The sequence below is a fragment of the Citrobacter amalonaticus genome (assembly GCF_002918555.1).
GTDB lineage: Bacteria > Pseudomonadota > Gammaproteobacteria > Enterobacterales > Enterobacteriaceae > Citrobacter_C > Citrobacter_C amalonaticus_A.
Genome location: NZ_PQMB01000006.1, coordinates 1 through 56131, shown reverse-complemented (window position 1 = coordinate 56131; position 56131 = coordinate 1). Strand labels below are relative to the sequence as shown.

General features: G+C 51.0%; 67 protein-coding genes and 6 pseudogenes (1 of these 73 cut by a window edge). 22 read left to right on the top strand and 51 right to left on the bottom strand.

Features of this window, described 5'->3' with window-relative positions; genetic code table 11:
* From C3432_RS22935 to C3432_RS27755, 26 genes and pseudogenes are all read right to left on the bottom strand, one after another.
* On the bottom strand, positions 1-955 hold the 5' end (the start) of the coding sequence (locus tag C3432_RS22935; protein WP_103779233.1) for a host specificity factor TipJ family phage tail protein. It extends 1763 nt beyond the left edge of the window; 955 of the gene's 2718 nt are visible here — the first part of the coding sequence; it begins with the start codon at positions 953-955; its stop codon lies off the left edge, out of view.
* The gene (locus tag C3432_RS22930; protein ID WP_103779231.1) at positions 952-1332 is read right to left on the bottom strand and encodes a nitrite transporter; all 381 of its coding nucleotides are present in this window, start codon (positions 1330-1332) and stop codon (positions 952-954) included. The genes C3432_RS22935 and C3432_RS22930 overlap by 4 nt, the downstream gene beginning before the upstream one ends.
* Before the next feature lie 69 nt (positions 1333-1401).
* Positions 1402-1914 carry a DUF4823 domain-containing protein gene (locus C3432_RS22925; RefSeq protein ID WP_103779229.1) on the bottom strand — a complete coding sequence of 171 codons (513 nt, stop codon included), beginning with the start codon at positions 1912-1914 and terminating at the stop codon, positions 1402-1404.
* 59 nt (positions 1915-1973) lie between these two features.
* Positions 1974-2456 (bottom strand): DUF1833 family protein, encoded by a 483-nt coding sequence (locus tag C3432_RS22920; protein WP_103779227.1) that lies wholly within the window; start codon positions 2454-2456, stop codon positions 1974-1976.
* Positions 2453-2917, bottom strand: coding sequence for a hypothetical protein (locus tag C3432_RS22915; RefSeq protein ID WP_103779225.1), 465 nt, complete (start codon positions 2915-2917; stop codon positions 2453-2455). Before C3432_RS22915 ends, C3432_RS22920 begins: the two co-directional genes overlap by 4 nt.
* On the bottom strand, positions 2917-6252 hold the full coding sequence (locus C3432_RS22910; protein ID WP_103779223.1) for a phage tail length tape measure family protein: 3336 nt from the start codon (positions 6250-6252) through the stop codon (positions 2917-2919). Before C3432_RS22910 ends, C3432_RS22915 begins: the two co-directional genes overlap by 1 nt.
* Positions 6253-6911: 659 nt before the next feature.
* Entirely contained in the window at positions 6912-7277 is a 366-nt protein-coding gene (locus C3432_RS22905) for a DUF2545 family protein (RefSeq protein WP_146050884.1), read from the bottom strand.
* An 87-nt stretch (positions 7278-7364) separates the two neighbouring features.
* A complete protein-coding gene (locus C3432_RS22900) occupies positions 7365-7874 on the bottom strand; it encodes a KilA-N domain-containing protein (protein ID WP_103779219.1) in 510 nt (169 codons plus the stop codon).
* A 161-nt stretch (positions 7875-8035) separates the two neighbouring features.
* Positions 8036-8257 (bottom strand): hypothetical protein, encoded by a 222-nt coding sequence (locus C3432_RS22895; RefSeq protein WP_103779217.1) that lies wholly within the window; start codon positions 8255-8257, stop codon positions 8036-8038.
* A gap of 113 nt (positions 8258-8370) precedes the next feature.
* Positions 8371-8820, bottom strand: coding sequence for a hypothetical protein (locus C3432_RS22890; protein WP_103779215.1), 450 nt, complete (start codon positions 8818-8820; stop codon positions 8371-8373).
* A gap of 62 nt (positions 8821-8882) precedes the next feature.
* Entirely contained in the window at positions 8883-9077 is a 195-nt protein-coding gene (locus tag C3432_RS28460; protein ID WP_374755486.1) for an Ig-like domain-containing protein, read from the bottom strand.
* Positions 9078-9110: 33 nt separating this feature from the next.
* Positions 9111-10058: pseudogene (locus C3432_RS22885) on the bottom strand (phage tail tube protein); the annotation flags it as partial.
* Positions 10059-10082: 24 nt separating this feature from the next.
* Positions 10083-10475, bottom strand: coding sequence for a phage tail terminator-like protein (locus C3432_RS22880; RefSeq protein ID WP_103779211.1), 393 nt, complete (start codon positions 10473-10475; stop codon positions 10083-10085).
* Positions 10472-11023: a hypothetical protein gene (locus C3432_RS22875; RefSeq protein WP_103779209.1), complete on the bottom strand. Its 552-nt coding sequence runs from the start codon at positions 11021-11023 to the stop codon at positions 10472-10474. The genes C3432_RS22880 and C3432_RS22875 overlap by 4 nt, the downstream gene beginning before the upstream one ends.
* 1 nt (position 11024) lies before the next feature.
* Positions 11025-11408, bottom strand: a complete 384-nt coding sequence (locus C3432_RS22870; RefSeq protein WP_103779207.1) for a glutamate 5-kinase — start codon at positions 11406-11408, stop codon at positions 11025-11027.
* Position 11409: 1 nt separating this feature from the next.
* On the bottom strand, positions 11410-11805 hold the full coding sequence (locus C3432_RS22865; RefSeq protein ID WP_103779205.1) for a protein singed: 396 nt from the start codon (positions 11803-11805) through the stop codon (positions 11410-11412).
* Positions 11806-11845: 40 nt separating this feature from the next.
* Positions 11846-12079: an Ig-like domain-containing protein gene (locus C3432_RS27550; protein WP_146050885.1), complete on the bottom strand. Its 234-nt coding sequence runs from the start codon at positions 12077-12079 to the stop codon at positions 11846-11848.
* A gap of 47 nt (positions 12080-12126) precedes the next feature.
* On the bottom strand, positions 12127-13080 hold the full coding sequence (locus C3432_RS22860; RefSeq protein WP_103779203.1) for a major capsid protein: 954 nt from the start codon (positions 13078-13080) through the stop codon (positions 12127-12129).
* Positions 13081-13090: 10 nt separating this feature from the next.
* Complete coding sequence (locus C3432_RS22855) at positions 13091-13858, bottom strand: hypothetical protein (RefSeq protein WP_047500739.1); 768 nt, start codon at positions 13856-13858, stop codon at positions 13091-13093.
* An 81-nt stretch (positions 13859-13939) separates the two neighbouring features.
* Positions 13940-14125: a hypothetical protein gene (locus tag C3432_RS27545; RefSeq protein ID WP_131346016.1), complete on the bottom strand. Its 186-nt coding sequence runs from the start codon at positions 14123-14125 to the stop codon at positions 13940-13942.
* Between the two features lie 617 nt (positions 14126-14742).
* Positions 14743-15822 (bottom strand): annotated as a pseudogene (locus tag C3432_RS22850) (phage minor head protein); the annotation flags it as partial.
* Complete coding sequence (locus C3432_RS22845; protein WP_103779201.1) at positions 15806-17206, bottom strand: DUF4055 domain-containing protein; 1401 nt, start codon at positions 17204-17206, stop codon at positions 15806-15808. The pseudogene C3432_RS22850 and the gene C3432_RS22845, both read right to left, overlap by 17 nt.
* A complete protein-coding gene (locus C3432_RS22840) occupies positions 17206-18513 on the bottom strand; it encodes a terminase large subunit domain-containing protein (protein ID WP_103779199.1) in 1308 nt (435 codons plus the stop codon). Before C3432_RS22840 ends, C3432_RS22845 begins: the two co-directional genes overlap by 1 nt.
* Positions 18491-19477, bottom strand: coding sequence for a terminase small subunit (locus tag C3432_RS22835; protein ID WP_103779197.1), 987 nt, complete (start codon positions 19475-19477; stop codon positions 18491-18493). Before C3432_RS22835 ends, C3432_RS22840 begins: the two co-directional genes overlap by 23 nt.
* Before the next feature lie 83 nt (positions 19478-19560).
* A complete protein-coding gene (locus C3432_RS27855) occupies positions 19561-19728 on the bottom strand; it encodes a YnfU family zinc-binding protein (RefSeq protein WP_219816768.1) in 168 nt (55 codons plus the stop codon).
* A gap of 200 nt (positions 19729-19928) precedes the next feature.
* A complete protein-coding gene (locus C3432_RS27755; RefSeq protein WP_181012970.1) occupies positions 19929-20075 on the bottom strand; it encodes a hypothetical protein in 147 nt (48 codons plus the stop codon).
* Positions 20076-20319: 244 nt separating this feature from the next.
* On the opposite strand from C3432_RS27755, the gene C3432_RS22830 reads away from it, so the two are divergent.
* On the top strand, positions 20320-20568 hold the full coding sequence (locus tag C3432_RS22830; RefSeq protein WP_047499049.1) for a hypothetical protein: 249 nt from the start codon (positions 20320-20322) through the stop codon (positions 20566-20568).
* Between the two features lie 161 nt (positions 20569-20729).
* Here C3432_RS22830 and C3432_RS27750 read toward each other — a convergent pair whose 3' ends face one another.
* The 24 genes and pseudogenes from C3432_RS27750 to C3432_RS22720 all read right to left on the bottom strand — a co-directional run bounded on the left by C3432_RS27750 (position 20730) and on the right by C3432_RS22720 (position 33784).
* The gene (locus C3432_RS27750) at positions 20730-20867 is read right to left on the bottom strand and encodes a hypothetical protein (RefSeq protein WP_162835191.1); all 138 of its coding nucleotides are present in this window, start codon (positions 20865-20867) and stop codon (positions 20730-20732) included.
* Positions 20868-21199: 332 nt separating this feature from the next.
* Complete coding sequence (locus C3432_RS22825; protein WP_103779569.1) at positions 21200-21727, bottom strand: hypothetical protein; 528 nt, start codon at positions 21725-21727, stop codon at positions 21200-21202.
* A gap of 23 nt (positions 21728-21750) precedes the next feature.
* The gene (locus tag C3432_RS22820) at positions 21751-22299 is read right to left on the bottom strand and encodes a lysozyme (protein ID WP_103779195.1); all 549 of its coding nucleotides are present in this window, start codon (positions 22297-22299) and stop codon (positions 21751-21753) included.
* Positions 22271-22549, bottom strand: coding sequence for a phage holin (locus C3432_RS22815; RefSeq protein ID WP_103779193.1), 279 nt, complete (start codon positions 22547-22549; stop codon positions 22271-22273). The genes C3432_RS22820 and C3432_RS22815 overlap by 29 nt, the downstream gene beginning before the upstream one ends.
* A gap of 536 nt (positions 22550-23085) precedes the next feature.
* Positions 23086-23481, bottom strand: a pseudogene (locus C3432_RS28135) (type II toxin-antitoxin system HicB family antitoxin); the annotation flags it as partial.
* Between the two features lie 49 nt (positions 23482-23530).
* Positions 23531-23707 carry a type II toxin-antitoxin system HicA family toxin gene (locus C3432_RS22805; RefSeq protein ID WP_103779567.1) on the bottom strand — a complete coding sequence of 59 codons (177 nt, stop codon included), beginning with the start codon at positions 23705-23707 and terminating at the stop codon, positions 23531-23533.
* Positions 23708-23941: 234 nt separating this feature from the next.
* Positions 23942-24751, bottom strand: a complete 810-nt coding sequence (locus C3432_RS22800) for an antitermination protein Q (RefSeq protein WP_103779189.1) — start codon at positions 24749-24751, stop codon at positions 23942-23944.
* A gap of 5 nt (positions 24752-24756) precedes the next feature.
* Positions 24757-24888, bottom strand: coding sequence for a YlcG family protein (locus C3432_RS22795; RefSeq protein WP_103779188.1), 132 nt, complete (start codon positions 24886-24888; stop codon positions 24757-24759).
* A complete protein-coding gene (gene rusA / locus C3432_RS22790; RefSeq protein WP_103779186.1) occupies positions 24885-25247 on the bottom strand; it encodes a crossover junction endodeoxyribonuclease RusA in 363 nt (120 codons plus the stop codon). The genes C3432_RS22795 and rusA overlap by 4 nt, the downstream gene beginning before the upstream one ends.
* Positions 25244-25534: a DUF1364 domain-containing protein gene (locus C3432_RS22785; RefSeq protein ID WP_103779184.1), complete on the bottom strand. Its 291-nt coding sequence runs from the start codon at positions 25532-25534 to the stop codon at positions 25244-25246. Before C3432_RS22785 ends, rusA begins: the two co-directional genes overlap by 4 nt.
* A gap of 2 nt (positions 25535-25536) precedes the next feature.
* Positions 25537-25743 carry a hypothetical protein gene (locus C3432_RS28130; RefSeq protein ID WP_103779182.1) on the bottom strand — a complete coding sequence of 69 codons (207 nt, stop codon included), beginning with the start codon at positions 25741-25743 and terminating at the stop codon, positions 25537-25539.
* Positions 25743-26345 carry a DUF1367 family protein gene (locus C3432_RS22775; protein WP_103779180.1) on the bottom strand — a complete coding sequence of 201 codons (603 nt, stop codon included), beginning with the start codon at positions 26343-26345 and terminating at the stop codon, positions 25743-25745. The genes C3432_RS28130 and C3432_RS22775 overlap by 1 nt, the downstream gene beginning before the upstream one ends.
* A gap of 34 nt (positions 26346-26379) precedes the next feature.
* On the bottom strand, positions 26380-26628 hold the full coding sequence (locus tag C3432_RS22770) for a hypothetical protein (RefSeq protein ID WP_016066207.1): 249 nt from the start codon (positions 26626-26628) through the stop codon (positions 26380-26382).
* A gap of 116 nt (positions 26629-26744) precedes the next feature.
* On the bottom strand, positions 26745-26978 hold the full coding sequence (locus C3432_RS22765) for a DinI family protein (protein WP_103779178.1): 234 nt from the start codon (positions 26976-26978) through the stop codon (positions 26745-26747).
* A gap of 144 nt (positions 26979-27122) precedes the next feature.
* Positions 27123-29102 (bottom strand): DNA cytosine methyltransferase, encoded by a 1980-nt coding sequence (locus C3432_RS22760; protein WP_103779176.1) that lies wholly within the window; start codon positions 29100-29102, stop codon positions 27123-27125.
* On the bottom strand, positions 29099-29356 hold the full coding sequence (locus C3432_RS22755) for a hypothetical protein (protein ID WP_103779174.1): 258 nt from the start codon (positions 29354-29356) through the stop codon (positions 29099-29101). The genes C3432_RS22760 and C3432_RS22755 overlap by 4 nt, the downstream gene beginning before the upstream one ends.
* Positions 29357-29382: 26 nt before the next feature.
* Positions 29383-29667: pseudogene (locus C3432_RS28250) on the bottom strand (DUF550 domain-containing protein); the annotation flags it as partial.
* A gap of 446 nt (positions 29668-30113) precedes the next feature.
* Positions 30114-30422, bottom strand: coding sequence for a DNA-binding protein (locus tag C3432_RS22745; protein ID WP_258041649.1), 309 nt, complete (start codon positions 30420-30422; stop codon positions 30114-30116).
* A gap of 12 nt (positions 30423-30434) precedes the next feature.
* Complete coding sequence (locus tag C3432_RS22740; RefSeq protein WP_103779563.1) at positions 30435-31130, bottom strand: replication protein P; 696 nt, start codon at positions 31128-31130, stop codon at positions 30435-30437.
* Entirely contained in the window at positions 31127-32128 is a 1002-nt protein-coding gene (locus tag C3432_RS22735) for a replication protein (protein WP_103779172.1), read from the bottom strand. The genes C3432_RS22740 and C3432_RS22735 overlap by 4 nt, the downstream gene beginning before the upstream one ends.
* 226 nt (positions 32129-32354) lie before the next feature.
* The gene (locus C3432_RS27745; RefSeq protein ID WP_181012969.1) at positions 32355-32504 is read right to left on the bottom strand and encodes a hypothetical protein; all 150 of its coding nucleotides are present in this window, start codon (positions 32502-32504) and stop codon (positions 32355-32357) included.
* Positions 32501-33004 carry an HNH endonuclease signature motif containing protein gene (locus C3432_RS22730; protein WP_103779170.1) on the bottom strand — a complete coding sequence of 168 codons (504 nt, stop codon included), beginning with the start codon at positions 33002-33004 and terminating at the stop codon, positions 32501-32503. The genes C3432_RS27745 and C3432_RS22730 overlap by 4 nt, the downstream gene beginning before the upstream one ends.
* A gap of 12 nt (positions 33005-33016) precedes the next feature.
* The gene (locus tag C3432_RS22725; RefSeq protein ID WP_103779168.1) at positions 33017-33556 is read right to left on the bottom strand and encodes a toxin YdaT domain-containing protein; all 540 of its coding nucleotides are present in this window, start codon (positions 33554-33556) and stop codon (positions 33017-33019) included.
* A gap of 9 nt (positions 33557-33565) precedes the next feature.
* Entirely contained in the window at positions 33566-33784 is a 219-nt protein-coding gene (locus C3432_RS22720; protein ID WP_103779166.1) for a transcriptional regulator, read from the bottom strand.
* Between the two features lie 99 nt (positions 33785-33883).
* Between C3432_RS22720 and C3432_RS22715 the strand changes: the two genes are divergently transcribed.
* The 17 genes and pseudogenes from C3432_RS22715 (at position 33884) to sapF (ending at position 48892) form a co-directional block, all read left to right on the top strand.
* A complete protein-coding gene (locus tag C3432_RS22715; RefSeq protein WP_103779164.1) occupies positions 33884-34276 on the top strand; it encodes a helix-turn-helix domain-containing protein in 393 nt (130 codons plus the stop codon).
* A 67-nt stretch (positions 34277-34343) separates the two neighbouring features.
* A complete protein-coding gene (locus tag C3432_RS22710; RefSeq protein ID WP_219816767.1) occupies positions 34344-34928 on the top strand; it encodes a DUF6932 family protein in 585 nt (194 codons plus the stop codon).
* Complete coding sequence (locus C3432_RS22705; RefSeq protein WP_103779160.1) at positions 34918-35847, top strand: hypothetical protein; 930 nt, start codon at positions 34918-34920, stop codon at positions 35845-35847. Before C3432_RS22710 ends, C3432_RS22705 begins: the two co-directional genes overlap by 11 nt.
* Positions 35848-36273: 426 nt before the next feature.
* Entirely contained in the window at positions 36274-36540 is a 267-nt protein-coding gene (locus C3432_RS22695) for a hypothetical protein (RefSeq protein ID WP_103779158.1), read from the top strand.
* Positions 36530-36649 (top strand): annotated as a pseudogene (locus C3432_RS28120) (hypothetical protein); the annotation flags it as partial. The gene C3432_RS22695 and the pseudogene C3432_RS28120, both read left to right, overlap by 11 nt.
* Positions 36642-36803 (top strand): YdaE family protein, encoded by a 162-nt coding sequence (locus C3432_RS27740; protein WP_181012968.1) that lies wholly within the window; start codon positions 36642-36644, stop codon positions 36801-36803. The pseudogene C3432_RS28120 and the gene C3432_RS27740, both read left to right, overlap by 8 nt.
* A gap of 141 nt (positions 36804-36944) precedes the next feature.
* A complete protein-coding gene (locus C3432_RS22690) occupies positions 36945-39842 on the top strand; it encodes a RecE family exodeoxyribonuclease (RefSeq protein WP_103779156.1) in 2898 nt (965 codons plus the stop codon).
* A gap of 14 nt (positions 39843-39856) precedes the next feature.
* Positions 39857-40897 carry a RecT family recombinase gene (locus C3432_RS22685; protein WP_103779154.1) on the top strand — a complete coding sequence of 347 codons (1041 nt, stop codon included), beginning with the start codon at positions 39857-39859 and terminating at the stop codon, positions 40895-40897.
* 34 nt (positions 40898-40931) lie between these two features.
* On the top strand, positions 40932-41765 hold the full coding sequence (locus tag C3432_RS22680) for a DNA adenine methylase (protein ID WP_103779152.1): 834 nt from the start codon (positions 40932-40934) through the stop codon (positions 41763-41765).
* Positions 41762-42001: a DUF4060 family protein gene (locus tag C3432_RS22675; protein ID WP_103779150.1), complete on the top strand. Its 240-nt coding sequence runs from the start codon at positions 41762-41764 to the stop codon at positions 41999-42001. The genes C3432_RS22680 and C3432_RS22675 overlap by 4 nt, the downstream gene beginning before the upstream one ends.
* Before the next feature lie 64 nt (positions 42002-42065).
* Positions 42066-42281, top strand: a complete 216-nt coding sequence (gene xisR, locus C3432_RS22670) for an excisionase family protein (protein WP_103779148.1) — start codon at positions 42066-42068, stop codon at positions 42279-42281.
* A complete protein-coding gene (locus C3432_RS22665) occupies positions 42281-43543 on the top strand; it encodes a tyrosine-type recombinase/integrase (protein ID WP_103779146.1) in 1263 nt (420 codons plus the stop codon). The genes xisR and C3432_RS22665 overlap by 1 nt, the downstream gene beginning before the upstream one ends.
* Positions 43544-43609: 66 nt before the next feature.
* Complete coding sequence (gene sapA / locus C3432_RS22660; RefSeq protein ID WP_103779144.1) at positions 43610-45253, top strand: ABC transporter substrate-binding protein SapA; 1644 nt, start codon at positions 43610-43612, stop codon at positions 45251-45253.
* A complete protein-coding gene (gene sapB / locus C3432_RS22655) occupies positions 45250-46215 on the top strand; it encodes a peptide ABC transporter permease SapB (protein WP_103779142.1) in 966 nt (321 codons plus the stop codon). Before sapA ends, sapB begins: the two co-directional genes overlap by 4 nt.
* The gene (sapC, locus tag C3432_RS22650; RefSeq protein WP_103779140.1) at positions 46202-47092 is read left to right on the top strand and encodes a putrescine export ABC transporter permease SapC; all 891 of its coding nucleotides are present in this window, start codon (positions 46202-46204) and stop codon (positions 47090-47092) included. Before sapB ends, sapC begins: the two co-directional genes overlap by 14 nt.
* Complete coding sequence (gene sapD, locus C3432_RS22645) at positions 47092-48084, top strand: peptide ABC transporter ATP-binding protein SapD (RefSeq protein WP_103779138.1); 993 nt, start codon at positions 47092-47094, stop codon at positions 48082-48084. Before sapC ends, sapD begins: the two co-directional genes overlap by 1 nt.
* Before the next feature lies 1 nt (position 48085).
* Entirely contained in the window at positions 48086-48892 is an 807-nt protein-coding gene (gene sapF, locus C3432_RS22640; RefSeq protein WP_103779136.1) for a peptide ABC transporter ATP-binding protein SapF, read from the top strand.
* Between the two features lie 42 nt (positions 48893-48934).
* Here sapF and C3432_RS22635 read toward each other — a convergent pair whose 3' ends face one another.
* Entirely contained in the window at positions 48935-49615 is a 681-nt protein-coding gene (locus C3432_RS22635; protein WP_103779134.1) for an EAL domain-containing protein, read from the bottom strand.
* A gap of 380 nt (positions 49616-49995) precedes the next feature.
* Here C3432_RS22635 and fabI point away from each other — a divergent pair, with 380 nt between their 5' ends.
* From fabI to pdeR, 4 genes and pseudogenes are all read left to right on the top strand, one after another.
* Positions 49996-50784 (top strand): enoyl-ACP reductase FabI, encoded by a 789-nt coding sequence (gene fabI, locus C3432_RS22630; protein ID WP_103779132.1) that lies wholly within the window; start codon positions 49996-49998, stop codon positions 50782-50784.
* A gap of 351 nt (positions 50785-51135) precedes the next feature.
* Positions 51136-52290, top strand: coding sequence for a carboxymuconolactone decarboxylase family protein (locus tag C3432_RS22625; RefSeq protein ID WP_103779130.1), 1155 nt, complete (start codon positions 51136-51138; stop codon positions 52288-52290).
* Positions 52291-52379: 89 nt separating this feature from the next.
* Entirely contained in the window at positions 52380-54314 is a 1935-nt protein-coding gene (locus C3432_RS22620; protein ID WP_103779128.1) for an exoribonuclease II, read from the top strand.
* A 231-nt stretch (positions 54315-54545) separates the two neighbouring features.
* Positions 54546-56131, top strand: a pseudogene (gene pdeR, locus C3432_RS22615) (cyclic di-GMP phosphodiesterase); the annotation flags it as partial.

Below are 56131 nucleotides of genomic sequence, written 5' to 3'. Positions count from 1 at the left end.
TCGTGACTGGCATTCCGACATATGGGGCTATTTCAGCCAGATTATCACTGGTGATTCTGCTGTATGCGCCATCATTGGTGACAACAAATGAATCAGGAACGATAAGTTCAACCACTGCACCTGCAACCCACGATTCCGGTAATTCATTGGTCACCGGATCGTCATCATCAGTACTTAACCCGTTAAATGTGATCGTACTCCCTGATACTGTCAAAGACTGCGCAACAACGTCTTCCGTATCAGGCGCGGTCTGAGCCATATCCAGACCGGCACCTGAAGATGTTCCTCCCACTTCTGTAGAGTTGAACCAGTTCTCACTACGGCGATCACCCGCGACATTCTGACCGGGTAGATACAAAGTATGAGCGAATCCATCCCCTAACGATGAAACTGGTGTGGCGCCGACGCGTATATCTCCATTACCGAATGAGAACAACCCAAACCCTAAAGCGACAAACATTTCAACGGTCATCACTGTCGGGTCGTCCGGGCTGAACCGGGTTACCGGCTGCACCACGTAATCGGGGTAAATTCGACGACGTCCGAACAACTCACGAATCGGATCGCCTAGTTTTGCCCTGTTCGCTTTCGCGGGGTTAACGTCCAGTGAATCGCCTGTCGAGGACGAAAAACCTCCCGGGTCAGCTGCACCTGGCGCAAAGAACAACGCATAAGCAACAGATGCGACCGAAACAGCAACAGCAACCCATGCTAGCGCAACAGCCGTATAAGGGATCGGGAAAATTTTCACATCACTGTCTGGTTTAATTGCAAAATCAAACCATGCTGACGGCGGGATATTCTCTCCATCAACTTCAATAGCAACCGGATGCTTCATATCAGCACGATAATTTTCAACGTTTCGCTTCATCCATTGATGAATCGTCATCGCACCATGTTGATGTGTTTCCAGCGGTTCCCCTGGCAATCTGGAGGGGTAAAGTCTTATTGTCACACCCAGAACTCCACTTTGACGAAGCGACGCATGAAACGCGCCAATGGCAGAAATGTAACGTTCGTTTTATGGTTACACTCTGCAACGTAAAGCTGGCCATTGATATCCACTACCACGGCGACGTGTGCCACTGTTGAACCGGAATAGCATGCAACACCTGCTCCCTCGCACGGTTCACATCGACGAAGAGAACGCATAAGCTTTCGTGCTTCCCGGTCAAGTCCGCCGTTATCCTTGGTTACCCCGGCAAAATCTGGCCATTCAGGAAGGCCGATATCACGGCGTACTTCATTCAGCACCCCAAAGCAGTCAAGTTCCGGGTAAACGCGCCCACCTTTCAGCCATTTCACCGAAAGGTATTTATCAGGATTAAACATATGGCCTCCGGAATTAAGGCAATAAAAAACCCCGTATGAACGGGGTCTGGAATGTGTTTTACAGATTGTTCAATAAAGACTGGATATGTAAGAGTTGACTGGATCCGGTAGCAAGTCTTGCGGATGGTCACCACCAAACGTAGCCCACTTGCTTTTACCACTAATAATCGTTGAGGCAATCCGATCGTTGGACTCTGCGTTATAAATTGTGATTTTAACTTCAATTTTATCCGGAATTCCTGACCACTCGGTTGCCCTGTCCTCCCAGTGAAGTATTTGCGGAATAACATAGTATCCATGACTGATAGCATGTTTGTTTTTCAGGCAGGTAATGTCTTCGCAATCAGCATAAATTGTTACGCTATCAGAGTGGCGCAAAAACGCAGATTTTAATGCAGTAGCTGTTGAATTCCCGGAACCCGCATATGTACGGGTTTCATACACGCCATCAACTGGCATGGAAATAGCAACTGGAGCATCTTTGATCAACTGATCGGTATTGTTCTGAATATTGCTCGTGTTGTATTTAGCTGAACACCCAGCCAGTAAAATCATGGCAGAAACCAGCAAAAATCGTTTCACTTTTCTATCCCTGTCAATTTAAAGATTCCTATATTATTAAGGATTTTTTCGACTGAACATCAACTCATATAACGAAGGCCAGGATAGAACGGGAGCGTGTAGCGATAGCGGGGCCAGGCGGTATCAAGGACGTTCATATACCCCGCGATAATTTGCGCCTGAGTCGCTTTCCAGTACCCACTTTTCACCTTAAGAGTGAACGGGCGTTCTGCTGGGGCTGCTAAATCGTTGGAGGTGTATTTGCGGTAAGTCATCGTTGCACCGCGAAGATTATCCAGCGCACTGCGAATTGCCGTTGATGCCTCACCATCGATATTACTTACTGCAAACTGTAGATCCTGAGTTCCGTCACTGTTACGAGCCGGAAGCGCAACGGCGATGGCACTGGCAATAAATGTCACTTCCTCACCAGACTCCGTCACCGCCGTTACATCGTCGTAACCATCACAGAGATAAAGAACGTCATCACCGATAGTGATCTGCAGAGTTTCAATAATTACCTCTTCTCCGGAAGAAGCGTAGAGCCGATTCAGTATGGTCATGCTTCAGGCCACTCTCTGTTAAGCGCAATATCAATGATGCTGCTGTTGATGATGTAGTCCGGGAACTCGGCCCAGCCATCACCAAGGACCGGACGATTCCATAGCTCCAGCGTCGCGGAGAACTGCCAGTAAATCGGGGCGACCAGCATCGGCCCCTGATAGATATCGGTGAACCGGCATTTATAGAACTCAACGCCCAGCGGGGTCTGTAGCCGCATAAAAAACCAGTCAGCACCATCAGTGATAGTTTCGCGGTACCAGGCCTCAAATAGTTGGGCCTGAACATCCGTTTCGAAAAACCACTGCACATTTGCCTGTGTCGGCGTGGAAATGAATGCCCGGCGCTGGCGGGCGCGGCCGGTTGTCATTTCGGTACGCTTTAACGGGCTGACTGGCTGAAATGCATAGCCATCCTGAAGCGGCATAGGGAGATAATCGTGCGGGTAGTATTTTTCAGCCATCAGGTGGTTCTCCTTCCGGTGTACATTCCTCGCATCGCATTACCCACCTTCCCGTTGCCTTTCACGATCTGATTGGCGACCTGATCCAAAGCATCACTGGTAGCCTGTTTCTGAGTCTGTGCCAGCGACAGATTCATCTGGTCAGGGCTTACTCCCTGCTGAATATAGAAGTTCTGGCTTATGGGAGCGTTCAGGGTCGTAGCATTGCTGTTGTTATTGACGTTCTGCGCCCCCGTACCGAAACCGGGCTTGCTCAGCGTTGCATCCAGAGAACCACCATTGCGCAGCGCCTCAAGGTTCGAAACGCCGATCCGGTTGGTTGCCGCCTGGTCAAAAACATACTCGCCTTTATGCACTACCCCGGCAGGCTGGTACTTCCCGCCCTGCCCGGTAAAACCACCAGAAGCGAATCCTGTCCCGGCGATAGCTGACAGATTTGAAACGATGCTGGCAGTAGCGGCTGCAACGGATGCCATCGCGGCAATGTTGTACGGGAACGGGTTAGCAGCAGCCATTGCTATCCCCTGTTGAATGGAAACCAGAGACTGCGCAATCGCGAATGCCTTGCTGGCAGCGAAAGCTGCTTTATAAATCCCGGACTGTTCACCGAAGCCAGTCGCCAGAATCTGCAAACCACTGTCGATCATGGTCTGCGTCGCACTGGTGATGATTTCGTTTTTCTGGGATTCGATTACCTGGTTGGCCTGCGCTGCCTGCTGGCGGATTGCCGTCATGCGCGCTTCGCCTTCCGTGGTAATTTGCGCCGCCTGGGCATATGCGGCTTCTTGCGCCTGCAACCACGTTTGTAGTTGCTGTTGCGCCTGATCGAGTTGCATGTACTGCTGTTGCATGCCGCCGAACGTGCCGGATAACTGGCCGCCAGTTGGCGACATGTTTCCAACAACACTCTTCACTGAGGAAGGCAGTTCTGCAGGTGTATTTTTGTAGATGTTGGCGCGGGTTTGCTCGTATTCCCCCGGAGCCAGCTTGCCTGTGGCTTTTGCTTTTTCAAGTAACGCCAGGCGCTCACGCAACAAATCATTCTGCTGCTCATCCTTCGCTTTGACCTGATCCTGCATTTTCCGGTAATCGTCGAGCGTTTTGACGGAGTTTTGCAGTGCTTCCTGCTGTTTGTAAGCCTGTATTATTTCATCAGAACGGGACAAAAGAGACTTCTGATCAGCGGTAAGCTGGGATTTCGATTTCAGATCAGCGATCTGCTGCTCAAATTTAACTCGTGCCTGTGTCGCACTGGTTAGTTTGTCACTGGCGTCAAGCTGGGACTGCATAGCGGATGTCTGCTGGTTAATCTGGTCAAGTAACCGCGTTGCAGAATCTTCGCTGTATGCTTTTCCCTTCGGCGTTTTCGGCGCTTTAGGGTCTTTGTACATTTCATTGATGCGCGCGATATTTTTCGCGTATTGATCCGCACTGATCGCCCCGGCATCCAGAAATTTCTTCTGTTGCTGAATCTCCTTGTTTCTCTTATCAGCATTCGACAAGAACTGCTGGTTGACGCGATCCGCTTCCTGCTGGGTTTTAATGCGCTGCTGCTCAGCCTTATTTGCTTCAGACACAGCACCATTGACATCAGCTTGAGCTGTCATCGTGAGTTGCAGGATGTTTAACTCCTGCTCAAGCTCCTTACGTCGAGCACCAAAAACGGCTTTCCCACCAACGGCGTTATCGATCCAGTCCAGTTCCTTACGAATTTGTGCGATGCGTTCATTACCGCCAGATTCTCGCCCAACATCAAGCATGGCATCCCAGGCGCTTTTTGCGCCTCCAGCCAAACCATTCCATGCTTTCTCCAGCAGACCAAGATTCTGTTGAATGTCAGTTGCACGCTGCTGCATGGTGTTAGCGTATGCATCAGTAGCAACTCGCGCCGCTTCCTGCATGTTCCCTTCATCCTGAAGAGCTTTAATCTGGTTGTATGTTGCCAGCGTCAGGAAATGATACTGGTCATTGAGTTTGGTGATTGCGTCCAGCGGGTCTGCGGCGATTTTGTTGAAATCACCAACCAGTTGCTCAGTTGCAATACCTGTGGCTTCGCTTGTTTTAACAACGGCAGAAGTCACGCGCTCCAGTGAATCACCGGCAACTTTTCCTGACTCTACCAGTTGATTTAACGCCGATGCCGCTTTACCAGTTGTAGAGTTTGCCGCCACACCAGCGCGCGCAGCGATATCAGCCAGTTGGCCTGATGTTTTCCCTACCTGATTACCCGTCAGGATAAGTGATTTATTAAATGCGTCCTGTTCTTGCGTGCCTTTGTAGTACGCCACGCCCAGCACGCCGACCGCAGCCGCCGCCAGCGTAAAAGGATTGATCAGGCCCATCACATAGGAGCCGACACCTTTAATCGCCGGGCCGATGCCGCCGAACATGTCCTTAAGCTGACCACCTTGCTGCAACAACACGGTCATGGGAGCCTGACCAGATGCAAGGCTAACGACGATATCCGTCATCTGTGCAGGGATCATGCGCATCTGATATGCCATTGCGCGTGATGTAACACCGGTCTTCTTCATTGCATCCTGGGTGATTTCCAGTTGCTGCCTGGCGTTCCCCAGACTTGCAGACAGCACGTCGTATCTTTCCGGCGACAACATGCCGGAAGCCTTCGCACTGTCGAGTTGCTTCTGTTGGTCAGCCAGTTTCTTGAATGCGGCTCCTACCGGATCAAGCTGGGCAGCCAGGCGTTGCAATGCCGCGCGCTGCTCATCATGAGCTTTCGCAGCTTCCCTCTCAGCCAGAGCTTCCCCGGTAATTTCCCGACGAGTTTCCTGCAATTTTTTACTGTAGGTGTCGAACTGTGAAGTGTTGAGCTTTCCGGCTGAGAGCGCAGCATTAAGATCTTCTTGCTGTTGGTCAAGATTTCTCAGTGCAGCAGTTAGCGGATCGATTTTATCCAGCATACGCTGGAATGCCTGTGCCTGCGCCTCCTGCTGCGCGACCGCTAATTTACCTGCTTTTTCCGCTTCACGCTGAGCCTGAGCTACTCCACTCAACTCTTCCGTGGTTTCGTTGAGTTTTCTCGACAGAAACTTAAACTCTTCCTCATCAATTAACCCTTTGTCGAAATATTTTTTTAATTCGGTAAAGCGTCGCCCAACGGTGTTAATGGCTGCACCAACAGGATCGATGGCCGTGCGAAGTTTACTCATCGCCTCCTTTTCTTCCTCGGTTGCTTTTGTCACTTTCCCTACGCTGGCCGCAGCCTTCATTCCCCATTCAGTCAAGCCACTGAGGGCTGTCGTCAGGTTTTCTGCATTTTTCTCAGCGCCAGTGCTGTCAATAATGATGGCGAGGCGGGATGTCTGTTCTGCCATTGCGATCTCCGGGCATAAAAAAAGCCGCGCAATCGCGGCCACTGATCATTTGTCAGGATGTTACTGATTTACATACCTGGTTATGGTTGTTACTCAGCCCGTCAGTGGTGGGACACTGGCGCACTCATAAAAGAAGGGATGGCTGATTACCTCTGACAAGGAATTAGAAAATGGATCAACCAATAAAGTTTATCGAAAAGCTGGAAGTAACCTTGAGTCTCTGGGCGCTGAAATTGTTGCACTAAAGGTTGCGGTTGGCCTTATTTTTCAAAAGTTACAAGACCCAATGAGAGAGGCTTTTCTGAAAGAGTTAAGGCAGCTTAATAATCCAGCCATGAACGACCTAGCAAAACAACTCGAGCAATTTCGCATTTAATTCATAATGCCAAATTGTGATGAGTGAAATACTACTTTTATTTCAGCGGTCTGTTTCTGGGCCGCCTTATCCTCGACAAGCAACTGATGGTGAACAGAAACACTGAGTTCATCAATCGCGCAGTTAATATCATTGTTGGACTGGCTCATATGCAAAAGCGACTTTTCCAGCGCTGTTCTAAAGTCATAACTGTCCCCCGCCTTTCGGCATCAGGGAATAAAAAACCCAGCCAGAGCGCTGAGTTTTGTGGAATTCTCTCAGCGCCTGAGTGGGCTAATTGAACTTAGGCCGTTTCTTTTAGATTGCTACCACAATGCTTACACTTGATAGCTTCTTTGCGAATCGACTCAGCACAGAAAGGACACTTTTTGAACTCCCCTGACTCGCCATTTAAGACAGCGCGTCTTGCCGATGTGGAAGATGACAACGCAACCAGTAAGCCCAGAACAGGAGAAATAAAAGCTGCGAATCCCGCCGCTATGCCATTTCCGTGGGTAATGTTGGATGTCAAAACTACCAGGCCAAAACCTACTGCACACATGCTGATGAGGTAGAGAACACCAATGCCCACCCCGTTACGTTTTGCAGCAACAACGGTTACAACAATCACTGCTAAACCAAAAAGTAAAAATCCAAAAATCGGCTCCACATCCCTACCCTCAAAGTAAACAATGCCCCGATGTTATCACAGGCCGAGAGCAAGGCAATGCGGGCATCCTTGCCGCAATAAATCAACCTAAAAGCCAGGCAAATACATTTGTACTTCATCAGCGACCCGGCCTCGCGCGGCGTGGAGTAGCTTTTTACGCCCGCCAACACCCCACTTCGCCATCTGGCTAGCGCACTGGCTTATCGCTTTGGTTTCAGTGTTGATGATATGGTCAATTTTGTTCAGGCGGGACATGGCATCAATGCCATTGCGAATTACCATCTGAAAGGTTTGGTACACTTTTATTTCGAATTCAACACTAAGCCATGCGGCATAACGAATCGCCACCAGCTCTAACCCCCAGATACCAGGCTGAGCACCACCTTTGATAATCTTGACCGAAGCTATTTTTGTAGCTTTGGTCAGTTCTTGCGCAAACTTTTTAATTTGCCCGCTTTTGATGAAGTTACTTGGCCTCTGTGATTCCGTGGCTTTGCCTTCAGCCACTGCGGCAGCGTGAAGATCATTGAGGTTGTAGCGCCCTTCATCATCGACACGAACGGAAACGCCGTTTACAGATACGGTTGGATAGTGCATGAGGTTTACCTATAGAAAGTGAGCCTGTCACACAGAGGTAGCCGCCCCAGAGTACAACTAACCCTCAGGCTCGCTTTCTGTAGGCTCTAGGATTATAACGTGCGCGTGTGAAGCGCGTTGGGTTTATTGCGGGTACAAAAAAGCCCCGGCGGGTGCCGAGGCTATTTGGAGGTGTTGTGTTTTTTCTGTTCCTGCGCCCACTGCTCACGCCATGCGTCATCGAGGGCAAATATGACCGCGTCAAATTCATCACGATCAATGAGAACGGGACGTGCAGAAAGAAAGCGCTCAATATCATGAAGAGAGATCGGCATCGGCGCGCCCGCCATTCCGACATAAAGCCGTGAGCGGGAGATAACGGAGTAAGCGTTGAGGATTTCCACCGTTACACCGTCAATTTCAGGTTCAGGAATTGGCGGGAGTTTTAATTTCTCCCTTCGCCACTTTGCCTTTTCACCCTGCTCCCCGCCGAATTCACTCAGCCACTTCTGCGCCTCTAAGGCTTTTTTACGGTTTCCTGCTTTTGCTGCTCTTTGCCCTGGGCGATGCTGGCGGCCTCCGCCAGAATTTGCCAGTAAATCGCCGGTTCCTGTTTCAGAAGTGCAGCACCGCGTTCAGGCGTGTATTCAATCGGAACTTCCTCGCCATCAACAAGCTCACCGACGCCCTTCCAGTCTTTCAGCAGGTAGCGTGCGCAGTTGTCGATCAGCAGGTCATCAGCAGAGTCAATTTCCCCGACCGCTGACAGGCTAAATTCGCTGGTTCCAACCTGGTAACTGGCATCCATTTTTTCAATGTGGCGGCGGATAAGGGCATTACGCGAGCGATACTGATCGTTATCAATGCTGCTGACGAGCAGCTTCAGACCTTCAATAGGTTTCAGGTCTTTTAGCGGTGTAAACCAGCGCTCGCCGCCAATATCAATTCGTGGGGTTAAGATGATCATTAAAAGCTCCTGCATTAAAAAAGCCCGCACCACCATGCAGAGCGGAACGGGCAAGGGAAATTTTATGGTTCGGTTACGGTAATCTCGGCGGTGGCGGTGAAGCCTCGCACTTTACCGGTTATGGTTGCGGTGCCGTCGCCGACTCTGTCTACCTGGCAGGTTTTTTGGCCTGTCGATACCACCGTTGCGACCGTCGGATCTGATGACTCCCACTGCACAGCATCAGTCGTACCAGCCGGGGTAAGGTTCGCTGTCAGCGTGACGGAAGTACCGACATCACCTGATGAAGTTGCTGGCGTTACGCTGATTGCCGTGGCAGGGACGGTAACTGCGCGGGTAATCGTCGGCGATTCGTCAGCCGCAGTGATATCCAGTTGAACCTGGATAATGTCGGTATTGCCGCCATCCGGCCAGTCACCAGCGACCTGCACTTTCGGGAAAGTGAAAGTGTACTGACCTTCATCGTTCGCCAGCGTGAAACTGAATGGCACGGTTGCGCCAGTGAGTGTTTTACTCCAGACCTCCCACGCTGCTTTTGACCACGACAAAGTGATCGAGCCTGACGGCGTAAAGGTTGTAGGGATATTTGCCCCCGCAAACGGTGAGCCGGTGCCGATACAACGCTGAGTTTGTACATTGTTGTCGAACTGGATGCTGAAGGTATCAATACAGAAACCATCACCGCCATCGATGCCGTTCAGGTTGATTGCTGTGACCTCTTTGAACGAGTAACGCAGTTCGCCAGCATTATCGGCAGGAGTGCCGGTGATGTAACTCGTATCGTCTGCTTTTGAGTCCCAACCCAGCCCGGCGAATGAGACTGTCGCGGTAACGTCGCCATCATTCGGAACTTCCAGCTGGAACACGCTTACCTGCGCGCCACGAATGATAGAGGCAATACCAACATCCGAAGCGTATGTCGCAAGAGAGAAGGAAATACGGTCATTCCCCATCGTCAGCACATTGCTCGCCCACTCCGCGCCAAAACACGAAGCCAGGAAGTCATCATGCTGGCCGTAGCGGAATTTTGCCCCGACATCGCCGCCAACATCGACCGTTCCCAGCGTAGCGCCCTGCGCCATTCGGGTGCCGCCGATCTCGTCGTTGTCGTTGGTGTTCTGGGACGGGCCAACGCCCCAACTTGTGCGTTTAAAAAGGTTCCACGGAATACCCGCTGGGGTAACGCCGGGAGTTGTTTCTCTTACAAAACATGAAATAACTTTGGCTCCGCTAGACACGGTCACCTCCATCGAAGTTAAGCGCTACAGAGCGCGATAAGGAATTTGTAGATTGAGCTGAGACCAGCCGTCCGTTTCGCCAGCGGGAACAGCGGATACGGCGAAATAACTGAGTTTTCCGTCATCCTGGAATTCGAATAACTCACGGAGTTTGTCTGCTGTTTGAGTGATGAGGATGGTGCCAGAGCCAACAGGGACGAAGATCTGAATAATCAGCTCCCCGGTGCGCTGAACGACGGGGCCAGCACCGATTTCATTCGCGCCGGCCAGTCCGGAAATGTTTGTAACTCGAGCCCAGATATCACGACCACTTGGGTCAAATACGGGTCCGTTGGGATAATCCACAGCATCAGAGGCAATAGCCGTCTGCGCCGTCATACGAGCAATGACAGCGTTACGAATTTCTGTGAGTGTCATTTGTAGGCCTGTGTTACACCATTAAATGAAACCGCATAAACGCCTGTCGGTGCCTGCTTTGAGTGCCCGTTTTCAAGCGGTACGGAATAAGGAAGGTTTGACTGGATATAAATCACTGAGTAGGCCGGAGCCTGATCGATGATATTTTTACCGTTGAGAAATGTCATCGTACCGCGCGGATCCTCCTCTGTCGGAACCGAGTAATCCGGTGAACCGATACTTACGAAATGCGAAGCCCTGAACGTACCAGCACGATAATCTGCCGGGCGTTTGATATCCATGCTGTCGTTAACACGTACTTTCTTCCTGAGTCGCCCGGTTTTGGTCAGATTATCCGGGTTGTCGTAAAGCGATTCGTTCCATTCTCCAACCGCTTTGTTGTACCCGACGGCGGTAGCGTTAATCGCCCATAACTCTGGATTGCCGACAGGAGACCGTTTCACGATTTCATTCAGCAGCTGTGTAGCGATAGCTCGCTGCCGCAACCTCACGTCATCGGCCACCAGCCCGGCGAATGCTGCCGGGTCAATACTCCAGCCCTTAGCCATATCACGCCCTCCGTAACTGGATGGAATACGCAGCACCAGTGGAATCAACAGCGGCGGTTATGACCTCATAACGCTGAGGTACACCAATTATCGGTTCCGGCGCCGTGACAAAGTGCCCGACTGCTGGCCTATCGGTCACCTCGTTAACCAGGGCGGTTAATTTCAGGTCACCGTGCAGGATATTAACGCCATCGATACGGCGGAGTTTGTACCGCGCCAGAACACCGCGCCCTGAATACGTCACCTGCGTTTCACTGCCGGTTTCCGTTACCGGATCCCAGTCACCTCGAACGGTGTATGTTCCAGTGAAATCCTTAACAGCATCCTGCAGGTCGGTATCGAATGCTGCGGCGACTTCAGTTTGGAGTTCATCACGTATGCCCATATCACGCCCTCACAAAGAACGTCTGAAACGGGTTAAGCATCCATGGCTTGAGCATGGCAAACGCCAGTTGCAGATCGGGATCGAGTAGCTCAGTACTGGAGGTTGAAAGCTCGGCAAATGTTTTTGAGACTTTCACATCATCGGCTTCAACGCTTTTGCTCGTCACCACACCGGAATCCGTCTTTTGCTGATACAGATTGCCAGCAGCAGCTACGGAAGCGACAAACGCTCCGGCTTGCTTAACCTCTTCGGGAATATGTTCCGGGTCGATATCCTGAAGGTTTAGAGCCGTCATCCAGGTGTTTGCCTGGAGCACGGCTTTGGCCTTTTTGTCGGCGGCAGCCCAGGCATCCCCCAGCAACTCGTCAACGTCCTGGATTGTTATATAAACGGTCATCGGAGCCTCACCAAAAGAAACGGGGCTTTCGCCCCGTCAGTTAACCAGCCGCTGGAGCAGTGAACGTGATCGCTTCAGTTGTTTTAACCACGCCATCAACGGTAGCCGTCACAGTAAAGGAACCGGCCGTATCAGAGGTGAGTTTCACCGTCGAGCCGCCAGCAGACCCCGTCTGAGATGTCGAAGCGCTTAGCGTACCGCCAGAAGACGTCCATGCTACAGTTGCCCCGGATACTCCGGCACCATTTTTGGTGTACTTGAGCGAAACGGTCACCGCGTCGGTACTGTCAGCAGTTGCGGAAGTTTTATCCGCTGACAGGGTTACTCCCCCGCCGGGGCTTCCAGCTTGATCAGTACGCCAGCAGTGGATTTATTGCTGGTGAAATGTTTCTTCCAGTTCGCGCCAGTGCCGATTTTAGTCAAATCAGGGTTAGCGCCCTTCGTTTCATCCCAGCTGTAACCCAGAAGTTCAACGTTAACCGTACCCTCTGCGCGATAACCGATCGCAAGGTTTTCCTGGTTGTTGATATCGTAGGAACGGAAGCCCGGAGCCTGTGATTCCGTTACGGATACCGCGCCGGCCACCAGCCCCAGAATCGCATCAACAGGCATGGTGTCGGTTACCAGTACAGGCTTACCCAGTGTGCCTGGCTGTCCGCCATACACCACCACGCCAGCTTCTTCGTAGATTTTGTTGTCAATAGACTGATCAACAATGTCGAAATAGGTCGTGGAATGCATAACGAACAGTGCGACACGGTTAAATTTGTCGCCGTACTTACGCAGGCCGCGGGTCAGCGTTTTTTTGCCATCAGTGGCAATGTCTGCAGTTACCGTCATATCAGCGTTTGCGCCAATGGCTGCGACAAGTCCCTGAAGGGCATATTTGATATAACCTTCAAGCGTTGCGTCAGCGACGTCGACGCCAATCACCTCGGAGAATTCGCTAACATCGCGGCCACGACGTTTAAACGCTTCTTCGGTGGTTTCATATGGGCCGTATTTCCACGGCGCTTTAACGCTGACAGACTCACCGGCACCGATTTTTTTACCATTTACCGTTCCGGTGGAGTTAACGTCGCGTGATTCGATAGAGCCACCGACTTTATAGAAGGTGCGCTTACGGAAATCACCCTCGATTAGCTCGTTATCGAGAATGATTGCGCCATTTGAGGCGGCGTTGAAGACTTCCAGATTATCCTGGCGACGCTCAAGAAACGCAGTCTGCGCGAGGTCATCATAGATAATCAGGTCGCTGTTTACGGTCGTAGGCATTGATTAGTCCTTACTTAGGCAATTTGAGATAGGCCTGCTGGCCATGTTTGCGGATGTAGTCCGCTTTATCGCTTGAGCTCATTTCTGAACGTTTCAGGCTGCCACCGCCACCTGGCTTATGACCACCAGCCCCGGAGCCTTCAGCGCGCGGGAACAGATGCGGGGCAGTCTCTTTCAGAGATTCAGCCCACTCGACAGGGGTTAACGGAGTCTTACCGTCTTTTCCGAACAGAACATCGCCATTTGCATCAACAGCTACGGCCTCGCCATCATCGTTGAGCTGGAAAGTGCCTTTGGCACGAAGAATTAGATCGTCGGACGCTTCCGGCAAAGCTCCCGCCTTTAGCGCGGCACTGCGGATAGCATCACCGAGAACACGATCCCGGAATTTACTGGAGAACGCTTCAGCCTTTTCAGCGCGTTCATTCGCGGCTTTGATTTGCTTATCAACATCAGCGCGTAACCGTTCAGTGCGCTTATCCAGAACCTCATCAACTTTCCCGGCGGCGATCAGCTGCGCCTCTTCATCGTCGGAAAAACGCTGGAGAATGCCGCGTACAGCGTCCGGGTCGATACCATCAAAGCGGGAAAGGTTTTCTTTCTGCTGTTTAATGGTGCCCAGCAGTTCTCTATTTTTCGTTTTCAGGCCCGTGACTTCGCTGGTCACGCGCTCATCAATCATCTTCTGGATTTCAGGGGTGATTTCGATACCACCGCCAGCACCCTCACCATTGCCTTCAGGCGCACAATATTTCAGAAGCATATTTCGGATTAACATATTTTCCCCTCGGGATTTTGCCGGGCATCGCCCATAAAAAAGCCCCGGCAGATGCCAGGGCTATGTGTGTACGTTTAACGCTTAATCAGGGTTGTTTAACCGGGTGTAAACCGAGCCTATCAAGATGCCGATCATTCGGCCTTCCGGCGTGGTTTCTCCAGCCTCTTTGCAGATAGTGTCCAGTTGTTCGAGGATGTCATCAGGCAATGGGTCTGCGTGGGCCAGGTCTGATGCTTTTTTCAGGAACGGGAATTTTGTTTCAGCCACTGGAGGATCTCGGGATTAATAGTGTCAACATTGCCGCTCATATACGCCGACATAATTTCAGCGAAAAGCTCTTTCGGCGCTTCGGAAGCATAGGCGCTGATGGAGCGCCACCAGCCTTCATCATATGCGCTTTCTACCATGACACCAACATCAGTGCGTGAGTAATACAAATGATGACCTAACTCATGCCATACTGTCCCCTTTATAGATGGTGTGGCTACATAGGGAAGATCCGCAGGTGAAACATCCAGAACGCCCTGAGATATGGCTTTCACAAGATGCTCTCTCACCATCATCGTCATATCGACACCTTCACTGTTCTTCCTGATGTAATCCCATTCACTGCTATCCAGTGCCCAACCGGCAACATGCACTGTTCGTGTTGACGGTTCATAAGCACCGGCGGCAGATGCTGGTACCTCCAGCATGTCACCAAAAGCCGAAACGGGCTGTAGCCTGAATCGCTGTATAACATCAAATGCGGCCTGTGCCGCTTCTTTCGCTGAATCCAGGGAGACTCCATCAGGAAATCTCACCTTCTGCGCCACGCGGCCAGTCATCCATTTAGCCACTTCTTCAACCGAATTTGCTGAATCTAGATTTGTTTCCAGTACTGACCTCTCACGCAACTGCTCTAGCGTCAGCCATTCCCCCTTGTCAGTGAAGAACTCATCATATTTTATGACGCCATCGCGCATCATTTTCGCACGAGTCTCGCCAAGTATTTCTTTCTGCCGTGAAAATGGCTGCCGTTGTAGCCACTCAGAATAAGTGGTATCACCTGCAACCTGTCCGTCCATTGAGGCACGAGTACCTTCCGGTAATTCACGGACATCAATACCAAGTTCTTCAGCGGATTTGAGGATGTAGGTTTCGGTACTGCGGCAACAGAAGTGTAAGCGACCAGGCCCCTGCAGATAAGGCACCTTGTGCCCTATTGGTTTGTTATCCAGCGTGTACTTGAGGCGGTCGCGGATCCGACAATCCTTTGATGTCCGGTTATCCAAAGTAGACAACCACTGTTTACCCTTCAGAATGTCGTCGTTCGCCGCCGCAAAGCTATGTCTGGCTGTCGATGCAAGATGCCCTACTGCTGTTTTCGCAATGCTGGCTGCATTGGCTCGGCTCATCTGCAGCGCACCATCCTGGTAACCACGGTTAGCATGCCCACGGACCTTTTTTGCGATTTGCTCCTGCGTATCGCCAAGCAAAAATCCCTGCCGCACCGTATTGGATATACGCGCCATTCGATCGGCTTCGAGGTTGCTGGCCCATTCGCTTAGCAAACGCCCCTGGAATGGACGTCCCATCGCCGCGGCATAAACCGCATCAGGGGAAATACCCACCAGCGGATGAAGAGCCAGAACATCGTCGGGAATGGCAAACTGGAAGAGACTCATCTGAAAAGTGGCTTCGTGCTTCGCCAGTTCCTGTAGCTCGGTAGTAAGAGCAGCATGCATCGACTGAATGGCATCCTTGTTTATCGCCCTGACGCTTACCAGTAACGCTTCCAGACGCGAAACGGTAAAGCTCTCAGCATTCAGCGTATCAATAGCCACCAGCAGCCTGGCGGTAAGTTCGGCGTCGCTGTCATTCAGAATTTTTATCATCCTGTTGGCAACGCCGGTGCTGTAGCGACTAACCCATATTGCGTGGGCTAAGGATTCATCCTGCAGTTTGTCATTCGCCGTTGCCATTATTGCCACCAATCAGGTTAGGCGCGCCGTTACGAATGGCGTCAATGACGGTTTCAGGGTCATCAGCTGGATCTATCAGGTCAAGCTTCTGCAACGCTCTGACCATATCCGTGTCGCGAATCGCGCCGGACTGCCATGCATTGACGATTGCCGTTACCATACCGGATTCAGCGACTTTGGCGATGAACTCCTGATTGATGCTGTAACGGTATTCCTCGTCTTTAATACCGAGATATCTGGCACACCAGCCGAGTACCAGCGTATAGGCCTCAGAAACATTGGAAACGCAAATGCCGAGCACCGATGTAGATGCGGTTTGCTCACTGCTGGATTGCGTGGCGGTTTTAACCGCGCTGTTCTGCTCGATAAGCCTTGCGCCAAGCTGAACAGAATAATCACGCTTACTGTCCATCGCCTCTTTAGCCAGTGTATTTGGTTGCGCCTGGGCGTAGGTAAAACTCGCCTCCTTCGGCAGCAGAAAAGGTGAACGAGAACCGACACGGATTCCCTTATCCTGCAACCAGTCACGCCAGGCTGTATCAAGCCCGGAAATCACCGGTTGAACCTGACCACAGAAAAATACGCTGTCTTCGTAATCCGCAGAATTACGATAATGCCCAAGGTTGATTTCAACGAGGGCAGCTAAAGGCGACTCGTCGATGCTGGGATCGTTATTCTGTGCACCGACAAAGGTAAAGGGGATCTCATCCCAGAACTCCTCACCTTTTGGCTTCGGCTGATACTCAGAACTGATAACATAAGAACCAACATCATCTGACTTCCGCCAGACTCTGCAGATAAACTTTCCGTCCTCCAGGGCAAGTTCGCGATACTGGATTTCATCCTCGTATGCATAGCCATCTTCCTTTTCCATACATTCGCGTAAAACCACCAGCACCAGTTGATCGCGCCCATTAATGCGTTTGGTGCGCCAGTTAATGATACTCTCCGCCTGGTAGCGAAGGATGATCGCCTCGTCGGTTTCAGCGGCATAATCCGTATACAACCCCTCGCGCGCGGCTTCCAGTATATTTTCTGTAACTTGCTGGGACTGCTGATAAATACTGGCGCCAGCACCATCAGCGTTATCACGAAGGTAATTCAGCTTATCCGGCGCGGTCATGGTCGGGTCTTTACGGAACGCCAGTCCCAATAAACCAACCTTTGTATTGCCCGTTATCGCGTAGAAAACTGCACGCTGAATGTAATCGGCATTGCGCTTTTTGTTGCGTGCAGACTTATCGGACGGGTCCAGAAAAGGGAGGTAATCATTCCCGGCGGCCTTTACAGCATCAGCCCCTTTGCACACGTCACGTATTTTTTTCCACACAGGCAGCGCCGCCCTGACCTCAGGGCGAACGTAAGTAATATCGTTATTGGCCATCAGAATGTTGTGTCCAGTGAAATAGAGAATGCAGGTCGAACGATTGGGAATTGCTTCACAATGAAGTAACCGGCGCCATCATTGGGGTGATCGTTATCGCTCTTTTTATCCGGCTCGCCGTTTTTATCCCACACCTGTTGTTCCAGACAGTCGGCGTAGACCGGGCAGCGGGACACGTTCACCTTGTATCGGCGATCGCCATTACCATTGCAGAACATGGCGTTCATGGAGTTGATGCGGTCCTTTACTGGCGGGTTAGCATCATCAACGATGACGTTAAATCCAGCCTGTCGCAGTTGCTCAATATCTGTTTTGCTGGCGTTGTTTGACTTCCTGGAGTCGCCAGAGGCATCAGGATAAATATATATTTCCCGGACCTTGCGATAATCACCATCGGCATACAGCCAGAAACGCTCCTTGATGATGCGAATAATGTCGGGAGTATCGTAAGCGTTGATAATCTCTGTTACCGCGTGCGGTAATCCGAGTCGCAATACGTGGACGATCCCGGCCATCTTCCCGACGTTGAAGTCCATCCCGATATAGAGCGATTCACCCGGCAGCTCTTCTTCGCTGGAGTTATTCAGCACCCTGTCGAACTGGTGATAAATGGTGCCGCTGGTCAGGTTAGTAAACTGGCCGTTCAAATACGCCTTGATCAACTCCGGCGGGTAACTTGCCAGGAGCGAAGGAATATAGTCATCCGGCAGGTTCTTTTCGTTGTCGAATGTCGAGGCCTGCACAAGACCATACATCGGCCTCAGCTCAGGTTTATCCCTTACCGCCTTAACAAACTGGTTGTAGACGAACTTAAATCCTTCAGGTGTTGTGGTCACGTCAATGCCGTTACGCAGACCATCAACTTTATAACGCATACGCGCGATTATTTTCCGCCACGCCTGACGTGCCTTATCCGCTTTAAGAACGTCGAGTTCATCCACCAGCGCATTGCCGATTTTAAAGCCGACTATCGTGTCTGGCTTTTCCATCGACCGACAAATTGTCGTGCCGCGGTACCGCCGCCCCTCGTAGAAGTGAACCTCTTTGTTCCCCTCGTTGATTTTGACGCTCAGGCCCCAATCGAAGGCCACCTCTTCAATAGTTGGGTAAAAGATGTCACGTATCTGTGGGTAAGTCGGCGCGAAGTAACCCTGGTTAATCTTCGGATGCTCCCACATCCCTTTGCAGATGCCGCCGCAACCAACCCATGTTTTACCGGAACCGAACCCGGCAACGTAGGCTTTGAACTTGTGCTTCATCGCGAGGAAGCGCGCCTGCGGGATGTTAAGTGTCGGGCTGATCCCCATCGTCCGCCCTCGCATCTACTACGTTGATATTGATTTGAACAGGTGTAGGTTCATCATCCTCGCCATCGCCGGCCAATTCTTTACGGAGTTTTTCCACTTCCAGTTGCCGGCGCTCGATTTCAATCTGTTGAAGTCGCTGCGCAAATTCACTATCTGCCAGGCCGAGGCGCTTCATGACGGCTTCAAACATCCGTTCGCGGCTTATCGCGGTAATTTCAACGCCGTGCTTGCCAAGCTTAACGCCGGAATATGCCAGCGCTGCCGTAGCTGACAACTTGCGTGTATCGGCAAAAAACGGCTGGCCTACTCCATCTCCATTGCAACGGGGACATTCAGGGTTTGGTTCCTGCGTATGGTCATATCCATATCCGCCTACGTCCTCAGGCTCGCGACGTTTGCGTTCAACCGCTTCGAGTCGCTCCTCTTCATACTCAACAGCATCACGCCATTGATAGTGATGACCAAAGCCCCAGCAATAGCGGCAGGCACCACGGCGATACTGTGATAACTGGTTGGCATCGAAAGTGGCGAGTTGCCACATCTGCGAGAGGACTTCATCGGCGCTGCTAAGCGTGCGCGCAATAGAGGCTTTCTGCTGCTGCGCAATGGCCTGCGCAACGTTAGGATTTGTTATGAGCTGACGGCCATAGTTTGGGTCACTATAACCAGCACGTGCAGCTGCTGCCGTGGCGTTCTGGTCATTCAGATATTCAGCAATGAAGCGCTTTACCTTCGGGCTGAGTTTGCTGTTAACCAGTTCCTCTGCACTTTTTTCTTTCTGCGCAGTGCGCAATTTCTTCTGCGCAGGTTTTTGCGCAGTCTGTGCAGTTGGCTTTTTAATGTAGCGCCGCGCAGATGTATAATTCAGTCCCTGCGCTTCACACCAGTCTTTGGGGGAAATACCGGATTTAGCATGCTCGGCGAGGAACTGGTGTTGCAGTGCTCCCCAGTCCGGTTTTGCCATGAGATAATCCTGTTTGATGTGCGTTTGCAATGTGCATAAAAAAGCCCCGCAATTGCGAGGCCTGGGTTTATTTCTCTCACGAACTACTTGTTGTGAATGACAAATAACGATTTACATTTAGGACAAAGCAACGCTTGTTGCTGTCGTACTTTCGTAGTCGACTGTGTGGAATTATGCCCACATATCGGACACATAACAGTCATGCTGGCTACAAGGCCAACGCGACGCATTGCGTTATCAAAATATGACATGATGGTTAACCTTTAAATGAGTATGGTTTACAATATCACAACCAGTTCGTTTATTAACCAACTATTCTCGTATATTTGACATTACTTCGATTTATTATAGTCATGCATGTCTACAGCAATACCAGTCATACCCTGAATCAGCCCGAAAATTAGTTATGAAGATTATTATCTTTTGCACCGTAATTGTAACAGCACCATCATTAGGCTCTGGAGCAATTATCGGGATTTTTCACAACCCAGTCACCTTTCCCGTCCTGTACAACCTCAATAAATTCATCAGCATGGGAATATGAACCGCCTTCACCTTCCGACTCATTTAACGAATGTAACCATTCATCTTGTGTCACGATTTTTCCTGTTACAGTACTACGCAAAAAAACAGTCATAACTATTTAGCCGGTAATTTAAGGAATCGATGCACTTAGATTATAGGTTAGATATCACATAGCATATCTCCGATAGCTCCTGAAAATATAGCAAATAAAATTATTAGAACATTTTAATATATATCAAATCATTATCAGCGTTTCCCATATGCATTTATTCTAACTGCTATACTTTATAGATCGCTAATTATTGGAGATTTAGTTTATGTTTGGTATAAAAAAAGATAAAAACCATATTATTCATGGTGAGCTGGAGGAAAGTTATGGTGAGGCTCTGGAGTCACCTGACCATAAATTTAATGATACAGCAAGAAAATACGCATCCAGAGCAGGGGATGCAGTGCGAACAAGTACAGATAACATCAAGAGTCAGATAGAGTCCAATCCAATAACGTGCGTCGCCGTAGCTGCGACCACCGCATTTATAATTGGTTTTTTGATTGGGCGGCGTTAAATAATAAATGGCTCATACCGAGCCATTTAAACCGTAGAGCACTTAAGTAGCAAAAATAAACAACATTGCTTATTTTTTAAATTTCATTTATACGAAGTTCTAATCGAATCATCAACACATAAAAAAACCGCCTAGATTACGACGGTTTATTATGATGCGTATCATTTAGGAAAATCCCTTTCAATTTCGGGATTATCTGGCTCTGAGGGTTCTCCGTCATCTGGATAAATAGGTTTATCTTCTCCAGGGAAGGGTAAATCTTCAGGCATCGGATCAACTATATCAGGACGGTCTGTCATAAAACCACCTTTAAATTACTAAGAAGACAACAAAGCATTATGTTTACTTTTGTGTTTTTTTCGTTTTATTCTTTTCCTCATCATCATTTTTTCTATCCTTGTTCTTAGATTGATCAGGAGATATGTTCATTGAGTAAAAATTCATGGGAAACTCCAATTTATTCTCCAGCAAGTCGCTGTAGTTATAGTATAGTTAAAAAAAACCATAAAAATTAACGAGGCGGTTATTATTTTGCGCAAACACATCCATGTCATTAATTAATTAGAAATTAAAAAACCATACTTACAATTAATTTACATAATTCTATAGAGCGAGATTATTTTTATGTTTTCTAATTACCCGCATCGCTTCCAACCTCCCTCTGCCTTTTTATCTCTTCAATTTCTCTAATCCCTGCAAGTTGGTTGTTTGCCTTCTCTATCGCTGCAAGAAGAGGTTTAATCCAGAGTACGGCCTGGCAGTACGTCAGCGCGCGGGAGGCAACGGGACTATCACCGGCTGCATCAGCGTTCCCGGTATCGGTGTGCATTGCGCTGGAACGTAAACGGTACGTGTATTCGAGCAGCCCACCAGCGACATCAGCAGGAACAGGCAGATCGCATGTTTTTTCACGTCGGAGGATCTCCCGGTATTCGATAACAGTTTTGTCGGAACTAGCATCAATAAGTGAGTTAAGTCGACTGGCGTTTTCGGCCACTTGGTTAAACCGGTTGAAGTTGAAAGCCTGAGTGGTTATTACCGTCGCCTGCAGGGCGTTGTCACTGCGCAGCACCAAGTTATCACTCTCAGATGTGGTCAGCGCGGCATTACTGCGGGTCAGCAGCACACAAAGCACCGCGATGAAGATGATAGCTACCATCCCAACAACAACGACGCTTCTGTTCACTGGTCTATCCCCCAGCACGTCAACGCGCTTTCCTGGTCGCGTCGCTCTACCTGACCATAGCAACCATTTTTCTGGCCTTTGGTCAGACGACAGTCGCGGCCCCCATCTTTAATCCACCAGCGGATTGCTTCACAGGCTCCTTTACGGTCGCCAGCGTTAATGCGCTTGTAAAACGTTGATGGGAAACATTTTCCGGGGCCGATGTTGTAAGGGCAAAACGAAGCGATGCCTGCTTTCTGCGGTTCTGTCAGTGGTACTTTGATATTGCGTTCCACCCAGGCCAAAGCCTTATCCCGCTCGATGGCGTTGACCTGATCGCATTTCGCCTGTGTAAGCTTCATGCCCTGCACTACCTGCTTACCATCAACCATTGTGGCGCCACGGCAGATAGTCCAGATCCCACCGCCATCTCGGTATGCTGTCTGGCTGTTACCTTCTTTCTCATCCAGGAACTGATCTAATAAAACCGGGGCCGATGCACCAGCGGCAATAAGTGCCAGCATAGCCGCGCTGAGTTTATTTCTGGTTGCCGTAGACATTGCCATTAAGCCGGTCCTCCCTTTCCTTGCGCCGGTAATACCAGTTCACTGCGCAGGTAATAACAGTGCATGCGATACCGACAATAATTGCCCAGTCGCTCAGGCTTAATCCTGCAATTCTGTCGGCCAACATCCAGGACACCTCTTTTGCTGTTTTAGCTGTTTCGGCGTATGCCTTCGCTGATACACCGCAGCCGGTCAGCGTGGTGCCTGTTCCATATGAAAGTCTGCTGTAAATGGTGCTCATTCTGGTCATAGCCTCACCTCCGATTCTTCGGATGGCGCTGTGTGAGATTAAAAGGGGTCAGGCTGCTCGGGCCGTGATTTATCAACAGAGCACGCAGCGGATGATTCCCGTGAGCCTGAAAATTTAAAAGGCCGCGACAAGCGGGCAATATGGGGGTAAGGCAATGTCGACTCGATGGCCTAAAGGTTCCAGACAGAAGGCATAAAAAAGGCCGGCCGAAGCAAGCCTTTTGCATGAGAGTAGCTTTATTTAATTAGACAGTTCGCAGCAAGATGAGATACCTCAGCAACGATGCTCATCACTGGCTGTTTACTTAGAGTCACGAGTTCAGGAATATCACTTCCCACCTGAATAAAATCCTTAATCACGATGAAGCTGGATTCTGGATACTCGTTTGCAACGACCACACCGGAATATAAATAAACCGCTTTCGGGTTGGTGATAGGTGAGGCAGCAAAGTAGACTACCTCCCCTCTTTTCAGCATCACAGAAAGCTGATCATCGGCATCCTTCACCTGGTAAACATCAAGCTGAACAAATGAGCTTAAGGTCAAAGGCTTGTTCATGGTAGCCATCGCCTGCCTGATAGTATCGATTTTCGTCGTGTGGTTCAGGTCAAACAGGCGTGTGATTTCCTGCTTCTTGATCCCCATGCGAGACGCCAGCTCTACACGGGTAATTCCCGATTCAACGAAGGCATTCAGCATAAGAACCTTTGCTGCAAAGCTTGATGGCACTTCAACGAACTCATCGACTACCGGACCAGGCTCAGGAATTCGCTCGTTATCTTCGAAGTAAAACTCGAATGCTGTAACGAGCGCATCCAGTGCGTTGGCCAGCGCCTCTTCCCGCGTATCGCCCTGAGTTAATGCCTCGGGCACATCAGGGAATGAAACTACATATCCGCCACTGTCGGGTGTTAAAGTTACTGGATATCGCATATCGTACTGATGAAGCTTTCCGAGTAACCAGCCACGAAGGGCTGGTTTATTATTTGAGGCCTAATTGTTTAAGTATCGCCTTTCTCAGTGGTTCTTTTATCTCATCGCCGGGATGTCTTGGCATTACGCTTCGCTTCCCGTTGTATCTTAGTTTCAGATGGTTAGTACCGTTTGAAACTTCGACCCCCTGAGATTCAAGCCACCGCCTGAACTCGTTTTGCTTCACCATTCCTCCATTCTGTTGAACATGGGATTATAGTAAACATTTATGCCTACCGCGTCAACATTTTTGCTTACTACATGGAGGTGAATACGAAAAAGCCCCGCACGATGGCGAGGCTTATAATTTTGTTGCTTCGGAACGATTGAACGGATTCCCAGCGTTAGAGCCGATACTAGCCGAGAATTCCGTAAACTACAATATCTTTTTTCTCTAAAATTTACCTTTTGTGGAAAAAAACTACCGAGTAACAGATTTCAATGCACTGTCTGCATATCCCTCCTGTCTGTGACACTCTTCCACCAGCAATTCAAAAAACGGCTGTATGTGATCATATGCCGTGGTTTTCTTCACATCCCATACAGTGCGGACACCCTCCAGGACACTGGCGAACTTCAGCCGGGCGTAACCTCTTCCGCTGCAGCGGTCGCACACCTTCATAACCGGCACGCCCTGCAACTCCGTTTCCTTCTTGTCCAGTACCTTCCCTTTTCCATGGCAGCGACACGCATTGCTGATAACACCTTTGCCGTTACAGGCCGAACATAAAACGCGTGCTGTTTCCCGAACAGATTTCCATTCTTCCCAATAGGAAGGGCAAACCCCCTTCGTGATTTTTGCCCATTTAGGCGGTTTCCCATCCGGGTACTGAACTTTATTTGTGAAAATATCCGCCTCGGTAAAGCCGTCCCCATCGCAACAGTCGCATCTGCGAACGCTTGCCGCACTACGGGCGTAATCCTGATAAGCAAAAGCGCACAGTATTTCGAGAACTCGTTGGCGTAACCCTTCATCGAGTTCAGTAACTGGTCTGAAATGTCGTGATATCTCAACGGCTGAACCATATAGAGCCTCCATTGCCCGATCCGGGCTGCTGATGCCAATTTTTGCCAGGTAAAGATCGAAACCAAATCTGCACTTAGTATTAACGAGGCCAAGAGCGGCCATCACATCAGTACCAGTGAGATTGTCTGTAGCTGTTGCTCGTGAGGAATCACTGAACATCGGGGATTTCGGTGCAAAGTATTTTGCGATTGATTCGAGGTTCATCGTGTTTATCCAGCATAAGTTTTCAGGTAATTTTTCAGTATTCGGTAGTCCGTCAGTACAGAGCCGGGAAAATGGTATAAGCGCAATCGCTGCCAGCGAACGCGGAGGTGATCGGTAAAGTAGGACTCGAAAGTCATGCGGACTCCAGCTCGGTGATGGTCAACTCAAGTTTGCCGCCTTTGACGATCGGCATTCTCTTCACGCTGTAGTAATCAACCTGTTGGTCGTCGCGCCAGAAACCGGATTTCGTCAGAGCGTCGAACGCAGCTTTTTGCAGGTTGTCAAGGTCACGGCGGCGGCGGTCCGGCATGTAGCACTCGATGCGGATTTTCACCGGCATAGTCAGGCCGATATCCAACATTGAGTCTTTGATGATTCTGGCGACGCTGTCGCGATACGCCTGCCCCTCTGGGCTGATATGCGTGCGCCCACGATTGTGGCGGTAGTAACGGTTATTGCTCGGCGGCCAGGGTAATGAAATGTGGTATTGGTTCATGACTTCACGAGCCCCTCTTTCAGCCAGATAACCTGCGTGCGAGCCATACCTTCCAGCGCGCACTCCTTTGCATAGTCCGCATCCACCAGGTGCGTCCGGCGGTCTATTTCGTCGTGACAGGCCGAACACGCAATGGTGGCAATCAGGTCAGGTGGTTTAATTCCGGTACCGCATAACCCAGCCAGGCGAATATGCGCCAGTACAGACGTTTCCGGGTTACCGTTGCAGATGCCGGGGATCCGTACCTGACATTCCCGGCCACGCGCAGCTTTTCGAAGATTAGCCATGTTCACCCCCAGACTTTTTGTCGGAAAGTTCTCGGCGTCCGTGCCAGACGTCCGCACTCTGGCAATTTCACGCTGACCGTCCAGGTAAGGAAATCAGGGTTGAGGCTTTTTTCGGTCCTGATACCGCGAGCCCGATAATCTGCAATCAGGCGATCTGCCTGCTCGTTGGTACATTCCGTGTGGTGAAAATATGAATATTTCATCGCCATCACCCCGCAAAGCTCATAAGCTGCGCAGCGGCGTTTTCCGCTTCTCGCTGGTTCTTGAATGCCCGCGATAATACCCAGCGCCACAGAACATCGAGCGCGGCTTTGTACAGTTGCTGGAACTCGGTTTCGTCCATGTTGGCGAAAGCTATGCTGCGGGGGTGTTTACGAAGAGTTCCGTCAGGCAATTGAATTGCGTCGTAGTGGCCGGCCTCGACAATTACCCATGCACGGTACGCATCAAAGGATTTACACAGGCTGATCCCATTGGTAATTCGGCGACTGGCTACCTGCTCCAGATACTGCTCGGCAGCATCCAGCAGTGCGCCTTCGTTTCCACCAAATGCCGCGAGGAATTTAGCGTACCCGGTCACCAATTTACGTTCGTTGGAAGAGATCGCCCCGCCAGTAGGTTCCCAGTATTCGAAACCGAGATTGAGTAATGCGAAGAATCGGCGATGGAATGCGGGGTTCCTCACCTGACGAAATTCGGCTACCAGCACGGCACCGAGTTTGATTTTTGATTGCAGAATATCGCTGGTCTCCGGCGTAGCGGGGATCAGGATTCCTGAAGACTGCTTGATGAGTTGTAGTTCGTGCGCCATGGTTTCTCTCCGTGGCGCAGTAGGTTACGGTTGTTCAGACCGTTGATTTCATATTATCAGAAGGTGGTGTTACCCGGTAGCCGAGACGTCGGATAAATTGCATAAAGCCATTGGGAGTAAAGACTTCTTCATCATCCAGTAACGGCCGCATAGAAACCATGCCATTGACGCGATAGATTAGATGCCTGCCCGATGAAGGAAAGCTAAACACCACGCAGCCGTCAGACCGTCTTACTATGTCATACCAGTTGTCTTCTGACGTTTGCAAAGCTGAATCACTCACACTCTGTTCTCCCTTCGAGCGACGTACAGACGCGATTAAAGATTGTCGGCAGCAGCATAAAAGGGATACGCAAATTGCGATATTCTGAAAAATGCGCGCCAGCCTTAAGCGCAATATTAATAAAACCAGTCGTCGGCGCTTTCCCATGTTTCCTGCAGGATTTCTTCGATTTTCTTTTTGTCGTCCTTGTCACCCCCAAACACACTTAAACCATCGGAGCCTGCACGTCGTATGCTCAGGCTGCAGTTCTCATACTGATTGCCCAACCTTTTCAGCAATTCTTTCTCCAATGCTGGTACCGCACCTTTAGGAAGTTCTTTCATGCGATCAATGGTTAATTCGACTTTCATAATGGCCTCCACCGCACATACTGTATATTTGTACAGTACACCTAAGTATTGAAATGATCAATGATTTAAGAGCACAAATTGTTAATTCATGTCAGTATTGATTAAAAATAACCCGTCGTAGAGGTTTGAATTAACAGTGTTTTATTAAGCAGCAATCCCTCTCTGCTGACAAAGTTCAGGTAAATTAGCCCGCACTAATGCTTCTGCAAATGGCGGCGGAACAGCATTACCACATCGCGCAACCTGCTTGTCCTTAGCGTACTTCTGCCCCCGATAATCCCGATCGATGATGTACCATTCAGGGAAGCCCTGGGCCTTGTAAAGCTCATGCGGTTGCAACATGCGCATGCCAATATCAACGATTCGATAAGTAATACCGTCAATCTCCACCAGTCCGTCGCATTCCTCACCGCAGTATTCCCGCAGGAACTCCAGCGTCTGCTGCGCGCGGTGCTCGTCGTACTCATCGACCGCAAGTGTAGTTTTCACCACCCCTACATGCTGACCACCAGCGGTTATCGTCGGCAGCGGCTGGTCAGTCTTCTGACCGTCTTTGCAGAATCCGCGCAGATGGACAAGATGAGATGTCACAACAGCATGGTGATCAACAGCCGTTACCGAATGTATTGGTTCATCCATCCCGACGCCTGATCCTGAGTAGTTACCGCCGTAGTGCTTCGCCAGAAAAGCGCTGGTCACCGCAAATTTGTTACCACCTGCAGTTACTGTCCCCAGCGGCTTTTCGAGTTGCAGCACGCGAGGTTCCTGCCCGGGGCGTTCGCCATAACCCATCTGGATCAAAGTGGGTGTTACAAGTTGAGATTTGCCGCCACCGCCAGCGGTGATGGTTGCGCTCGGTTCATCTGCCCGGTGTCCGACGCTGGCCCCGAACTGGCGGGCTATCACTGGCGCAACAAGACAGGCGCGGGATTGCTTCAGAATGGTGTGAGCAGGTTTATCCAGCGGGCGCGGTTTAGCCTGGTACTCGCTACCGCCGTTGCCAGCTAGGAAAGGAGTTAGGGCAGCCTCCACAATGCCTAAAGCATGACCATTCCCTCCCGGACGCTGTGAGGTACCGGCGGTGATTGTCGGAACGGGTTCGGTGACTACGTGCCCGGTTGCACCGGTACGAAATTTTGTAAGATGTGGTACTGCGATTGCGTAACCATGCTTTTTCGTGATCGTCTGCAGCGGTTCTTCCAGTGACTGCCCACGGAAACAGTCATAACTTGAACGACTACTGGTGTGGTTGCACTTCACGATAAACGGCGATGCGCTGTCGATAACGAAACGCTGGATCCCGCGAGCTATACGTTTGAGTGTGTTCTCAGCCAATGATTTTTTGCGGTCGAAGATCGACGGCGCGGGAATGGACCAGTCAATACACTCCGCAGCTGTTCGCCACGGAGCCAGTTTTCCAGCCTGTACCGCTGGTGATTTAGGATCCCCGTGTGTTGGTTCCGGCCAAACTATCGGTTTCCCGTCACAACGCATAACCATGAAAAATCTTTTCCGGATTGTCGGTGCGCCGTAGTCGCAGGCCCGCAACTCTCGATATTCCACGACATAACCAAGACCTCTTACCAAACGCGCGGCGTCTTCACTGTCAAGTGTAATACCCAGGAATTCGCAGCACTCCACCAGCGCCGGGTGATCCGCAGAAATGCCGGTAGTCAGCATGCCGATAAATGCCTCAAAGGTTTCACCTGTGCGGGCCGGATCCGGTCGCATTTCACCAGCCAGCAATGGGCCCCACGTTTTAAACCCCTCGACGTTCTCCAGCTTCATCACCCGGGGCTTAACATCCAGCCCCCAGCGCAGAACTACCCAGGCCAGACCACGAATCGCTTTTTCTACAGGCTTCGCACCTTTGGCTTTCGAGAAATGGCGACAATCCGGAGAAAACCACGCCAGCGCCACCGGACGACCTGCGGTAGCTATCTTTGGTCGAACCTCATATACAGACTCGCAGTAGTGCAGAGTGTCTGGATGGTTCGTCGTGTGCATCGCCACAGCGTTCTCGTCGTGGTTGATTGCAATATCAACACTGCGACCGATCGCCATTTCAATACCGGTTGACGCACCGCCACCACCAGCAAAATTATCAACAATGATTTCTCTCACTCGTATTTCCCCATCACGCATGCCAGCGAACGGGCCGCGGCGATAATTGACGGTACCGGCATATTCTCCAGCCACATGCGGTTGATGTGATGTTTCAGGCGGCGTTGGTGATGTGCCGGGAGCTCCCCGAAACTTTCAACCTGGCTGTAGACCATTTCCACTTCGTCTGGCCAGACGGTTTCCTCAACATCCACCAGCAACATACTTTCCAGTTCGACGATACGCTTCGTGGCGTATTCCAGTTGCGGGTCCATCACTTGTCCTCCTGGTACTGATCCGCTTTGATGTGCAGCCGCGGCTCACCGTCTTTCGGTTCAGGCCACTGGCGCGTTTTGTTTATCGCCAGTTTTTCAATCATTGCTCTGGTGATGAAGTAGTCAGAAATTCCCATGCGGCGTTGAGCATCCCATAGCAGGAACTGCATATCAGCCCACTCCAGCGAGTCGGACGGGTCTGCTGCTGCCTCAAGAGCTTCTTTCGAGAGGTGTTTCAGTGGACCTACTGGACCGACATCGCCGAACGTCTTATCTGACCACTCAGCGTGCTCGCGGCGTACCCGTTCCCGCAACTTGTAATTCTCCGTTACAGGTTCGGCTTTACTCTGAAGCATGGCGGCTCCTTGGCGTAATTCATTATCTGCAGCAACCAACGCATCATGCAGTTCAATAGCACCGCATGTGCGTAACTCGGCATCTTCATAGCTGATATCCAGCCTTTCCATAACGCAGTCGGTATCCAGATAATCAGAGGATTCGCTCAGGGCGCTCCTGATAGCACGCGCCCGCACTTCAGCCAGGAAAGCGTCGGTTGCTGGGGTTTTTGCATACACTGAATCCACCGTTTGCAGTAGTTCGGTTGCGTCCTCCATTGCGCCACGCCAGTCCATGCGGCCGCCGCTATGCTCAAGAATCGAAACTGCCAACGCACGGATGAATACGTGGCGCTCACGCGCATGGCTGTTCTCAGCAGCCAGCGCAGCGCACTTAGCCTCAAGTTCTTCGTATGTTGGTTTCATGCCTGTACTCTCCGTTCGAAATAGACATACTGGTTAATTGCGCTGAGCGGCATTTCCAGCTTTTCGGCAATATCCCGACGTTTCACGCCTTCGCGGTGCAACTCCCTCGCCAGTTCAACATCATGCTGGCGGTGCCGGGCTGACTGATGGTGATCACCGCGCAGATACAGCTTGATGCCCTGCTCACGTGCTTTAGTGCGTACAGCAGCGCCAGTTCTGCCAATAAGTCGACCAATGTTTTCTACCGTCATGGTCCCGGCGCATTGCCGAATGATCATGATTTCAGCTCTGTTCCACTTGTTCATATTTCCCACCTTTCAAATTAATCCGGCGTCTTTGCGTTGTTTGTACTGAGCCATCAGCATCTCTGCTGGTGTTGGGCCAGTAGCTGCTTTCGGCGCTGCAAGTGCGCGACGGATTGGCGGTACCGGCTTACCGGACAGTGCTCGCTTTTCCCAGTCATGCAGGATGTCACCAGCGGTTCGGATAAGTTCCTTCTCACTGAACTGTCCCTCTGTTCCACGACGGCGAAGCTCCAGGCAGACGTGGTAATACAGCGGGTTTTTATCCTTCCATGGAAACTGCTCACTGGTCGGATAGCGAAAAACAAGTTTCCGCCAGCGCCAGTATTCGCTCATGATGTCGTCCACACTGACCCCCAGCGCACCACTCCCCTCACGGCACCACGAAATAAACTGACCCGGCGACGGCCAGAACGGTGACTGGCTGGATCTGGCTTTCTGCATTCCGGCAGAAAGCTGCTCACGGGAGGTGATACCTGACTCAGCGAAAGCGGCAATCCATTGCTGCTTTGCAACTCGAATATCAGCGTCAGTACGTAGGTTCGTCTGAGTGGATGCCGGAAATACCTGCATGAGGTTTTCAAAAAGCATATCCACCTGTTCTTCAGCGTCAGTGTTAACAACTTTTCTGTCGTCATAAGAATCGCCAGCCATGCGCGATAGCATTTCGCTGTCGCGATTCTGAATCGCACGATAAAGATCCGGGGTCATATAAATTTCTCCCATGCTTTAGCACTGTTCCAGTGCGGGCCAGTTTCGGATTTGTTTGCGCTGACATCTGCGCGTGGCTTGCGGGTAGGGTCTTCGCGGTGAAGGGTTAACGTGTCCCACTTGGCGCGGAGCTTTGCGGGGGAGAGAATATTTTTGTACCAGAACGAGTCTTTGCATGCCCATCGGAACAGTTCACAAATCTCTTTGTGGGTGCGTCCGTCCAGTTGGCGCATCAGGCGTATATCATTCGCCCAGCCAGCCATGTTCGGTTTTTTCAGGGATGGTTTGGTGATCTGGCGCAGCGCCAGCATCCACTCTGCACAACGGAGATCGTCAGATGTCCCCCATTTGTCACCTTTCGGAGTCTGGACAGCTGCATCAGGAACAATTTTTGAAATTCTCTGACGTACATTAAATACGTTAGTATTTAATATTACTTCTTGTTCATGATTCTCGGGCTTAAGCGCGGCCTTATGCTCGGGGTTATGCTTGGCATCCACTCCCGAAGCCTCGCCATTACTGGGTTCGTTATGCGCGGGGCTATGCTCGCTGTTATGCGCGGCGTTATGCGCGGGTAAATCGTCCATTTTTTGAGCGTAATGCGCGAAATTTGTGATGGTAATTACAGTGCCTTTTCTCTTCTCACCAGCGGTTGAAATCATCCCTTCTTTCACGAAAAGAGACAGCATTCGATCCACTGCATGACGGCTTGTTGGCTCCCCATTTCGGTCGCATAATTTCAGCCCGAGATCTGCCGACGTGGTCACCAGTTGTCCGGTTTGTAATGGCCACTGCCGGCCTTTAAAGTTTGCCGTGTAGGGCTGGCGGGCGGCGCCCAGCAGAAGGTTCTCCCATAGTGTGCGCAGGAAGACATCTTTAGCCCAGGGCTTCTTCAGTACACTCCGGTACAACGGGATGAATCCGGTCTTCTGGTTCTCCATCCGGTTGCTCCTGACGGCGGTACGCGCCGCAAAATCGGCGTAGGCGACATTCGACATAGCTATGCCTCCCTTGCCTGGTATTTTGAAAAACTCTTTGTCATAATGACCTCGCAATGAGTACGCAACGAATTGCACCCGAAGGCCGTCTGTGCTGGAACACAGCGGTCTTCACCCTTTTCTGAACAGTCCTTGCTGACCACCACGTTTAGCGCGTTTCGATTCAAACCGATCCGCCGGCAACGTTTGTTTCTCAGCCCATAACTTCGCGTAACGTAAAACATCATCAAAAATCCTCCCTTTGCGACTTGCCTGAGACATGCGCTTGTACATATCGACAGCCTGAAATGCCCCCCCCCTGCGCCACTGCCGCAGTAAAGCCCTGCCGGACCAGTTCTTCCCGAACGTGCTTTTCGATAAAATCTTCCCAACTCATACCCCCTCCAGTTTTGGACAGAACTCGCCGTATTCTTTGCGCCTAAAGTCTGTTGCAACTTCAATCGCCTGCTCCTTGTTTTCGAAATATCCAAGGCTTATTAACCTGCCGTTTTTAAATCCACTCGCCTGCCATTTACCGTATGGTTGGTTCCAGTAAACACCTCTGGCTCCGCTCTGGTTTTTCTGGTCTTTCCTGTTACGGGAATTTTCCAGTGCCGAAGCTGGTCGAAGATTACAAATTCGGTTATCAGCCCTATCGCCGTTGATGTGATCAATTAACTGGTTACCTATTTCGCCGTAGGTGAAAATCCATGCCAGGCGATGGGCACCGTATGCTTTTCCTTCGATGCGAATTTTTATGTACCCAGATGACTCAAGACACCCGGCAACCTGACCGATTTTGATTCTTCCGTTTGAACTTACTTTCCAGTGAAACTCACCCGTTTCAGCGTTGTATTGAAGGTATTCGCGCACCTTCTGCTGGCTAATGTGGTTCATTGCTGTTTCCCCTCACATCGCACCCAGCATCATCTGCACCATCTCGATCAGCGGGCCAGTTAAACCCGGGTCAACGCGGTACATCTCCACGATCCCCTCGCTCAACTCTTTCAGCTTCTGATGACGTGGAGCATTCATCGCGACGGCAATCTTCGCTTCGCTGGTTTCTTTCTCCAGCCGAGCCAGACGGGCCATTACGTTGTCTTCGGGTAGCAGGCGATTGCGGAACTCGAGTGGAAGAACAGTAAGTATTGCCGGAGTCAGCTGGCGAACATTTTCGCGGTACCGTTCGCTGTTGAAATGGTTGTCCAGGAAGCGGAAAAGCTTCTGACGCTGTCGGCTGAGGTCATCAGGGAAAGTGATCTCGTCTCCCCCTTGCGCCTGGTACGCTTCGATGATCAGAGCAGAAACGACATCCTGACCATCTACACCCGCCCATGAGCGAACGGCATCACGAATATCTTCGTGACATGGTCCCTTATATGTTTGAGCGCGATTTATCATTCCCCCTCGAGGAATGTCGCTATCATTTTGATAAGTAAGTGTCTGCATATAAAGCTCCTACTTTGGTAAACCGTCAGTGGGATTGGGGTAGAGATCTGGGCGCAGTTCGTGGGGGGTCACTCCAGTAGCGCTGTAAATTGGAAGTACCCGATCAGCAGGAACCACGCCTTGATAACGATTCCGCCAATGACTGATGGTCATTGCGCTTACTTCCAGTAGTTCGGCTAACCGGGATGCGGTTCCTGCTCTAGTAATGGCTTTATCAATTGCTTTCATATTTGACTCCAGTGGCAATTATTGAATTAAACAAAATGTTTATTCACATGTCAACATTTTGAATATTGAGCTAATAAACTTTTGGTTTAGAATTATGTTATGAAAGAAAAAACTCATCAGATTAATCACCCACAAGTGCAGAGGCTTAACGAGATCCTCGAACTTAAGAATTTGACCAAGTCAGACATGGCCCGCATTTGCGGAGTCAGTGCTCAGTCGGTCAATAATTGGTTCGTACGTGGCACAATTGGGAAAAGCTCAGCGATAAAACTGGCAGATGCGCTTGGGGTGAGTCTTGAGTGGGTTCTTGGCCAAGAGGTCGACGAGAAGAACGGATTAAAGTCCGACGAAAGGAGATTGCTCGAACTCTATCGTCAGCTTCCGGGCGATGAAGAAAAGCAGAATTTCCTCAGGGTGCTGTCTTTACGCCTAAAAGAGCTGGATGCTATGTACGAGAAGTACATGAAGGGTCGGATTACAAAATTAGAATAAATCAATAAAATTCAACGGATTGAAATAAAAATATTATCAATTTTAAAATGATTACAAAGGATCGCCATTGACTACATTGACCACCCCACTGTGGAATTCGATGGGAGTGATTCCGCCAATAGACGAGGCTGACCCTACCAGCCATGCTCGCTCTCCATACGTAATGGACATAGTGAATTTTGTTAATATGTTTGCTCTCACAGCAACACGAAGAAAGATTCTCAAAGGTTTTTTGGCATACCGGACATGCTTGAGCCAGGTTGGACTAACAGATGGATTTCAGTGGGTTGACGGGAGTTTCACAGAAAATATAGAACTTACTGAGCGACGCTCGCCCAATGATGTAGATGTTGTTACTTTTTTCAAGTTCCTCCCGGGTGACGATGACTCATCTGTAATAAATCGAAATCCCGAGTTGTTTGATCATGATTTTGTTAAAAAAAATTACCAAGTAGATTCGTACTATGAGGGGCTTGACGCTCCGGGTCACTATCTTGTCGATAGAACTGTATATTGGTACAGTATGTGGGCACATAAACGTGATTTATCATGGAAGGGATTTATTCAAATCCCATTAAACCCGCAACTTGATGTTGTTGCGTTAACTATACTTAATGCAAGTAATGCTGAGGAGGCAAACAATGAATCGTAACGATTATATGTTCGCACTCAGTGAACGCGAACAACTAAGCAACCTATTGAAAAGCACGCCCGAAAGCTCTTCTATTAGCAGAAGAAGTTTAGAAACTCGTCTTAAGAAAGTTGAGAGTATAATTTCAGAAGCAAACCTCTTGAAACACGAGCCGACCAATGCAGTTCTCACATTCAAAGGCCCTACAGTAATGGGGACCCATGGCATTTCTGCATCATTCGGCACAAAAGCACTATCATTTTTCAATGATGCAATAGCGTACGTTGCTAGCGCATTCAATGGTCCACTACCTTCATCAGGAAAAATACCAAACATTGAAAACAATCATTTAATGATTACATCTGCGGCCAGGGGCTCTTTTGGCTTTGTGTTAGAGGAATTCAGACCAGATGCACCTCTCTATTTTGATGAGCAAACTCCTGTATCAAAGGCCTTAGAAAAGACCCAACAAATTTTACAAGCCAGCTTAGATGGTGATAATGAAAAACTATCCGATGCCCTTGAAGATCTTGATCAAAGAGCATTAGATAAAATCAGAGGGTTTATTCATTATCTATATGAAAATAAAACTGTTTTTACTCTAAAAAACAACAACTATAGTATCTCTTTCCGAGAGCCAAAGCAGCTTGAAAATACGTATAAGCTATTAGGAAGTGACAACATAAAACAGGAGATTATCGAGGCAGATATTTTCTTCTTAGGTACTCTACCAAATAAACGCCAATGCGAGTTTATCGAACTAGGTTGTACCGAGATAAAAACCGCAAAAATTGACAGGTCTATTGAGGATCCGAACGTTATCAATAGACACTTAGGCGTGAAGGCTAAAGCTACATTTTCTAAAAAGACTATCGGCGAAGGAAGACCGAGATTCACTCTTATCAAACTACCTGAATGGACAAAAAACGCTCAAGATTGATATTGTAATAGTTATCACATCGCCGCCTCTGCCCCAATCCCAGCCTCAGAGCTGGGATTTTTTTGCTTAAAATCTGCGGAATACGCGCAGCAGCCTCTGAATTTAAACAATATGTTTATACCAAAATACTCATTTTGTTGACATGCTTTTAAACTTTGTGTTTAATAAATTATCAAAACGCACCACGAACCACTCAGGCAGGACGCCCACGAAGTAGCGGTCCTGCGCATACGAAGCCCGGAATGAGGTGGTGAGATTAACGCGCAGTAGGTTTGAAACGTTCCGCCAGCCTGGCGATAAGGGCAAACACAGAAGTGAGCTTCGCGGTGGTGAATTGCAGAGTTAAAACGCTCAACCGTGAAGATCAGCGCCGCGGCGCCACCAGCGAAGTTCACTGAGTTCCAGAAACAACGTATCGAGGGTGAGATGAAAGACCCACTGAGACTAGCCAAAAAATACGCAGGATTCGCAAGCATAGAAGCAGAGCTTTTATCTGGATTAGAAAATCTTGAGCTGGTTCGTTCAGCAGTAATGTCCGCTATTGAGAACATGAACTACCAAGACAAAGATACAGTTCTCGAAGCTCTATCTCTTGTTAAACGTTTCATGCATCAACAACGCGATATTTCACGTAGCGAGATTCAAAAAATACGCGGCGTTCTCTCTGGAGAACTGGAGTCATACGATGATTGATTTCGCACGCAAACCAGTCCGGCAGCAGGCCGTAATGCTGAATTGTATTGAGGTGTTTTTACGTAAGCTGTGCTACCTGCTGGCACAGAAGGGGGATCCGGATGCTTGAGAAGAAATGCGGTTACTGCAGCAAGCCGGTTAAACCGGAAGAAGTAATAAAAAGCACCCTTCTCTATCGCAATGGCTCACAGCTGGCGCGCAAAGAGAAAGAGTATTGTTCCGGGTGCTGCGCTTCTCACGACCAGATGGCCCACGAGTCATAACGTAAAAACCCGCGCAAGGCGGGCCTGTACGTCCGGTGCTTCCGACCAAAGTTACACCGGAATTTATACAAAACCAAAAACACACCCAATGGGCGCTATCAATGGTCCGGGGATTCTAACACCCAAAAATGAGGATCTCACATGGAATTCTTTAATGTGGTTAAAGCCACTCAGAAATCCGGAAAGCAAGATGCAGTGGTCTGGTTCACTGCAAAAACTGAGGCTCGCGCCAACCTGATGCTGGATGTTGCTCTGGAAGACGCTGGCATCGAAACGGGCCGTGGTAAGGACTACACCAAACCAATTCGCACTGATTTCCCGGTTGTTGACGGTCTGCCAAAAGAAGGTGAAGTTGATTTCACCTGGTGTGATCGTTACGAACTTGCCGAAGACCAGCGAACCTGGAACGTAAAATCAAAAGCGGACGATGCGGCGCAGGAAGAAAATAGCCAAGCTGATCACAATGTCGTTGATGGTCAAGTCGGTACTGAAGATCAATCTCAGCAGACAGAGCAACCGAACCTAATCGTCGTTGCCACCCTGCCATTCCGCCAGCGCGTACTGGCTCAGTTCATCGGTGATGGTGAATATCTCTATCACGTCGATGCCGGGCAGAAAAATGAGATTGTCCGCCTTGAGATGGACACCGATGACGCGTACGTCCAAAACCTGCTGCTGGCTGCTGAGAATGTGGAAGCATTCAAAAAAGCTGTTGATCTCGACATCCATAGAGTCGTGAAAGCCGTTAAGCAAGTATTCCCTGTCGACGGGAAAAAACCTGATCTGGCAACAGTTATCCAGTTCCTGACGGTGTGGTTCAAAACTGATTACATTGACCGCGGCATCCTGGCACGCGAATGGGCTGCAGGTAATCGCATCAGTAGCGTGCAGCGTACTGATTCCGGAACCAATGCCGATGGCGGTCACGTCACTGACCGTGGACCTGATGCACACCACACCCTTGACACTCTCGATTTAGAGATTGCCTGTGCCCTTCTGCCGATGGACTTCAACCACTTCGAGATCCCTGGCAGCATTCTTCGCCGCGCTAAAGAAATCGTGACCAAAAAAGAAGAACCATGGAAATCATGGAGCAGCATCCTGCGCAATCAACCTGGCGTTCTTGGCGTTAACCGCACGGCCATTTTTAACCTGGTACGTATCGCACCGGAAAATATTCATCTCACTCCTGTCGCTCATCTTGAATTTGTAAACCAGACCATGACTGCCGCGTTCAATGCTGCGGTTGAGTTATTGCCATTTCATGAAGCTGAACCCGCAACACAGGAAATTCCCCAACCTGAAAGTAAAGAGTCTCCGCGCAAATCCTTCTGCACTCACGAAGAGAACCTGCAACGCGTGCGTGAAGAAGGAGCACGCCGCCGCGCAGAGGAAGCGACAGCACAACCGCAGAAAGTCGAACAAGAACTGGTTAAAAATGTCGGCAACGGAATATTCGACGTTACGGCTTTGCTGCAGAACTCAGCAACTCATGGTACGAAAAAGGCTACGGAGACCACCAGCGATGTGCAGGTTCAAGAAACTGACGGTGATGAAAAACAGGCTGGTGATGAAGTGCAGTCAGGCGAAAGCAGTCTGGAAACTGGTGAAGAGTCACATACCGGCCAGCAAGCCGATGTAAACCAGAATACGGATTCTGTCGCCCAAAATAGCGATTCTGTAAACCAGACTGAACCAGTTTTGGCACAAACCGAGCCAGAAGCGCAATCTGACGAACCGGCTGTTGTGTACCCCGCTTACTTCGAGCCAGGTCGCTATGAAGGTCTGCCGAACGAGGTTTATCACGCAGCCAACGGTATCAGCTCAACCCAGGTGAAAGACGCACGTGTTTCGCTGATGTACTTCAATGCGCGCCACGTAGAGAAAACCATTATCAAAGAACGCTCTCCTGTTCTGGACATGGGTAACCTGGTGCATGCGCTGGCGTTGCAGCCCGAGCAGCTCGATGAAGAGTTCAGCGTTGAGCCCGTAATTCCGGAAGGCGCATTTACCACCACGGCAACGATCCGCGCGTTTATTGATGAGTACAACGCCAGCCTGCCAGCACAACTGAGCGCTGACAATATCAAAGCTTTGCTAGAGGAATACAACGCCACTCTGCCTGCACAGGTGCCGCTGGGTGGTTCAGCCGAGGAAACCGGCCAGAGCTATATGTCGCTGCCCGAAGAGTACCAGCGTATCGAAGCGGATCAGAAGCAGACCGCAGCGGCGATTAAAGCCTGCATCAAGGAATACAACGCCACTCTGCCTGCACAGATGAAAACCAGTGGTAGCCGTGATGCGTTACTCGAGCAGCTGGCAATCATCAATCCTGACCTGGTTGCACAGGAAGCGCAGAAGCCTCAACAGCTGAAAGTTTCCGGGACCAAATCAGATCTTATTCAGGCCGTGAAATCTGTTAATTCGGATGCCGTCTTCGCCGACGAACTGTTGGATGCGTGGCGCGAGAATCCGCAAGGGAAAGTGCTGGTCACCCGCCAGCAACTGAATACCGCGCTGGCCATTCAGAAAGCCCTGCTCCAGCACCCAACTGCCGGCATGTTGCTTCAGCACCCGAGCCGCGCTGTAGAAGTCAGCTACTTTGGCTTCGACGACGAAACCGGACTCGAAGTCCGTGTACGCCCGGATTTGGAAATCGACCTGGACGGGTTGCGCATCGGCGCCGACCTGAAAACCATCAGCATGTGGAACATTAAGCAGGAAGGCCTGCGCGGCAAACTGCACCGGGAAATCATCGACCGTGACTACCACCTGAGCGCGGCTATGTATTGCGAGACCGCAGCACTGGACCAGTTCTTCTGGATTTTCGTCAACAAAGACGAGAACTACCACTGGATTGCTATCATCGAGGCATCCGCCGAACTACTGGAACTGGGCATGCTCGAGTACCGCAAGGCGATGCGCGCTATCGCTACCGGCTTTGACACTGGCGAGTGGCCAGCGCCGATCACCACTGATTACACCGACGAACTGAACGACTTCGACCTGCGCCGTCTTGAAGCGTTGCGTCTGGCATAAGGGAGGATTTGACCATGCAAAATACCAACATCATCACGACCGAGCAGGCACCAAACACCATTTCCGCCAGCAACGCTGTATTCAACGTTCAGGCGCTCGGACAGCTCACCTCTTTCGCTGAATTGATGGCGCAATCTGCCGTCACCGTTCCCAAACACCTTGCGGGGAAACCCGCTGACTGTATGGCGATCGTCATGCAGGCCATGCAGTGGGGAATGAATCCATACGCGGTTGCCCAGAAAACACACCTGGTCAATGGCGTACTGGGTTACGAAGCGCAACTGGTTAACGCAGTGATTTCCAGCTCCAGCGCCATTATTGGCCGCTTCCATTACGAATACGGCGGTGACTGGGAGAAAATTGCTGGCAAAAAAGACGGCCGCGATGAATTAGGCCTGTTTATCCGGGTTGGCGCCGTACTGCGCGGAGAAGAAGAAATCACCTGGAGTGAACCAATCTACTTGGCAGATATCACCACACGTAACTCTCCATTGTGGAAAACAGCGCCAAAACAGCAGATCGCTTATCTGGCAGTGAAGTACTGGGCACGCCTGTACTGCCCAGAAGTCATCCTCGGCGTCTACAGTCCAGATGAAGTTGAGCCGCGCACTGAGAAAGAGATTAACCCGTCGCCGCAACGCGTTAGCCTGGCGGACATCTCAGGTGACACTGTCACAACCATGCAAAGCGCACAAGAGTCATCGGTAAATATCGACGCTCTTGCTGATGATTTCCGCGAGCGAATCGAGGCTGCGCAGGATGTTGATAGCGCCAAAGCGCTCCGCGCTGATATCGAAAGCGCGAAGGTTACGCTGGGTTCAGCCCTGTTCACTGAGCTGAAGAACAAAGCGGTGAAACGTTATTACTTGGTTGATTCACGCAACAAGGTTGAGGCCGCAATCAACTCCCTACCGTTTCCAGATGAGCCGGATGCAGCGGAACGATACGTCGAAGTCGAGCGAGTGCTGGCAGCAAATAAGCGTCACCTGGGCGACGAGCTGCACGAACAGTTCAGCATCACCCTGGCAGATATGAAACCGGAATACGTGGGCTAAGGGAGGCGGGAGGGGTCGCCCTCCCGGTTACGATATGTTAAGAGAAAAAACTGTTAAGCACCCTGCAATCCGTTATCACGGCGGTAAATTCCGCCTGGCATCATGGATTATTGAGCAGATGCCGGATCACGTTTGTTACGTTGAACCGTTCGGCGGCGCCGCTGGTGTGTTGCTCCAGAAACCGCGCAGCTATTCCGAGGTGTACAACGATCTCGATGGTGAAGTGGTGAATCTGTTCAAAGTGCTGCGTGATCCGGAAATGAACCAGCGGCTTCAAGACGCCTGCGTGCTTACACCGTATTCACGTGACGAATTCTGCACGGCGAGAGAGGTGACCTCCGACCCGGTTGAACGTGCTCGTCGGATGGTAGTTCGTGCCTGCATGGGTTTTGGTTCTGCTGCTGGCGTCGGCGGCCAGTCTGGTTTCCGTAGTGACAGTAAACGCAAATACGCAACGGCGGCGCACTTATGGGGCCGTTACCCCGAAAATTTGTCGGCAGTTTGCCAGCGCCTGCAGGGAGTTATCATCGAGAACAAAGACGCACTGGCGGTGATGCGTTCCCATGATGCTGAAACCACGCTGCACTACATCGACCCGCCGTATATGCCGGAAACCAGAGTTCAGGGCAACCGTTATTACAGCCACGAAATGACTGTTGAGGGGCATGAGCAATTGCTAGCTGTGGCCAGAACGATGACCGGAATGGTGATAATCAGTGGCTACGACACTGAGGTGTACAACGACATGCTGATCGGTTGGATGAAAACGGAAAAATCGTCACGTATTAGCGCCGGAAGAGGTACGAAAGTTCGCACTGAATGTATGTGGCTCAACCCAGCATCACAGCAAGCGGAGCGTGCAGCATGAAACTGATAAACCGCAGCACACGATCTCCTTTAGCGCGTCAGGCATGCGACATCGCGCTGGCCACTCATCACGAACGCTACGGCGACTACGGACGCAGCAAGATGAAGGAGACATACACGGTGAGAGTTGAAGGCGTGAAGGTCTGGGTTGAGGTAGTTAACCGTAAGGCCAGCTACGTAGCGACAGCTATGAACGGTGCCCGCAGGCTACGTCATCTTCCCGGGCAGGTTGCCTGATAACGAATTATCAACGTCATTACACCGGCACCTTTATACTTGTGCCGGTTACCTGAGGTGAAAGATGTCACAGGTAATATTTAACGAAGAATGGGTAGTTGAGGCCCGGCTCGCTGAAAGGACTGGGCTTACCGAAGGGCAAATCAAAAATTATCGCCTAAAGCTATGGGTTGAAGGTATCCACTTCAAACGCATAACCTCCGAAGGCGAAACAGATAAAGCAAAAGGCCTGCTCTGGTACAACTATCCAAAGATTAACCAGTTAGTGCAGGAGATTTGATGAACTACCCAACCGGCGTCGAATTACACAACGGGAAAATCAGGATCTCTTTTACTTATCGCGGCATTCGTTGCCGCGAAGTTTTACGGGGCTGGCAGGTAACGAGCGGTAATCTGAAAAAAGCTGGCAACCTCCGCGCTGTGATTATGAGCGAAATTCAGCTTGGAAAGTTTGACTATGCACAACGCTTCCCAGAGTCAAAAGCTATAAAAAAATTCTCATTAACACATAAGGTTAATACCTTCTCAGAGTTAAGCGCTGTCTTCTTATCAAGTAAAAAACTGGAAGTCAGCGCGGCTTCTTATGCTAACTACGTGTCTCACGTTGAAACCCTCAAGGACATCATCGGTAATCACACCCGATTAGCTGATATTCAACATACAGACGTACTTAAGTATAGAAAGGAACTCCTTACCGGGAATGTCATTAACAAGCATATCCCGTGCTTCAATAAGCATGGACGTACACCTTCAACAGTAAATAACATAATGAAAACATTCTGTGCGATCCTCAAGCTTGCACAGAGAGACCGGATCATTACGCATGCTCCACACGAAAACGTCAAAATGCTAACGGTTTCCAAAAAGGCACCGGACCCACTTCTGTTTCATGAATATCAGGCGCTAATCGCGGCCCTCCCCAGAGCAAAAAGACTCATATGGATTTTCGCAGTGTATACGGGATTGCGGCATGGTGAGATCTGCGCCTTGACCTGGGAAGATGTGAACCTGGAAAAAGGAGAGATATACATTTCCAGGAATATAACGAACAAAGGCTTGTTCGTTCCGCCGAAAACAGTTGCCGGCGAACGAACTATCACTTTGCTTGAGCCCGCACTGATAGCACTTAAGGAGCAGTGGCACCTTACTGGTAACAGCAAAAAAACAGAAATTACCTTTCATCACAGAGAGCATGGACGGACAGAACAACAGCATGTCCAGTTTGTATTCTATCCAGGGCATAAATCGAAAACGAAGAGCCCCTACTATGCGCGTTCAAGCATTGGCTCGAGCTGGAAGAGTGCATTAAAGCGTTCAGGTATAAGGAGACGACCGCCCTATCAGTCAAGGCATACCTATGCATGTTGGTTGCTATCTGCCGGAGCTAATCCTTCGTTTATAGCGAGTCAGATGGGCCATGAAAATGCTAAGATGGTTTATGAGGTATATTCAAAGTGGATTGCAGGTATGAACGTGGATCAGGTCGTGATGCTGAATGATCGACTGCAAACGTTACTGCCCCCAATATGCCCTCAGGCTTAAACGATGCTGGATAATGTCGTTTAAAATTAGTAGGATAACCACTTTATATATAATACCTTAAAAATTATGCGCCTGGTTTTATCGTCTCTGATCGTGATGGCTGGACTCCTGAGTGGTCAGGCTGCTGCTGCGCCTGAACTGTCTACGCGTGCGGATATTCGCGACAGTGGCTTTGTCTATTGCGTCAGCGGGCAGGTCAACACCTTTAACCCGCAAAAAGCGAGCAGCGGACTGATTGTCGACACCCTCGCCGCCCAGCTGTATGACCGTCTGTTGGATGTGGATCCTTATACCTACCGTCTGATGCCAGAGCTGGCCCAGAGCTGGGAGGTTATGGACAACGGTGCAACCTACCGCTTCCACCTGCGCCGGGATGTTCCTTTTCAGAAAACCGCCTGGTTTACGCCGACTCGCAAGCTGAACGCTGATGACGTGGTATTCACCTTTGAACGGATCTTTGATCGCAAGAACCCGTGGCACAGCGTCAATGGCAGCAATTTCCCCTACTTTGACAGCCTGCAATTTGCTGATAACGTGCAAAGCGTGCGCAAGCTGGACAATAACACCGTCGAGTTTCGCCTGATGCAGCCCGACGCCTCTTTCTTGTGGCACCTGGCGACGCACTATGCCTCAGTCATGTCGGCAGAATACGCCGCAAAGCTGGCAAAGGCAGGGAATCAGGAGCAGCTCGACAGACAACCGGTTGGTACGGGGCCTTTCCAGGTTTCGGAATATCGCGCCGGACAATATATCCGTCTGCAACGTCATGATGATTTCTGGCGCGGCAAGCCGCTGATGCCGCAGGTGGTGGTCGATCTCGGCTCCGGTGGCACTGGGCGATTATCTAAACTGCTTACCGGTGAGTGCGATGTGCTGGCCTGGCCCGCCGCCAGTCAGCTCACCATTCTGCGTGATGACCCACGTTTGCGCCTGACCTTACGTCCCGGGATGAATATTGCCTGGCTGGCATTCAATACGAACAAGCCGCCGCTGAATAATCCCGCGGTACGTCATGCCCTGGCGCTGTCGATCAATAACCAGCGTTTGATGCAGTCCATCTATTATGGCACGGCAGAAACCGCCGCCTCTATTTTGCCCCGTGCCTCGTGGGCCTACGATAGCGAAGCTAAAATTACAGAATACAACCCGGCTAAATCCCGCGAACAGCTTAAAGCCCTGGGGCTGGAAAACTTAACGCTGCAACTGTGGGTGCCGACCAGCTCACAGCCCTGGAACCCAAGCCCGCTTAAAACCGCTGAGCTTATCCAGGCAGATATGGCGCAAGTCGGCGTGAAGGTTGTGATTATTCCGGTAGAAGGCCGTTTTCAGGAGGCGCGACTGATGGATATGAACCATGACCTGACGTTATCCGGCTGGGCAACCGACAGTAACGACCCGGATAGCTTTTTCCGTCCGCTGCTAAGCTGCGCCGCTATTAACTCGCAAACGAACTTTGCCCACTGGTGCGATCCGGAGTTTGATAAGATCCTGCGTAAGGCACTCTCTTCCCAACAGCTTGCTGCGCGGATTGATGCCTATGATGAAGCTCAGAACATTCTGGCAAAAGAGTTGCCGATCCTGCCGCTGGCTTCTTCGTTACGGTTGCAGGCTTACCGGTATGACATTAAAGGGCTGGTGCTGAGCCCATTTGGCAACGCCTCTTTTGCCGGGGTGTCGCGAGAGAAAAGTGATGAGGTGAAAAAACCATGATTATCTTCACCTTGCGTCGAATTCTGTTACTTTTTGTGACGTTGTTTTTCCTGACCTTTATCGGCTTTAGTCTGAGCTACTTCACCCCACATGCCCCGCTACAGGGCGCATCGTTATGGAATGCCTGGGTTTTCTGGTTTAACGGCCTGATCCACTGGGATTTTGGCGTCTCCAGCATCAACGGCCAGCTTATTTCTGAGCAGCTTAAAGAGGTCTTCCCCGCGACCATGGAGCTGTGCATTCTCGCCTTTGGCTTTGCCCTGATGGTTGGGATCCCGGTGGGGATGCTCGCTGGCATAACCCGTAATAAATGGCAGGACCAGGTTATTAGCGCCCTCGCCCTGCTCGGTTTCTCTATTCCTGTTTTCTGGCTCGCCCTGCTGTTAACGCTGTTCTTCTCACTGACGCTCGGCTGGCTCCCTGTTTCTGGTCGTTTTGATCTGCTTTATGAGGTCAAACCGGTGACCGGATTCGCCATCGTTGACGCCTGGGTTTCTGACTCACCGTGGCGCGATGAGATGATAATCAGCGCCGTTCGCCATATGGTGCTACCGGTACTGACGCTGGCCGTTGCGCCTACCACCGAAGTCATTCGCCTGATGCGCATCAGCACCATTGAAGTCTTCGATCAAAACTACGTGAAAGCGGCCGCAACGCGTGGCCTGTCAAGACTCACGATCCTGCGTCGCCATGTGCTGCACAATGCGCTGCCGCCGGTGATCCCGCGCCTGGGTCTGCAATTTTCAACCATGCTGACCCTGGCGATGATCACCGAAATGGTCTTTAGCTGGCCGGGGCTGGGGCGCTGGCTGATTAATGCGATTCGTCAGCAGGATTATGCCGCGATCTCCGCCGGCGTGATGGTGGTTGGCTCACTGGTGATTAGCGTCAACGTGATTTCTGATATTTTGGGTGCTATGGCTAACCCTTTGAAACATAAGGAATGGTATGCCTTACGATAGCGTTTACAGCGAAAAGCGCCCACCCGGTACGTTGCGCACTGCCTGGCGTAAGTTTTATGGCGACGCCCCGGCGATGATCGGCCTGTACGGCTGCGCGGGGCTGGCCATACTGTGCATTTTTGGCGGCTGGTTCGCACCTTACGGTCTCGATCAGCAGTTCCTCGGCTATCAGCTTTTGCCGCCCTCCTGGTCGCGCTATGGCGAAGTCTCTTTCTTTCTCGGGACCGACGATCTGGGACGTGATGTTTTAAGCCGGTTACTCAGCGGCGCGGCACCCACCGTCGGCGGTGCCTTTGTGGTTACGGTCGCAGCAACGTTGTGTGGCCTGGGGCTTGGCGCGATCGCAGGCTCCACGCACGGTTTGCGCTCTGCGGTACTTAACCACATTCTGGACACCCTGCTCTCTATCCCTTCATTGCTGCTGGCGATTATTGTGGTTGCTTTTGCCGGACCGCACCTTAGCCACGCGATGTTTGCCGTCTGGCTGGCATTGTTGCCACGCATGGTGCGTTCAGTCTACAGCATGGTGCACGATGAGCTGGAAAAAGAGTATGTGATTGCCGCGCGCCTCGACGGTGCAAGCACGCTCAATATCCTCTGGTTCGCCGTTCTGCCTAACATTACCGCCAGTCTTATTACCGAAATCACCCGCGCGTTGTCGATGGCGATCCTCGATATCGCGGCCCTCGGCTTTCTCGATCTTGGCGCCCAGCTCCCCTCTCCGGAATGGGGAGCAATGCTAGGGGACGCGCTGGAGCTGATTTATGTCGCGCCCTGGACCGTCATGTTGCCCGGAGCGGCAATTATGATCAGCGTACTGTTGGTAAATCTGCTCGGTGACGGCGTACGCCGCGCCATTATCGCAGGGGTGGAATAATGGCATTACTGGATATCCGCAACCTGACCATCGAGTTCAAAACCGGTGAAGAGTGGGTAAAAGCCGTTGACCGCGTCAGTATGACCTTAAACGAAGGCGAAATTCGCGGGCTGGTTGGTGAATCGGGATCGGGTAAGAGTCTGATTGCCAAAGCCATCTGTGGCGTTGCCAAAGATAACTGGCGGGTCACCGCTGACCGTATGCGCTTCGACGACATCGATCTGCTACGCCTCTCGCCACGCGAACGTCGCAAACTGGTCGGTCACAATGTGTCGATGATTTTTCAGGAGCCGCAATCCTGTCTGGATCCTTCCGAACGTATTGGACGTCAGTTGATGCAAAACATCCCCGCCTGGACCTGGAAGGGACGCTGGTGGCAACGGATTGGCTGGCGCAAACGCCGCGCCATTGAACTGCTGCACCGTGTCGGGATTAAAGACCATAAAGACGCGATGCGCAGCTTCCCGTATGAGCTGACCGACGGCGAATGTCAGAAGGTGATGATTGCTATTGCTTTAGCCAATCAACCTCGCCTGCTGATTGCCGACGAACCGACAAACGCGATGGAACCCACCACGCAGGCACAGATTTTCCGTCTGCTGACGCGTCTGAATCAGAACAGCAACACCACTATTCTGTTGATCAGCCACGATCTGCAAATGCTCAGCCACTGGGCAGACAAAATTAATGTGCTCTATTGTGGGCAAACGGTTGAAACCGCGCTGAGCAATGAGCTGGTCACAATGCCACACCATCCCTACACTCAGGCGCTCATTCGCGCGATACCCGATTTTGGTAGCGCCATGCCGCACAAGAGCCGTTTGAATACTATGCCAGGGGCTATCCCATTGCTGGAACAATTACCGATAGGCTGTCGTCTGGGGCCACGCTGCCCTTACGCCCAGCGTCAATGTATCGAAACGCCGCGGCTGACCGGGGCGAAAAACCATCTTTACGCCTGTCATTTCCCGCTCAATATGGAGAGGGAATGACATGGTTGAGACGCTTCTTGAAGTTCGCAATCTGAGTAAAACGTTCCGTTACCGGACGGGCTGGTTTCGTCGTCAGACCGTTGAGGCGGTTAAGCCGCTGAGCTTCACCCTGCGCGAGCGTCAGACGCTGGCGATTATTGGCGAGAACGGTTCCGGGAAATCCACGCTGGCAAAAATGCTGGCGGGGATGATTGAACCCTCCACCGGTGAACTGTTAATTGATGACCATCCGCTGGAATATGGTGATTATTCATTTCGCAGCCAGCGCATTCGCATGATCTTCCAGGACCCGTCAACGTCGCTTAACCCGCGCCAGCGCATCTCGCAGATCCTTGATTTCCCGTTGCGCCTGAACACTGAACTTGAACCGGAGCAACGGCGCAAGCAAATCATTGAGACAATGCGCATGGTTGGACTGCTTCCCGATCACGTCAGCTACTATCCGCATATGCTGGCCCCAGGACAGAAGCAACGTCTCGGCCTGGCACGTGCGCTCATCCTGCGTCCGAAGGTGATCATCGCTGACGAAGCGTTAGCCTCACTGGATATGTCGATGCGTTCGCAGCTTATCAATCTGATGCTTGAGTTACAGGACAAACAGGGGATTTCGTATATTTACGTGACCCAGCATCTTGGGATGATGAAGCACATTAGCGATCAGGTATTGGTTATGCATCAGGGGGAAGTGGTTGAACGCGGGAGTACCGCCGATGTCCTTGCCTCACCGCTGCATGAACTTACCCGTCGATTAATTGCCGGCCACTTTGGCGAAGCGCTGACGGCCGATGCCTGGCGTAAAGATCGCTGATAGTCTCCTGACATGCCCTCAATTTTGGGGGCATCAGCCAGATCAATGGAACCGTTCAGGCTGGAGCAACCGTTCGACCTCCTGCAACGTCACAGAAGGAAAAAGCGCCCCCTGCATCCCCCATACGCCGGCGTTTTTCACCGTTTCGATATGTCGCGTTTGTTCTATCCCTTCGACGATAACGCGCCCGCAATATTGCCGGATATTTTTGACCAGTGGGGGAAACGTCGGCTTCTCCACCTGAGCGGTAAAAAAGGCCCGATCGATTTTGGCAACCTGAAAATAGCCGCTGAGCAGTAGCGAAACGTTGGCGTTACCAGAACCCAGATCGGCAAGCCACAGCGCGTTTGCCCCTCTGCTGAGTGTGTCGATCAGAGTACTATCATTATTAACCGGAAATGATTCAGAAAGCTCCAGCGCCACAAATGGCATGGCGCTGAGCAATGCCTTTATCTCATCTTCTTTGCAGGCCAACAGCGCCATATCAAAGTCGATATTCAACGAGCAAAACAGACTATGCTCCTCAAACCAGGTACGTTTTCTGTCGATAGCGTGTAACTGATCGAGCAGAAAACGTCTCTTCTGCTCGATATCCCACATCGCAATGATAAAGGCCGGATGCAAAACCCGGGAATTTTCCGAGTAAAACCGGGTAAAAATCTCCACACCCAGCAAGCTACCTGCGGTTTCCATCAGCGGTTCCGCGATGAAATGATAGTGCATTTGACCACTCCAATTGATCGTAACGCGCTGATAATGCACTTTTAATGATGATCAATCAATAAAAGTGATCAATAAATAAATATTGATCGATAAAAACAATATAAAATAACGTTATGAATTTTCTTGATTATTTTGTTTTCAGAATGTTCCAGTATTGATATATGAAAAAGCCCATAAAAATAAGGAAATTCCTAATATTCACGTCTTTCCCGTCCTCTCTGTCTGCAAGAGGCGGAGCTATTCGCAGGTGATATACTCAATGCCATACAGAAATATGCCGGTCTGAATGGAGCATTATTCCCGGCTAATTTTGATAATGGTGAGATATTGCTTTCAACTAAGTGATATTAAAAGAAAAAACGATCATAAGGACTTAAAATATGGGTTTTCTTTCCGGTAAGCGTATTCTGATAACGGGTTTGGCCAGTAAACTCTCTATTGCCTGGGGGATCGCACAGGCGATGCACCGCGAAGGGGCTGAACTGGCGTTTACTTACCAGAACGACAAACTAAAAGGCCGCGTAGAAGAATTCGCCAACCAGCTGGGCTCCGGTATCGTGCTGGAATGTGACGTGGCGGAAGATGCCAGTATTGACGCCATGTTCGCCGCGTTAGGCGAAACCTGGCCAACGTTCGATGGTTTCGTACACTCGATCGGTTTTGCTCCGGGCGATCAGCTTGATGGTGACTATGTGAATGCGGTCACTCGGGAAGGCTTTAAAATCGCGCACGATATTAGCTCTTACAGCTTTGTGGCGATGGCGAAGGCATGTCGTTCCATGTTGAATCCGGGATCTGCTCTGCTGACGCTCTCTTATCTGGGGGCTGAACGCGCCATCCCGAACTACAACGTGATGGGGCTGGCAAAGGCCTCTCTGGAAGCTAACGTGCGCTATATGGCGAACGCCATGGGTCCGGAAGGCGTCCGTGTTAATGCCATTTCTGCGGGCCCCATTCGCACCCTGGCCGCTTCCGGGATTAAAGATTTTCGTAAAATGCTGGCGCACTGTGAAGCGGTAACCCCAATTCGTCGTACTGTCACCATTGAAGATGTCGGAAATTCTGCCGCATTCCTTTGTTCCGATCTCTCAGCCGGTATCTCAGGCGAAGTGGTGCATGTTGATGGGGGTTTCAGCATCGCGGCAATGAACGAACTGGAACTTAAATAATCCCTGTGGGCGGCATGTCGTCGCCCACATTCTCCAGCCCCACCAGGCGTAACTGGCCCAGGCAGTTTGAACACGAGCAGCGCGGAGATACCGCAGCGTACACGTGGTACGTGAGGATGATTCGCAAGCGGCGTTCAAAACGCTGTCGGGGCACTGCCCGGGTTCAAAATGGCAAGTAAAATAGCCCTGATGGGCCACGCTCTTAGCCTTATATAGCGTTTCGCTATTTATTATCGCCCAACAGTCTTTTATCCCCCTTCCCCCATACGCCAGGATTATGCAGCGAAAACGATCCGGCGAATGTCGACTAATGACGTCTCCGGATCGCCACATTCAGACCGAGGAACGCCCATGGAACAACGCCGAATTGCAGGCAAAAGCCACTGGTACCATGAAACCCAGTCCAGCACCTGTCCGCAGAACGTTCTGCCGTTAGTGCCTGAAGCTGCCAATGTTGAGGACATTTTCCTGCTGGATCTGACCATTCCTGAGGATACGCTCATCCCTTTTCAGGGTTGGCTACAGCCTGCCCGTCAACTTGCGCAAACGCTGTTTCCTGCCGCTCCCACGCCGAACCGACTGCATACTTTTAGTGCATATGAACGACTAAGCACCGCGCTGACGGTTGCTCAGGTTTGCGGCGTACAGCGTCTGTGCAACCATTACGCCGCCCGGCTGGCCCCGCTTCCCGGGCCGGATTCATCCAGAGAGAGCAACCATCGACTGGCACAGATCACCCAATACGCTCGCCAGCTTGCCAGCTCACCCTCGGTTATTGATGCGCGAGCCCGACAGCACCTGAGCGATGTCGGGTTATCAACCTGGGACGTGGTGTTAATAAACCAGATTATCGGCTTTGTCGGTTTTCAGGCACGCGTGGTGGCGCTGTTTCAGGCATATCTGGGCTATCCCGTACGCGGGATCCCTGGGCTTGATATGCAGCAATATGCGGATGCTGCACTTTTTCAATCGCCACAGGCACTCTGGCACTGCGCGTATGAACCGGTGGAGATGCGTTATGCCAGCGCCGAACAGCTGGAATGCCTTGCCCGGTATCAGCCCCTGACTGGCTTACAATTATTGGCCCCGGCGCTGGCACATATCCCCACGCTGTTAGCGCTGCTGGGGACGCTGTCAGACCGTACCCGGCAAATGAACCAGGATGAGGAGGCATTGCATCTCACGACTCTTCTCACCTCCCGCATCAATGGCAGCGCCGCCTGCTTTAACGAACAGAGCCGTCATCTTTCCGGGCGCGATGTGCTCACTCTCTTTCGCCAGGGGGAGCGTGAAATTGAACGGTGGGAAGGACAACATCCGATTGAGCGTAACCTGACGCAGGCGATACAATTATTAACCAGAGCGCCCGATCGTTTTAGCGCCGCGCATTTCACCCCCTTGCTCGAACACGACGCATCAACCACCCGCGCGATCAACCTGCTGGTCTGGTGCGGATTGTGTGGATGGTTGAACCGTCTGAAAATCGCGTTGGGTGAGACACATTAACCGGTTCATTTGCATAAAGAGCGCTTGCCGCATCAGACAGATTCGCGTAAAACTGTCAGCCGCTCTTTTGGCCACGAAAATAGACGATTATGTTTCAGGACAACCCGCTGCTTGCGCAGCTTAAACAGCAACTGCATTCCCGGACGCCGAGAGCTGAAGGGGTAGTAAAAGCCACGGAAAAAGGCTTTGGCTTTCTGGAAGTCGACGCGCAAAAAAGTTATTTCATCCCGCCGCCGCAGATGAAAAAAGTGATGCATGGCGATCGCATTGTCGCCGTGATCCACACGGAAAAAGAACGTGAGTCCGCTGAGCCGGAAGAACTGGTTGAACCCTTCCTGACTCGCTTTGTCGGGAAGATTCAGGGCAAAAACGACCGTTTGTCAATCGTGCCGGACCATCCGCTGCTGAAAGATGCGATCCCCTGCCGCGCCGCGCGTGGCGTGGAACATGAATTCAAAGAAGGTGACTGGGCTGTGGCAGAAATGCGCCGCCACCCGCTGAAAGGCGATCGCACCTTCTACGCCGAATTAACCCAGTTTATTACCTTTGCTGACGATCATTTCGTTCCCTGGTGGGTGACGCTGGCACGCCATAATCTCGAAAAAGAGGCGCCAGACGGCGTGGCGACCGAAATGCGCGATGAAGGTCTGGTTCGTCAGGATCTGACCCCCCTGGATTTCGTGACCATTGACAGCGCCAGCACTGAAGATATGGACGATGCGTTATATGCTCAGGATTTGGGCGAGGGTAAATTGCAGCTGACCGTCGCAATTGCCGATCCCACCGCCTGGATCGCCGAAGGCAGCAAGCTGGATAACATCGCTAAAATTCGCGCTTTTACCAACTACCTGCCGGGCTTTAACATTCCAATGTTACCCCGTGAACTTTCTGACGATCTCTGCTCGCTGCGTGCCAACGTTGTGCGTCCGGTCGTTGCCTGCCGAATGACGATTGCCGCGGACGGCGCGATTGAAGATGACATCACCTTCTTTGCCGCAACCATCGAATCAAAAGCCAGGCTGGCTTACGACAACGTCTCTGACTGGCTGGAAAACAGCGGTAGCTGGCAGCCTGAAAACGACGCCATTGCCAACCAGATCCGTCTGCTGCAACGTCTCTGCGAGAAACGCGGTGAGTGGCGTCACAACCATGCGCTGGTGTTCAAAGATCGCCCGGATTATCGCTTTGTTCTTGGCGAGAAAGGTGAAGTCCTGGACATCGTGGCGGAGCCTCGTCGCATTGCCAACCGTATCGTGGAGGAATCCATGATAGCGGCCAACATCTGCGCCGCTCGCGTGCTGCGCGACAAACTGGGCTTTGGGATTTACAACGTCCATATGGGCTTTGACCCGGCCAACGCTGACGCACTGGCAGCGCTGCTGAAAACTCACGGTTTGCATGTCGATCCGCAAGAGGTTCTGACGCTGGAAGGCTTCTGCAAGCTGCGTCGTGAGCTGGATGCTCAACCTTCCGGTTTCCTTGACAGCCGCATTCGCCGCTTCCAGTCTTTCGCAGAAATCGGCACCGAACCCGGCCCACATTTCGGCCTGGGTCTGGAGGCATATGCCACCTGGACGTCACCTATCCGTAAGTATGGCGATATGATCAACCATCGCCTGCTGAAAGCCATCATTAAAGGTGAAACCGCCACCCGTCCGCAGGAAGAGACGACGGTGCAAATGGCAGAACGCCGCCGTCTGAACCGCATGGCCGAACGTGATGTTGGCGACTGGCTGTACGCCCGTTTCCTGAGTGACAAAGCGGGTACTGACACGCGCTATGCCGCAGAAATCATCGATATCAGCCGCGGCGGTATGCGTGTTCGTCTGGTTGATAATGGCGCAGTGGCTTTTATTCCTGCTCCGTTCCTGCACGCCGTCCGTGATGAGCTGGTATGTAGCCAGGAAACGGGCACCATACAGATTAAAGGCGAAACCGTTTATAAAGTGACAGACGTTATTGACGTGACAATCGCGGAAGTCCGTATGGAAACCCGCAGCATTATTGCGCGCCCCGTAGCGTAATCCTCTGACATACAGCGGCCTTTCCCTTCCGGGAGAGGCCGTGTTCCTCCTCCCCGCTTTGGCTATCCCTGCCTGAGATATTTTCTCTCAGAAACTGTGCATTTTTCCGAATCTGGATTAAAAATAAATATATAAACAAAACAATATGTTCAGCCATTATTAACCTTACTTAAATCATGGCTAACCTTTCTTTTGAGGGCGGTATGCACTTTAAACGGGATGGTGAGCATGATGAAAGACGTTCGGGAGCCTGGCACGTTGTATAGCTATATCGGGATGCACAGTCCCTGGTGGCGTTTATCGGAAGAGTGTAACGTCCTGCATCTGTCCCCGTCGGAACTTACCGAATCCGCACGGGCCATTGAACTCACCCCAGAACAAGCTGAACGTATCCGGGAAATGACCGTCATTACCTCCAGCGTAATGCTGACGTTGCCTGTTGATGGCCACGATTTGACAGTACATCTGGTCGGGCAAAAAATTAATAAACGTGAGTGGGCAGGCAATGCGTCGGCATGGCATGACACACCGGACGTCGCTCGTGATTTAGTTCAGGGACTCTCCTTTGCCGAACAGGTTGTCTCTGAGGCAAATTCCGCCCTTCTGATCCTCGACAACCGTGGCAATATCCAGCGCTTCAACCGAATGTGCGAAGACTATACAGGATTAAAAGAACGCGAGGTTATTGGACAAAGCGTTTTCAAACTGTTTATGAGCCCTCGGGAGGCTGCTGCTGCACGACGTAACATTAGCGGCTTCTTTCGCAATGGTAACGCCTACGAAGTCGAACGCTGGGTGAAAACCCGCAAAGGCCAGCGGCTGTTTTTGTTTCGCAATAAATTCGTTCACAGCGGTAGCGGTAAAAACGAAATTTTCCTGATTTGTTCCGGCATTGATATCACTGAGGAGCGGCGAGCGCAGGAACGCCTGCGCGTGCTTGCCAATACCGACACTATCACCGGGTTACCTAACCGTAACGCAATTCACGAATTGATTAACGAAGCCATTGAGCTGGCTGAGAATGACCAGGTGGGGATTGTTTATCTCGACCTGGATAATTTCAAAAAAGTAAACGACACATACGGACATATGTTCGGCGATCGGTTGTTGCAGGCCGTATCTCTGGCGATTCTGAGCTGCCTGGAAGAAGAGCAGCTACTGGCCCGACTCGGCGGCGATAAATTTATCGTCCTGGCAACACATACCTCGCAGAGTTCACTTGAGGCCGTTGCGTCGCGGATCCTTACCCGGCTCCGTCACTCATTTCGGATTGGCTTAACCGAAGTGCATACCGACTGCTCTGTCGGGATCGCCCTGGCCCCGGCCCATGGACATGACAGTGAAAGCCTTATTCGCAATGCCGACACCGCCATGTATACCGCCAAAGGAGCGGGAAGTGGTCAGTTCAGCGTTTTTTCTCCTGAAATGAACCTGCGGATCTTCGAATACCTGTGGCTGGATACCAACCTGCGCAGCGCGCTGGAGAACGACCATCTGCTGATTCACTATCAGCCTAAAGTCACCTGGCGTGGTGAAGTGCGCAGTGTGGAAGCGCTGGTTCGCTGGCAGTCGCCGGAACGTGGACTTATTCCGCCACTGGAGTTCATCTCGTATGCCGAAGAGTCAGGACTGATTGTGCCAGTAGGCCGCTAAGAGTCAGGACTGATTGTGCCAGTAGGCCGCTGGGTGATCTTTGAGGTGATACTGCAGGTCGCAAAATGGCGCGATAAAGTCATTAACCTGCGCGTCGCGGTCAACATTTCCGCACGTCAGCTGGCCGATCAGAACATCTTAACCGACTTAAAGCAGGTACTGCA

Excerpts from the sequence above, each read along its gene's own strand:
- C3432_RS22930 (WP_103779231.1), bottom strand. The coding sequence starts at position 1,332 with ATGTTTAATCCTGATAAATACCTTTCGGTGAAATGGCTGAAAGGTGGG.
- C3432_RS22920 (WP_103779227.1), bottom strand. The coding sequence starts at position 2,456 with ATGACCATACTGAATCGGCTCTACGCTTCTTCCGGAGAAGAGGTAATT.
- C3432_RS22915 (WP_103779225.1), bottom strand. The coding sequence starts at position 2,917 with ATGGCTGAAAAATACTACCCGCACGATTATCTCCCTATGCCGCTTCAG.
- C3432_RS22910 (WP_103779223.1), bottom strand. The coding sequence starts at position 6,252 with ATGGCAGAACAGACATCCCGCCTCGCCATCATTATTGACAGCACTGGC.
- C3432_RS22900 (WP_103779219.1), bottom strand. The coding sequence starts at position 7,874 with ATGCACTATCCAACCGTATCTGTAAACGGCGTTTCCGTTCGTGTCGAT.
- C3432_RS22890 (WP_103779215.1), bottom strand. The coding sequence starts at position 8,820 with ATGATCATCTTAACCCCACGAATTGATATTGGCGGCGAGCGCTGGTTT.
- C3432_RS22880 (WP_103779211.1), bottom strand. The coding sequence starts at position 10,475 with ATGACACTCACAGAAATTCGTAACGCTGTCATTGCTCGTATGACGGCG.
- C3432_RS22875 (WP_103779209.1), bottom strand. The coding sequence starts at position 11,023 with ATGGCTAAGGGCTGGAGTATTGACCCGGCAGCATTCGCCGGGCTGGTG.
- C3432_RS22870 (WP_103779207.1), bottom strand. The coding sequence starts at position 11,408 with ATGGGCATACGTGATGAACTCCAAACTGAAGTCGCCGCAGCATTCGAT.
- C3432_RS22865 (WP_103779205.1), bottom strand. The coding sequence starts at position 11,805 with ATGACCGTTTATATAACAATCCAGGACGTTGACGAGTTGCTGGGGGAT.
- C3432_RS22860 (WP_103779203.1), bottom strand. The coding sequence starts at position 13,080 with ATGCCTACGACCGTAAACAGCGACCTGATTATCTATGATGACCTCGCG.
- C3432_RS22855 (WP_047500739.1), bottom strand. The coding sequence starts at position 13,858 with ATGTTAATCCGAAATATGCTTCTGAAATATTGTGCGCCTGAAGGCAAT.
- C3432_RS22845 (WP_103779201.1), bottom strand. The coding sequence starts at position 17,206 with ATGGCCAATAACGATATTACTTACGTTCGCCCTGAGGTCAGGGCGGCG.
- C3432_RS22840 (WP_103779199.1), bottom strand. The coding sequence starts at position 18,513 with ATGGGGATCAGCCCGACACTTAACATCCCGCAGGCGCGCTTCCTCGCG.
- C3432_RS22835 (WP_103779197.1), bottom strand. The coding sequence starts at position 19,477 with ATGGCAAAACCGGACTGGGGAGCACTGCAACACCAGTTCCTCGCCGAG.
- C3432_RS27855 (WP_219816768.1), bottom strand. The coding sequence starts at position 19,728 with ATGTCATATTTTGATAACGCAATGCGTCGCGTTGGCCTTGTAGCCAGC.
- C3432_RS22830 (WP_047499049.1), top strand. The coding sequence starts at position 20,320 with ATGTTTGGTATAAAAAAAGATAAAAACCATATTATTCATGGTGAGCTG.
- C3432_RS27750 (WP_162835191.1), bottom strand. The coding sequence starts at position 20,867 with ATGACAGACCGTCCTGATATAGTTGATCCGATGCCTGAAGATTTACCC.
- C3432_RS22825 (WP_103779569.1), bottom strand. The coding sequence starts at position 21,727 with ATGGTAGCTATCATCTTCATCGCGGTGCTTTGTGTGCTGCTGACCCGC.
- C3432_RS22820 (WP_103779195.1), bottom strand. The coding sequence starts at position 22,299 with ATGGCAATGTCTACGGCAACCAGAAATAAACTCAGCGCGGCTATGCTG.
- C3432_RS22815 (WP_103779193.1), bottom strand. The coding sequence starts at position 22,549 with ATGACCAGAATGAGCACCATTTACAGCAGACTTTCATATGGAACAGGC.
- C3432_RS22800 (WP_103779189.1), bottom strand. The coding sequence starts at position 24,751 with ATGAACCTCGAATCAATCGCAAAATACTTTGCACCGAAATCCCCGATG.
- C3432_RS22795 (WP_103779188.1), bottom strand. The coding sequence starts at position 24,888 with ATGACTTTCGAGTCCTACTTTACCGATCACCTCCGCGTTCGCTGGCAG.
- rusA (WP_103779186.1), bottom strand. The coding sequence starts at position 25,247 with ATGAACCAATACCACATTTCATTACCCTGGCCGCCGAGCAATAACCGT.
- C3432_RS22785 (WP_103779184.1), bottom strand. The coding sequence starts at position 25,534 with ATGGCTAATCTTCGAAAAGCTGCGCGTGGCCGGGAATGTCAGGTACGG.
- C3432_RS28130 (WP_103779182.1), bottom strand. The coding sequence starts at position 25,743 with ATGGCGATGAAATATTCATATTTTCACCACACGGAATGTACCAACGAG.
- C3432_RS22775 (WP_103779180.1), bottom strand. The coding sequence starts at position 26,345 with ATGGCGCACGAACTACAACTCATCAAGCAGTCTTCAGGAATCCTGATC.
- C3432_RS22765 (WP_103779178.1), bottom strand. The coding sequence starts at position 26,978 with ATGAAAGTCGAATTAACCATTGATCGCATGAAAGAACTTCCTAAAGGT.
- C3432_RS22755 (WP_103779174.1), bottom strand. The coding sequence starts at position 29,356 with ATGGACCCGCAACTGGAATACGCCACGAAGCGTATCGTCGAACTGGAA.
- C3432_RS22745 (WP_258041649.1), bottom strand. The coding sequence starts at position 30,422 with ATGAACAAGTGGAACAGAGCTGAAATCATGATCATTCGGCAATGCGCC.
- C3432_RS22740 (WP_103779563.1), bottom strand. The coding sequence starts at position 31,130 with ATGACCCCGGATCTTTATCGTGCGATTCAGAATCGCGACAGCGAAATG.
- C3432_RS22735 (WP_103779172.1), bottom strand. The coding sequence starts at position 32,128 with ATGTCGAATGTCGCCTACGCCGATTTTGCGGCGCGTACCGCCGTCAGG.
- C3432_RS27745 (WP_181012969.1), bottom strand. The coding sequence starts at position 32,504 with ATGAGTTGGGAAGATTTTATCGAAAAGCACGTTCGGGAAGAACTGGTC.
- C3432_RS22730 (WP_103779170.1), bottom strand. The coding sequence starts at position 33,004 with ATGAACCACATTAGCCAGCAGAAGGTGCGCGAATACCTTCAATACAAC.
- C3432_RS22725 (WP_103779168.1), bottom strand. The coding sequence starts at position 33,556 with ATGCAGACACTTACTTATCAAAATGATAGCGACATTCCTCGAGGGGGA.
- C3432_RS22720 (WP_103779166.1), bottom strand. The coding sequence starts at position 33,784 with ATGAAAGCAATTGATAAAGCCATTACTAGAGCAGGAACCGCATCCCGG.
- C3432_RS22715 (WP_103779164.1), top strand. The coding sequence starts at position 33,884 with ATGAAAGAAAAAACTCATCAGATTAATCACCCACAAGTGCAGAGGCTT.
- C3432_RS22705 (WP_103779160.1), top strand. The coding sequence starts at position 34,918 with ATGAATCGTAACGATTATATGTTCGCACTCAGTGAACGCGAACAACTA.
- C3432_RS22695 (WP_103779158.1), top strand. The coding sequence starts at position 36,274 with ATGAAAGACCCACTGAGACTAGCCAAAAAATACGCAGGATTCGCAAGC.
- C3432_RS27740 (WP_181012968.1), top strand. The coding sequence starts at position 36,642 with ATGCTTGAGAAGAAATGCGGTTACTGCAGCAAGCCGGTTAAACCGGAA.
- C3432_RS22690 (WP_103779156.1), top strand. The coding sequence starts at position 36,945 with ATGGAATTCTTTAATGTGGTTAAAGCCACTCAGAAATCCGGAAAGCAA.
- C3432_RS22685 (WP_103779154.1), top strand. The coding sequence starts at position 39,857 with ATGCAAAATACCAACATCATCACGACCGAGCAGGCACCAAACACCATT.
- C3432_RS22680 (WP_103779152.1), top strand. The coding sequence starts at position 40,932 with ATGTTAAGAGAAAAAACTGTTAAGCACCCTGCAATCCGTTATCACGGC.
- C3432_RS22675 (WP_103779150.1), top strand. The coding sequence starts at position 41,762 with ATGAAACTGATAAACCGCAGCACACGATCTCCTTTAGCGCGTCAGGCA.
- xisR (WP_103779148.1), top strand. The coding sequence starts at position 42,066 with ATGTCACAGGTAATATTTAACGAAGAATGGGTAGTTGAGGCCCGGCTC.
- C3432_RS22665 (WP_103779146.1), top strand. The coding sequence starts at position 42,281 with ATGAACTACCCAACCGGCGTCGAATTACACAACGGGAAAATCAGGATC.
- sapA (WP_103779144.1), top strand. The coding sequence starts at position 43,610 with ATGCGCCTGGTTTTATCGTCTCTGATCGTGATGGCTGGACTCCTGAGT.
- sapB (WP_103779142.1), top strand. The coding sequence starts at position 45,250 with ATGATTATCTTCACCTTGCGTCGAATTCTGTTACTTTTTGTGACGTTG.
- sapC (WP_103779140.1), top strand. The coding sequence starts at position 46,202 with ATGCCTTACGATAGCGTTTACAGCGAAAAGCGCCCACCCGGTACGTTG.
- sapD (WP_103779138.1), top strand. The coding sequence starts at position 47,092 with ATGGCATTACTGGATATCCGCAACCTGACCATCGAGTTCAAAACCGGT.
- sapF (WP_103779136.1), top strand. The coding sequence starts at position 48,086 with ATGGTTGAGACGCTTCTTGAAGTTCGCAATCTGAGTAAAACGTTCCGT.
- C3432_RS22635 (WP_103779134.1), bottom strand. The coding sequence starts at position 49,615 with ATGCACTATCATTTCATCGCGGAACCGCTGATGGAAACCGCAGGTAGC.
- fabI (WP_103779132.1), top strand. The coding sequence starts at position 49,996 with ATGGGTTTTCTTTCCGGTAAGCGTATTCTGATAACGGGTTTGGCCAGT.
- C3432_RS22625 (WP_103779130.1), top strand. The coding sequence starts at position 51,136 with ATGGAACAACGCCGAATTGCAGGCAAAAGCCACTGGTACCATGAAACC.
- C3432_RS22620 (WP_103779128.1), top strand. The coding sequence starts at position 52,380 with ATGTTTCAGGACAACCCGCTGCTTGCGCAGCTTAAACAGCAACTGCAT.